This window comes from Rhizobium sp. PL01 (assembly GCF_033447125.1).
Classification (GTDB): Bacteria; Pseudomonadota; Alphaproteobacteria; order Rhizobiales; family Rhizobiaceae; genus Pararhizobium.
Map to the genome: position 1 here is coordinate 393982 of NZ_JAWQUM010000003.1, position 55335 is coordinate 449316.

Annotated in this window: 57 protein-coding genes (2 of these 57 cut by a window edge); 27 read left to right on the plus strand and 30 right to left on the minus strand. The window is 60.4% G+C overall.

Going from position 1 to position 55335, the window contains the following annotated elements; translation table 11 throughout:
• The 5 genes from R6X40_RS09685 to R6X40_RS09705 all read right to left on the minus strand — a co-directional run.
• On the minus strand, positions 1-1170 hold the 5' portion of the coding sequence (locus tag R6X40_RS09685) for an elongation factor G (RefSeq protein ID WP_318412987.1). Its footprint begins 792 nt before the window's first position; the window shows 1170 of its 1962 coding nt (coding positions 1-1170); it begins with the start codon at positions 1168-1170; its stop codon lies off the left edge, out of view.
• Positions 1171-1399: 229 nt separating this feature from the next.
• Positions 1400-1912 carry a ClbS/DfsB family four-helix bundle protein gene (locus R6X40_RS09690; RefSeq protein WP_318412989.1) on the minus strand — a complete coding sequence of 171 codons (513 nt, stop codon included), beginning with the start codon at positions 1910-1912 and terminating at the stop codon, positions 1400-1402.
• A gap of 60 nt (positions 1913-1972) precedes the next feature.
• Positions 1973-2743, minus strand: coding sequence for a trans-aconitate 2-methyltransferase (tam, locus tag R6X40_RS09695; RefSeq protein ID WP_318412991.1), 771 nt, complete (start codon positions 2741-2743; stop codon positions 1973-1975).
• 85 nt (positions 2744-2828) lie between these two features.
• Positions 2829-3479 (minus strand): haloacid dehalogenase type II, encoded by a 651-nt coding sequence (locus R6X40_RS09700; RefSeq protein ID WP_318412993.1) that lies wholly within the window; start codon positions 3477-3479, stop codon positions 2829-2831.
• 200 nt (positions 3480-3679) lie between these two features.
• On the minus strand, positions 3680-4240 hold the full coding sequence (locus R6X40_RS09705) for a phosphatase (protein ID WP_318412995.1): 561 nt from the start codon (positions 4238-4240) through the stop codon (positions 3680-3682).
• 172 nt (positions 4241-4412) lie between these two features.
• Here R6X40_RS09705 and R6X40_RS09710 point away from each other — a divergent pair, with 172 nt between their 5' ends.
• Positions 4413-7808: a class I SAM-dependent DNA methyltransferase gene (locus tag R6X40_RS09710; protein WP_318412996.1), complete on the plus strand. Its 3396-nt coding sequence runs from the start codon at positions 4413-4415 to the stop codon at positions 7806-7808.
• Between the two features lie 458 nt (positions 7809-8266).
• Here the strand turns inward: R6X40_RS09710 and R6X40_RS09715 are convergent, their stop codons facing one another.
• The 3 genes from R6X40_RS09715 to R6X40_RS09725 form a co-directional block, all read right to left on the minus strand.
• Positions 8267-8470, minus strand: coding sequence for a hypothetical protein (locus R6X40_RS09715; RefSeq protein WP_318412997.1), 204 nt, complete (start codon positions 8468-8470; stop codon positions 8267-8269).
• Between the two features lie 74 nt (positions 8471-8544).
• Positions 8545-8712 (minus strand): Thivi_2564 family membrane protein, encoded by a 168-nt coding sequence (locus R6X40_RS09720; protein WP_112834547.1) that lies wholly within the window; start codon positions 8710-8712, stop codon positions 8545-8547.
• A 196-nt stretch (positions 8713-8908) separates the two neighbouring features.
• Positions 8909-9949 carry a zinc-dependent alcohol dehydrogenase family protein gene (locus R6X40_RS09725; protein ID WP_318412999.1) on the minus strand — a complete coding sequence of 347 codons (1041 nt, stop codon included), beginning with the start codon at positions 9947-9949 and terminating at the stop codon, positions 8909-8911.
• A gap of 150 nt (positions 9950-10099) precedes the next feature.
• On the opposite strand from R6X40_RS09725, the gene R6X40_RS09730 reads away from it, so the two are divergent.
• The 3 genes from R6X40_RS09730 (at position 10100) to R6X40_RS09740 (ending at position 13306) form a co-directional block, all read left to right on the plus strand.
• On the plus strand, positions 10100-10987 hold the full coding sequence (locus tag R6X40_RS09730) for a branched-chain amino acid aminotransferase (RefSeq protein WP_318413001.1): 888 nt from the start codon (positions 10100-10102) through the stop codon (positions 10985-10987).
• 117 nt (positions 10988-11104) lie between these two features.
• Positions 11105-12163 carry a D-alanyl-D-alanine carboxypeptidase family protein gene (locus R6X40_RS09735; protein WP_318413002.1) on the plus strand — a complete coding sequence of 353 codons (1059 nt, stop codon included), beginning with the start codon at positions 11105-11107 and terminating at the stop codon, positions 12161-12163.
• A gap of 192 nt (positions 12164-12355) precedes the next feature.
• Positions 12356-13306, plus strand: a complete 951-nt coding sequence (locus tag R6X40_RS09740; protein WP_318413004.1) for an MYG1 family protein — start codon at positions 12356-12358, stop codon at positions 13304-13306.
• 27 nt (positions 13307-13333) lie between these two features.
• Here R6X40_RS09740 and R6X40_RS09745 read toward each other — a convergent pair whose 3' ends face one another.
• The 3 genes from R6X40_RS09745 to R6X40_RS09755 all read right to left on the minus strand — a co-directional run bounded on the left by R6X40_RS09745 (position 13334) and on the right by R6X40_RS09755 (position 16012).
• Positions 13334-14143 carry a hypothetical protein gene (locus tag R6X40_RS09745; protein WP_412178363.1) on the minus strand — a complete coding sequence of 270 codons (810 nt, stop codon included), beginning with the start codon at positions 14141-14143 and terminating at the stop codon, positions 13334-13336.
• The gene (locus R6X40_RS09750; RefSeq protein WP_318413008.1) at positions 14143-15423 is read right to left on the minus strand and encodes a hypothetical protein; all 1281 of its coding nucleotides are present in this window, start codon (positions 15421-15423) and stop codon (positions 14143-14145) included. The genes R6X40_RS09745 and R6X40_RS09750 overlap by 1 nt, the downstream gene beginning before the upstream one ends.
• A gap of 82 nt (positions 15424-15505) precedes the next feature.
• Positions 15506-16012, minus strand: coding sequence for a hypothetical protein (locus tag R6X40_RS09755; protein ID WP_318413010.1), 507 nt, complete (start codon positions 16010-16012; stop codon positions 15506-15508).
• 254 nt (positions 16013-16266) lie between these two features.
• Here R6X40_RS09755 and R6X40_RS09760 point away from each other — a divergent pair, with 254 nt between their 5' ends.
• Complete coding sequence (locus tag R6X40_RS09760) at positions 16267-16449, plus strand: hypothetical protein (protein ID WP_318413012.1); 183 nt, start codon at positions 16267-16269, stop codon at positions 16447-16449.
• 57 nt (positions 16450-16506) lie between these two features.
• Here R6X40_RS09760 and R6X40_RS09765 read toward each other — a convergent pair whose 3' ends face one another.
• Both R6X40_RS09765 and R6X40_RS09770 read right to left on the minus strand, forming a co-directional pair.
• Positions 16507-17397, minus strand: a complete 891-nt coding sequence (locus R6X40_RS09765; RefSeq protein ID WP_318413014.1) for a dihydrodipicolinate synthase family protein — start codon at positions 17395-17397, stop codon at positions 16507-16509.
• An 82-nt stretch (positions 17398-17479) separates the two neighbouring features.
• Entirely contained in the window at positions 17480-17809 is a 330-nt protein-coding gene (locus R6X40_RS09770; RefSeq protein ID WP_318413016.1) for a hypothetical protein, read from the minus strand.
• A 246-nt stretch (positions 17810-18055) separates the two neighbouring features.
• Between R6X40_RS09770 and R6X40_RS09775 the strand changes: the two genes are divergently transcribed.
• The 3 genes from R6X40_RS09775 (at position 18056) to R6X40_RS09785 (ending at position 19994) form a co-directional block, all read left to right on the plus strand.
• Positions 18056-18655 carry a superoxide dismutase gene (locus tag R6X40_RS09775; RefSeq protein ID WP_318413017.1) on the plus strand — a complete coding sequence of 200 codons (600 nt, stop codon included), beginning with the start codon at positions 18056-18058 and terminating at the stop codon, positions 18653-18655.
• A gap of 146 nt (positions 18656-18801) precedes the next feature.
• On the plus strand, positions 18802-19656 hold the full coding sequence (locus tag R6X40_RS09780) for a metallophosphoesterase (protein WP_318413018.1): 855 nt from the start codon (positions 18802-18804) through the stop codon (positions 19654-19656).
• A gap of 107 nt (positions 19657-19763) precedes the next feature.
• Complete coding sequence (locus R6X40_RS09785) at positions 19764-19994, plus strand: hypothetical protein (RefSeq protein ID WP_318413020.1); 231 nt, start codon at positions 19764-19766, stop codon at positions 19992-19994.
• A gap of 8 nt (positions 19995-20002) precedes the next feature.
• Here the strand turns inward: R6X40_RS09785 and R6X40_RS09790 are convergent, their stop codons facing one another.
• Positions 20003-20719, minus strand: a complete 717-nt coding sequence (locus R6X40_RS09790; RefSeq protein ID WP_318413262.1) for a YafY family protein — start codon at positions 20717-20719, stop codon at positions 20003-20005.
• Positions 20720-20856: 137 nt separating this feature from the next.
• Here R6X40_RS09790 and R6X40_RS09795 point away from each other — a divergent pair, with 137 nt between their 5' ends.
• The 5 genes from R6X40_RS09795 to R6X40_RS09815 all read left to right on the plus strand — a co-directional run bounded on the left by R6X40_RS09795 (position 20857) and on the right by R6X40_RS09815 (position 23739).
• The gene (locus tag R6X40_RS09795) at positions 20857-21486 is read left to right on the plus strand and encodes a LysE family translocator (RefSeq protein ID WP_318413021.1); all 630 of its coding nucleotides are present in this window, start codon (positions 20857-20859) and stop codon (positions 21484-21486) included.
• 169 nt (positions 21487-21655) lie between these two features.
• Positions 21656-22093 (plus strand): c-type cytochrome, encoded by a 438-nt coding sequence (locus tag R6X40_RS09800; RefSeq protein ID WP_318413023.1) that lies wholly within the window; start codon positions 21656-21658, stop codon positions 22091-22093.
• A 95-nt stretch (positions 22094-22188) separates the two neighbouring features.
• Positions 22189-23106, plus strand: coding sequence for a cytochrome c (locus R6X40_RS09805; protein ID WP_318413024.1), 918 nt, complete (start codon positions 22189-22191; stop codon positions 23104-23106).
• A gap of 40 nt (positions 23107-23146) precedes the next feature.
• Positions 23147-23401 (plus strand): type II toxin-antitoxin system HicA family toxin, encoded by a 255-nt coding sequence (locus R6X40_RS09810; RefSeq protein ID WP_318413025.1) that lies wholly within the window; start codon positions 23147-23149, stop codon positions 23399-23401.
• Positions 23398-23739, plus strand: a complete 342-nt coding sequence (locus R6X40_RS09815) for a type II toxin-antitoxin system HicB family antitoxin (protein ID WP_318413027.1) — start codon at positions 23398-23400, stop codon at positions 23737-23739. Before R6X40_RS09810 ends, R6X40_RS09815 begins: the two co-directional genes overlap by 4 nt.
• Positions 23740-23827: 88 nt before the next feature.
• On the opposite strand, the gene R6X40_RS09820 is transcribed toward R6X40_RS09815, so the two are convergent.
• Positions 23828-24331 carry a GNAT family N-acetyltransferase gene (locus R6X40_RS09820; RefSeq protein ID WP_318413028.1) on the minus strand — a complete coding sequence of 168 codons (504 nt, stop codon included), beginning with the start codon at positions 24329-24331 and terminating at the stop codon, positions 23828-23830.
• Between the two features lie 376 nt (positions 24332-24707).
• On the opposite strand from R6X40_RS09820, the gene bla reads away from it, so the two are divergent.
• Positions 24708-25589, plus strand: coding sequence for a class A beta-lactamase (gene bla, locus R6X40_RS09825; protein WP_318413030.1), 882 nt, complete (start codon positions 24708-24710; stop codon positions 25587-25589).
• Positions 25590-25846: 257 nt separating this feature from the next.
• Here the strand turns inward: bla and R6X40_RS09830 are convergent, their stop codons facing one another.
• On the minus strand, positions 25847-27223 hold the full coding sequence (locus R6X40_RS09830; protein WP_318413031.1) for an HD-GYP domain-containing protein: 1377 nt from the start codon (positions 27221-27223) through the stop codon (positions 25847-25849).
• A 176-nt stretch (positions 27224-27399) separates the two neighbouring features.
• On the opposite strand from R6X40_RS09830, the gene dmeR reads away from it, so the two are divergent.
• Together dmeR and dmeF are read left to right on the plus strand one after the other, a co-directional pair.
• Positions 27400-27672, plus strand: a complete 273-nt coding sequence (dmeR, locus tag R6X40_RS09835; protein WP_318413032.1) for a Ni(II)/Co(II)-sensing transcriptional repressor DmeR — start codon at positions 27400-27402, stop codon at positions 27670-27672.
• Between the two features lie 34 nt (positions 27673-27706).
• A complete protein-coding gene (gene dmeF / locus R6X40_RS09840; protein ID WP_318413034.1) occupies positions 27707-28774 on the plus strand; it encodes a CDF family Co(II)/Ni(II) efflux transporter DmeF in 1068 nt (355 codons plus the stop codon).
• Here the strand turns inward: dmeF and R6X40_RS09845 are convergent.
• On the minus strand, positions 28771-30456 hold the full coding sequence (locus R6X40_RS09845; RefSeq protein WP_318413036.1) for an ABC transporter ATP-binding protein: 1686 nt from the start codon (positions 30454-30456) through the stop codon (positions 28771-28773). The two genes, dmeF and R6X40_RS09845, sit on opposite strands and share 4 nt — an antisense overlap.
• A gap of 165 nt (positions 30457-30621) precedes the next feature.
• Positions 30622-32964 carry a glucose/quinate/shikimate family membrane-bound PQQ-dependent dehydrogenase gene (locus tag R6X40_RS09850; protein ID WP_318413037.1) on the minus strand — a complete coding sequence of 781 codons (2343 nt, stop codon included), beginning with the start codon at positions 32962-32964 and terminating at the stop codon, positions 30622-30624.
• 371 nt (positions 32965-33335) lie between these two features.
• On the opposite strand from R6X40_RS09850, the gene R6X40_RS09855 reads away from it, so the two are divergent.
• Positions 33336-33560, plus strand: coding sequence for a hypothetical protein (locus R6X40_RS09855; protein ID WP_318413039.1), 225 nt, complete (start codon positions 33336-33338; stop codon positions 33558-33560).
• 41 nt (positions 33561-33601) lie between these two features.
• Here the strand turns inward: R6X40_RS09855 and R6X40_RS09860 are convergent, their stop codons facing one another.
• The 4 genes from R6X40_RS09860 to R6X40_RS09875 all read right to left on the minus strand — a co-directional run bounded on the left by R6X40_RS09860 (position 33602) and on the right by R6X40_RS09875 (position 37533).
• The gene (locus R6X40_RS09860) at positions 33602-35107 is read right to left on the minus strand and encodes a protein adenylyltransferase SelO (protein WP_318413040.1); all 1506 of its coding nucleotides are present in this window, start codon (positions 35105-35107) and stop codon (positions 33602-33604) included.
• Positions 35108-35242: 135 nt separating this feature from the next.
• Complete coding sequence (locus R6X40_RS09865) at positions 35243-36199, minus strand: homocysteine S-methyltransferase family protein (RefSeq protein ID WP_318413041.1); 957 nt, start codon at positions 36197-36199, stop codon at positions 35243-35245.
• Positions 36200-36433: 234 nt separating this feature from the next.
• Positions 36434-36961, minus strand: coding sequence for a DUF1697 domain-containing protein (locus R6X40_RS09870; RefSeq protein ID WP_318413043.1), 528 nt, complete (start codon positions 36959-36961; stop codon positions 36434-36436).
• A 95-nt stretch (positions 36962-37056) separates the two neighbouring features.
• Positions 37057-37533, minus strand: a complete 477-nt coding sequence (locus R6X40_RS09875) for a hypothetical protein (protein ID WP_318413045.1) — start codon at positions 37531-37533, stop codon at positions 37057-37059.
• A gap of 163 nt (positions 37534-37696) precedes the next feature.
• Between R6X40_RS09875 and R6X40_RS09880 the strand changes: the two genes are divergently transcribed.
• Entirely contained in the window at positions 37697-37960 is a 264-nt protein-coding gene (locus tag R6X40_RS09880) for a type II toxin-antitoxin system ParD family antitoxin (protein WP_318413046.1), read from the plus strand.
• Positions 37961-38290: a type II toxin-antitoxin system RelE/ParE family toxin gene (locus R6X40_RS09885; protein ID WP_318413047.1), complete on the plus strand. Its 330-nt coding sequence runs from the start codon at positions 37961-37963 to the stop codon at positions 38288-38290.
• On the opposite strand, the gene R6X40_RS09890 is transcribed toward R6X40_RS09885, so the two are convergent.
• A complete protein-coding gene (locus R6X40_RS09890; RefSeq protein WP_318413049.1) occupies positions 38268-40361 on the minus strand; it encodes a S9 family peptidase in 2094 nt (697 codons plus the stop codon). The genes R6X40_RS09885 and R6X40_RS09890 overlap by 23 nt on opposite strands.
• 343 nt (positions 40362-40704) lie before the next feature.
• Between R6X40_RS09890 and R6X40_RS09895 the strand changes: the two genes are divergently transcribed.
• The 3 genes from R6X40_RS09895 (at position 40705) to aztD (ending at position 45088) form a co-directional block, all read left to right on the plus strand.
• On the plus strand, positions 40705-42615 hold the full coding sequence (locus tag R6X40_RS09895) for a methyl-accepting chemotaxis protein (protein ID WP_318413051.1): 1911 nt from the start codon (positions 40705-40707) through the stop codon (positions 42613-42615).
• Positions 42616-42787: 172 nt separating this feature from the next.
• Positions 42788-43606, plus strand: coding sequence for a nickel-binding protein (locus tag R6X40_RS09900; protein ID WP_318413052.1), 819 nt, complete (start codon positions 42788-42790; stop codon positions 43604-43606).
• A 252-nt stretch (positions 43607-43858) separates the two neighbouring features.
• Entirely contained in the window at positions 43859-45088 is a 1230-nt protein-coding gene (gene aztD / locus R6X40_RS09905; protein ID WP_318413054.1) for a zinc metallochaperone AztD, read from the plus strand.
• A gap of 105 nt (positions 45089-45193) precedes the next feature.
• On the opposite strand, the gene R6X40_RS09910 is transcribed toward aztD, so the two are convergent.
• Positions 45194-47362 carry an inverse autotransporter beta domain-containing protein gene (locus R6X40_RS09910; RefSeq protein ID WP_318413056.1) on the minus strand — a complete coding sequence of 723 codons (2169 nt, stop codon included), beginning with the start codon at positions 47360-47362 and terminating at the stop codon, positions 45194-45196.
• Positions 47363-47534: 172 nt separating this feature from the next.
• Positions 47535-48398, minus strand: a complete 864-nt coding sequence (locus R6X40_RS09915; RefSeq protein WP_318413058.1) for a VOC family protein — start codon at positions 48396-48398, stop codon at positions 47535-47537.
• Here R6X40_RS09915 and R6X40_RS09920 point away from each other — a divergent pair.
• Positions 48397-48567 (plus strand): hypothetical protein, encoded by a 171-nt coding sequence (locus R6X40_RS09920; protein ID WP_318413059.1) that lies wholly within the window; start codon positions 48397-48399, stop codon positions 48565-48567. The genes R6X40_RS09915 and R6X40_RS09920 overlap by 2 nt on opposite strands.
• 170 nt (positions 48568-48737) lie before the next feature.
• Positions 48738-49160 carry a universal stress protein gene (locus R6X40_RS09925; protein WP_318413060.1) on the plus strand — a complete coding sequence of 141 codons (423 nt, stop codon included), beginning with the start codon at positions 48738-48740 and terminating at the stop codon, positions 49158-49160.
• A gap of 72 nt (positions 49161-49232) precedes the next feature.
• Here the strand turns inward: R6X40_RS09925 and R6X40_RS09930 are convergent, their stop codons facing one another.
• Both R6X40_RS09930 and R6X40_RS09935 read right to left on the minus strand, forming a co-directional pair.
• A complete protein-coding gene (locus R6X40_RS09930) occupies positions 49233-50219 on the minus strand; it encodes an aldo/keto reductase (RefSeq protein ID WP_318413061.1) in 987 nt (328 codons plus the stop codon).
• 15 nt (positions 50220-50234) lie between these two features.
• Positions 50235-50630: a cupin domain-containing protein gene (locus R6X40_RS09935; protein ID WP_318413062.1), complete on the minus strand. Its 396-nt coding sequence runs from the start codon at positions 50628-50630 to the stop codon at positions 50235-50237.
• Between the two features lie 121 nt (positions 50631-50751).
• On the opposite strand from R6X40_RS09935, the gene R6X40_RS09940 reads away from it, so the two are divergent.
• Together R6X40_RS09940 and trhA are read left to right on the plus strand one after the other, a co-directional pair.
• The gene (locus R6X40_RS09940) at positions 50752-51648 is read left to right on the plus strand and encodes a LysR family transcriptional regulator (RefSeq protein ID WP_318413063.1); all 897 of its coding nucleotides are present in this window, start codon (positions 50752-50754) and stop codon (positions 51646-51648) included.
• Between the two features lie 235 nt (positions 51649-51883).
• Positions 51884-52540 (plus strand): PAQR family membrane homeostasis protein TrhA, encoded by a 657-nt coding sequence (gene trhA, locus R6X40_RS09945; protein WP_318413064.1) that lies wholly within the window; start codon positions 51884-51886, stop codon positions 52538-52540.
• Positions 52541-52571: 31 nt separating this feature from the next.
• On the opposite strand, the gene R6X40_RS09950 is transcribed toward trhA, so the two are convergent.
• The 3 genes from R6X40_RS09950 to msrB form a co-directional block, all read right to left on the minus strand.
• Positions 52572-53429: a DUF4118 domain-containing protein gene (locus R6X40_RS09950; RefSeq protein WP_318413066.1), complete on the minus strand. Its 858-nt coding sequence runs from the start codon at positions 53427-53429 to the stop codon at positions 52572-52574.
• Between the two features lie 231 nt (positions 53430-53660).
• Positions 53661-54164 (minus strand): hypothetical protein, encoded by a 504-nt coding sequence (locus R6X40_RS09955; protein WP_318413068.1) that lies wholly within the window; start codon positions 54162-54164, stop codon positions 53661-53663.
• A gap of 137 nt (positions 54165-54301) precedes the next feature.
• A complete protein-coding gene (msrB, locus tag R6X40_RS09960; RefSeq protein ID WP_318413069.1) occupies positions 54302-54709 on the minus strand; it encodes a peptide-methionine (R)-S-oxide reductase MsrB in 408 nt (135 codons plus the stop codon).
• Between the two features lie 260 nt (positions 54710-54969).
• Between msrB and R6X40_RS09965 the strand changes: the two genes are divergently transcribed.
• On the plus strand, positions 54970-55335 hold the start of the coding sequence (locus R6X40_RS09965) for a putative monovalent cation/H+ antiporter subunit A (RefSeq protein ID WP_318413071.1). The gene runs 1995 nt beyond the window's last position; 366 of the gene's 2361 nt are visible here — the first part of the coding sequence; it begins with the start codon at positions 54970-54972; the stop codon falls past the right edge of the window.

A 55335-nucleotide genomic window follows, 5' to 3' on the forward strand; every position in this document is an offset into this window, starting at 1 on the left:
GCTGCGATCGGTCTCGGACAGCTTGGCCAGCGTTTCCGAAAGTTTGTTCTCGTCACGCTCGCTGCCGGGCACCAGAATCCTCTCCATCATGGGAGCCGGTGCTTCTGTCCATTCCGGCGCTGGAAAGGCAGCGTCCGCCGTCAACAAAGCGGGTACCGGCAAATGGTCGGATTTGACCGTGGCAAGGAGATCGCCGGCCGTGGGTGTAAACGGCCCGTTGGCCTTTCCAATCGTGGGATCCTGCACGGCACCGAGGCCGGAGCCGCCGAGAGCCGATCCCTGTTTCAATCCGCCGTCCAACGCCCGCACCAGCACGGTCTTGCCGATATTCTGGCGATGGTAGGCGTGGAAGCTGACAGCCTTCAACTTGTTGCTGTCAACAGTGCCCGCCTCTGCAAGACGGTTGCGCAACGCCTCGACCGGTGGCGCTTCATGGCGCAGGGCCTTCATCAGCCGCATCATGCCGTTGGCATGGCTGGCGGCGCCGATCAAAACGGGGATGACCTTGTTTTCGCGCAGCACCCGCGTCGAGATCGCATAGAGCGCGTCGCTTGGTGGCTCGCGGTCCTCGATCAGTTCTTCCAGCAGCCAGTCGTCGAACTCTGACAGGTGTTCAAGCAGTTCGATGCGCGCTTCGTGCTCGCGCTCGGATATGCTTTCGGGGATGGCAATCAGCGCCGAGGTCTGGCCTTCGCGGTAGCGCCACGCACGCTCCGAAATCAGGTCGCAACTGCCGACGATCTTATCACCCTCGCGGATCGGGATCTGGCGCAGCAACAGCGTGTGGCTGGCATAATCCTGAAGAGCTGCGATCACGTCGCGCAATCGCCCCCTCGGCTCGTCCATCCCGTTGACGAACAGGATGCACGGCGTGCCCGATGCTTCGATCATCTTGAGATAGGGGGCCGCGAGGACTGCTTCCTCGGGTGCAGGCGAAACGCAGAGAATGCAGGCATCGCTGGCCAGCAACGCGTGCTGCGCATGGGCTAGAGCCTCGTTCAGCCCCGGCATATCCAGCGCACACCAGGCTTCGGTGCCAAAGGTGAATTCGGTCAGGTTCAGTCCGTAAGGGGAGGTGGATTTTCTCGGTGTCCCCTCCAGCGCGCCGAGCTTTTCGACGATCGTCGATTTTCCGGTCTGCGACGGTCCAAGTACAGTAAAGCAGCGCATCGGCGGTCCTCCAACAGCCATAAGCCCAATTCTCTGTGGGCACAGGATGCCCTGAACCGGCGCGGCGCGCCAGAGGGGTGTTTTTCACGTTGGGGTGTAAATCCTGCCAACGCATCATTGCGGGCGCGCAACCGCGCTCAGAATCAGATGGCCAGCCGATCCATATCAGCCCGGCAGGCAGCGATGCGGCCAATGCTCCGGTGCGTTGTCGTCACGAAATTCTCGAAACCTACGACACGCTCTTTGCTTTAAGCCATTTTCGCAGGCGGCCGCGCGCGTTCGCATAGGGCGAGGACGTGTTGAACTGGATCATCCGTCCCATCGTCCATTTTTCATACCAGGCGCGCTGATAGAGGTCGTCGTTGCTCTGGCTCTCTATGAAAGCCACGATCCTGTTCTTTGCCATACGCAGGCGGTCGAGAAGCTTTGGATAGGGGATGTCCTCGTAATCGCGGTAAAATTTCTGCGCAAGCTTGCCGAGTTCGGTCCCTTTGAAGCCTGTGTCTGGATAGTCGATCGGATGTCCGGCTGCATCCCTGTCCATCCATGTGAGAACCAATTCATTCCATCCGACAAGGTAGGCGGCCAGGTTTGAAACGCTCATCTGGGTTCCGTTGACGTGGCCTTCCAGAGTGCGTTCACCGGCCAGTTCCACAGGGACGCCATTCAGGTCTAGGATCAGCTTTTCAAAGTTCGAATTGATTGCCCCCAGCAATTCACCCTTGTCTTTGGGTACGCCCATTCCACCACTGCCTGTCTCGAAATTTCAGGGGTCTACCGATCTTTGTGCCTGCGCCAGACACTACCGCTTGACCGCCACCACGAACAGGCGTGGAAATTTCAGCAGTACGCGCCCATCGGCCAGGGGAGGATAGGCTTCGCGAATGCGCCGGAGATAAGCGGCGAGATAGGCTTCGCGCGCATCGGCGGGCAGCGCATCGAGATAGGGGCGAAGGCCAGTGCCCTTGACCCATTCGACGATGGCTTCGGCGTTTGCCAGCCGGTGATAGTAGATCGTGTGCCAGACATCGATCTTGATGCATTTTGCTTCCAGCCGGTCAAGATAGACGGAGGGTGCGGGCAGCGCGGCGCGGCGCTGGCCGCCGTTCGGGAAATACTGGGAAAAGCGCGGGTCTTCCGCCAGTTCCCGCATCGAGACATGCGATGGCTCGCCGAGATTGTCCGGCATCTGCACCGCAATGGTGCCGCCGGGGATCAACTGGCCCATCAACCGTTCGATCGTGGTCAAATGATCCGGCAACCATTGGAACACGGCATTGGCAAAGAACAGCACGGCCGGCTCGGGCGGTGTCCATTGTGTCAGGTCGCCCTTTTCGAACCGCGTATGGGCCATACGTTTGCGCGCCGCGACCAGCATGTTCTCGTCGCTATCGACGCCGGTCAGCATATAGGCGGGGAAACGGTCGTGGATCAGTTCCGTGGAATTGCCGGGGCCGCAGCCGAGATCGTAGAGCGCGCCATCCGGCAGGTTGGGAATCTGGTCGAGCAGGTCGCGGGCCGGCCGCGTGCGCTCGTCCTCGAATTTCATATATTGTTCGGCAGACCAAGACATGTCGTGTCCTTCAGATGTTAAAGCAGTTCCAGCAAAAGTGCGGAGCGGTTTTGCGTCCGGAAATGCGTAAAAACAAAAAAATACCCTAGAGGCTTTCCAGCGATGGCAGGATCAGCGACGGGCCGAAATCGGCATATTCGTCGGGCATGTTGGCCCGGTTGATCCAGACGGTGCGGAAGCCGAATTTGGTGGCGCCGGCAATGTCCCAGCGGTTGGACGACTGGAAGGAGACGGCATCGGGATAGAGCCGGTAGGTGGTCGTCACCATATCGTAGACGGCAGGCGCGGTCTTGAAGGCTTTGACGGTCTCGACCGAGAAAATGTCGTCGATAATCAGATCCAGCCCCGCCTTCTTGACCGCCGATTGCAGCATCTGCGGCGTCCCGTTCGACAGAATGGCGATACGCGCGCCGCGATCCTTCAGGTGTTTCAGCACACCCGGCACTTCCGGATAACAATCGAGATGCCAGTAGGCGTCGAGCAGTGCCGCCTTGAGTTTTCTGTCGGCAGAGGGAAACCGGGCGAAGGCATAATCCAGAGATTGTTCGGTCAGCGCCCAGAAATCGGTATAGGTGCCCATCAGGGTGCGGATCCAGGAATATTCCAGCTGCTTGGCGCGCCAGAGATCGGAAAAGGCCTGGCCGTCAGGTCCCATTGCGGCGGAATGCCTGCGCACGGCCGCGTGCACGTCAAACAGCGTGCCATAGGCATCGAACACATAAGCCGCATGAGACATCGAACTCTCCCGTCACTTCCCATCGCGCCAGCCTTCGTCATCGTGAGAGCCGAAGGGACCAGCGCCTTGTTTGATCGCGTTTTTTCGCCGCCGAACTCATTTGAGGCCGGGAGCTATACGATCACCGCTTGCATACGGTTTTTCGCCGGGATCATGTCAAAAATTTGTGCAATGCACAATGTTTCTCGGGAGAGTTGCGATCAACTCTTCGAGGGTTTCCAGACCTTGGCAGGAAAACGCAGCGCCTGCTTGGCAAGGCGCCCCTTGAGACCGAGCACGGTATCGCAGAGCCCGGTCACATGCCGGTTCGGTTTGGCTTCCGGCCGGAGCGCATGCAGCGCCGCCGCAGCATCCTCCGGCTCCATGGAGCGGGCAAGGATGCCGAGTGTCAGCGCCGTCGAACGGCCGATGCCGCGCAGGCAGTGCACCAGCAGATGCGCATCCTGTGGCAGGCCGTCGACAAAGGCAAAAGCCTGCTCGATATGGGCGGGCTTTGCCGCATCCGGTTCGTCCGGATCGGTGACATCGCCAAACAGAAGCTCCAGATGCTGTTCTGCCGGCAGGTCGATCATCGAGAGAAGTTTGGTGCCCGGTGCGCGGATCGAGATCAGATGGCTCGGCATCCAGACGGCCTTGTTATGCCGGGCTTCGGTCTGCGAGGCGACGATCAACCGGACCGGCCAGCCGTTCGGATGGGACGCATTGGTATCCAGCAGCGGCGCATACAGCATCTCCGTCTGCTTCTCGGCCGCAAGTGCCATGGCTCGCCTCGTGATTCCGTTGACGTGAGTTGCTAAAATATCAGCGACAACGGGGTCGGGGGAAGAGGGATTTTGACGAATACAACCTCGGCGGGATGCCTCGCTTATTTTGCCGCTTGCAAGATTGCCCGTCCGATCTAAAAAGAAAGGCTATTGGGGAGCATGGCATTCAGTGACGCAAACGGTCGAAACTTTCATCACGCGCTGGCAGGGACAGGAAGGCGGGCAGGAGCGGGCAAACTACGCATTGTTTCTGACAGAACTCTGCGATCTCCTCGGACTACCCCATGCCGATCCGGCCTCGGCAATGAGCGAAGGCAACGATTATGTCTTCGAGCGCGCCGTGCGGGAAAACGGCCGCGATGGCAGCGTCTCCAACAAACGCATCGACCTCTACAAACGCAATTGTTTCATCCTCGAAGCCAAGCAGAGCCGGTTGTCCGGTGACAAGAAGCTGATCGATCCGGCGGATGCGCCGACGCTGCCTGGAATTGCCGCTGCCCAGCGCGGTCGCCGCGGTGCCGGGCGCGCCTGGGACGTGCTGATGATGAACGCGCGCCAGCAGGCCGAAAATTATGTGCGCCTGCTGCCGGCGTCGCATGAGCCGCCGCCCTTCGTGCTGGTCTGCGATGTCGGCCATTGCATTGAGGTCTACGCCAATTTCCGCCGCGACGGCAAAGCCTACGACCAGTTTCCCGACCGCCGCTCCTTCCGTGTCTATCTCGAAGACCTGCGGGACCCCGCCGTCCGGGACCGCCTCGTCGCCATCTGGCGCGAGCCCCTGGCGCTCGATCCCTCCCGCCACGCCGCCCGGGTGACGCGCGAGATTGCCGGGCGCATCGCCAAGGTCTCCAAGGCGCTGGAAGAGGCGGGACATGCGACGGAAGAGGTCGCGATGTTCCTGATGCGGGTGCTTTTCACCATGTTTGCCGAGGATGTGGAGCTGCTGCCGAAGGAGAGTTTCAAGAACCTTCTGAAGGATTGCGCTCAGAAGCCGGAGATTTTTCCCGGCATGATGGAAGATCTCTGGAAAGCGATGGACGAGGGCGGCTTTACCGCGACGATCCGCGAGAAGGTCAAGAAATTCAACGGTGAGTTCTTCAAGAAGCGCCGAGCGCTGAAACTGGCGAAGGAAGAGATCGGCGAACTCGCCGCTGCGGCGAGCTACGACTGGAAGGATGTCGAGCCGGCGATCTTCGGCACCTTCCTTGAACAAGCGCTTGATCCGGATGACCGCCGGCGGCTGGGCGCGCATTACACGCCGCGCGCCTATGTCGAGCGGCTGGTGATCGCCACCATCATCGATCCGCTGCGGGCCGAATGGGGGCAGGTCCTCTCCACTGCCGAGCGCCAGAAAGCCGAGGCCCGCGGCGATGCGGCCGTGAAGACCGTGCAGGCATTCCACGATAGGCTTTGCGAGACCCGCGTGCTCGATCCCGCCTGCGGCACCGGCAATTTTCTGTATGTCTCGCTGGAACTGATGAAGCGGCTGGAGGGCGAAGTGCTGGAGGCGCTGGCCGATCTCGGCGGCCAGGAGGCGCTGACCGGGCTTGAAAGCCACACGGTCGATCCGCACCAGTTTCTGGGCATGGAGCTGAACCCGCGCGCGGCGGCGATTGCCGAACTGGTTCTATGGATCGGCCATCTGCAATGGCATTTCCGCACCAAGGGGGCGGCTCCCTCCGAACCCATCCTGCGCGCCTTCCACAATATCCAGTGCATGGATGCGGTGTTGAAATGGGATGGCTATCCGTTGCCGCAGGTTGTGGATGGCAAGGAGGTCTATCCCAATCCGCGCCGTCCGGACTGGCCGAAGGCGGATTACATCGTCGGCAATCCGCCCTTTATCCCGAATCGTAAATTCAGAGCGCTTTTGGGGGATGCTTACACGGAGGCGCTTTCTGTCGCCTATCTCGAGTTTAACCAAGCTGCAGACTTCGTTTTATTCTTTTGGATCAACTCCCTAAACAAGCGTCGGTCTTTTCCAGAGAGGGTCGGATTTGTCTCCACAAGCCGCTTGAGACTAACGCAAAATCGTACGGTATTCGACACTGCGCTTGGGAAAGCTTGGCGAATAGTGTTTGCAATTCCCGATCATGATTGGCCTTCGGATGCGGATGCTGCGGTTCGCGTATGTTTCGTTACTGTTTCGCGAGATCAAGCTCCTGCTCGTTTGGTTTTGGCTCCCGATCACGATAAGGTCGCTGGTAAAGGGGATGCCGCCGCAACCTATGAGGAGAGGACGGTAGAGGTAATTAATTCAGCGCTTTCTGCTGGACAGGATTTTGGCTCGATTTCGCCTTTGTTGGCTAACGTCGGAATGTGTCATGCTGGCGTGAAGCCCTATTCGCGAGGGCTTCATATCGACCAGAAGACAAGAGATTTTCTTTTCCGATCGGATGAACCTAGTGTGGCTGATGTTATCGCACCTAAAATTTTTAACGGGCATGATATTGGCCAGAAATGGCGAGGTTATTATGTTCTGGATTTTTTTGGTAAGGGGGAGGAAGAATTAAAGAGGCACTATCCAAGATTGTATCATTATATTCTTGAAAATGTAAAACCGCAGAGAGATAAGGAGCGCAATCCACGGCTAAGGAAAGAGTACTGGCTGTTCGAGGCGAACCGAGTAGAAATGCGTAATGGCATATCTGGTCTCGTTTTTTATTTGGCAACTTTGGAAAAGTCACCACAGAGAGCGTTTGTTACTATAGATTCTGCCATTTTACCCGACCAGAAGCTTCGTGTCGTAGTGAGTGACGATTTAAATATATTAGGTGTTTTAACTTCACGATTCCACGAGGCGTTCTCAATCGCGGTTGGCGGTCGCGCTGGGGTTGCAAATACCCCGGTTTATAATACCCAGTGTTTTACAAAGTTCCCATTCCCGGATGCCACGGATGCGCAAAAACAAACCATCGCCGCCATTGCCGAGGAACTCGACGCCCATCGCAAGCGTGTCCTCGCCGAGCACCAGCACCTGACGCTCACCGGCCTCTACAATGTGCTGGACAAGCTGAAGGCAGGCACCCGCCCGGACGATCTCGAAACCAAGGAGCGCCTCATCTTCGACGATGGCCTCGTGCTGATCATGAAGGAATTGCACAAACGTTTGGATGTCGCGGTGGCGGATGCCTATGGCTGGCCGGTCGATCTGCCGGAGGAAGAGGTTCTGGCCAATCTCGTCGCGCTCAACAGGGAGCGGGCGAAGGAGGAAAAACGCGGGCAGGTGCGCTGGCTGCGGCCGGACTATCAGGTTCCCCGCTTCGGCTCGGAAAAGGAAAAGGCAAAACAGCTGGAGGCCGATTTTGGCATCGCCACGCCACCGGCCGAAAAGGCTGGCCCCAAGCCCACATTCCCGCCGGATGACATTGCCCAGACGGGGCTTGTGATGAACGCGCTGATCTCCACCAGTGGCGCACTCGATGCCGGCACCATCGCCGCCTCGTTCAAGCAGGGCCGCAAGGTCATGCCTGCCATTTCCAGCGTGCTGGTCTCGCTCGCTCGCATGGGCCTGATCTCCACCACAGATGGCGGCAAGACCTTCGCCTATCGCCGGGCGGCGTAAGCTGTTCTTGCCGAAAAAATCCCCTCCCCAACCCTCCCCACAAGGGGGAGGGAGCGGCCTCGTTTGCCGGGTGCCCCGGTCTTCCTGTTGGCTTTTGAGGGGGCAGTTCTTCGCAAGCATCCCAAATCAGTTCGTCAAACAAGGTCAGCCCGTCAAATCGGCACATCAAGCCGGCTTCTCAGTCTCGCTGTTCAAATCAGCTTTTCACGCTGCCGCGGGCACGGTTTAACCCTCCCTCTTGTGGGCAGGGTCGTAGCGCAGCGAAGGGGAGGGGTTGGGTAATATTTTTCGGTTTTGGAGGGAGGGCACAAACCGTCCTCCGCCGCCAACCGCCGACTTAATGATGGAAAATAGAAGAATCTGAAACTGACAAAGGCACCGCCCCGCCAAAGGCCTGCGCTACAGGCAGCCTCAAGGCCAAGCAGCTCAGTCATCCCCCGTAGTCAACTGCAAGGCCTTCACTTCTTCTTCGCGGCAGCTTTCTTGACCGGCTTTACCTCGGTGGGTTCCTGGGCAAGCCGCAGGGCTTTCAGCGCGGCTGTTTTCTTGTTTCGCGCCGCCAGTTCGGCATTGATGATGTGAAGGGCAGCAGCAGACGTTTCGTCCTGGCTTCGCCGCACGGTTGGTTTTACTGCCGTCTTGGCTTCATTTTTGCTGGTCAATCGGTGCACTCACTTTGCAGGTCTGAACGCGGTATCCCGCAGGGCGGATGACGGGAGATTACTCTCCCGTTGCGCTAGAAGACAGCGAGATATTTCAGAAGCGAAATAATACCGATGATCAGGACGATGATCTGGACGATCTGCTTGGCGCGGCCATCGATCGGCAGGCGCGCCACCAGATAGAGAACAAGTACGATGACGAGAAATGTAATCAGAATACTGATCAACACGGATGATGCCATTTATCCCACTCCTAAAAACAACGCCGCATGGCGCTTCTATGGTTGAAGTAGGGCGGTCTCGTCTCAAGGGAAGCTGTATTTGACAGAATATGTTGGTGGTGGGTGGTTTTAGCGCCTCTGCGGGAACTGCCGATTGCCCGCAGGCAGCGCCGTGTGGGGTGCTGGCCGTTCCTGCGGGGGTGGGTGGGGTAACCCGTTAAAAGCGGGTGATGACGCTGATGCCAAGGTCCTGCGCCGTGTCCATCGTCATCAACGCCGGCACCGCTTCCTCCAGGCTGATATGGCGGCCGATCAGCTTTTGCGGGTTGAGCTTGCCGGTCTCGAGCATCGCCATCATCTCCTGATAACGCCAGGCCTGCATGCCGTGGCTCCCATAAATCTCGAGTTCATGGCCGATCACCTGGCCCATCGGGATCTGTGGACTGGCATGCTCGCCGAGCATCAGTCCGACCTGCACGTGGCGGCCGCGGCGGCGCAGGTTCTTGATCGAGTTGAAGCAGGTGACGGGCGAGCCGAGCGCGTCGATCGACACATGCGCGCCACCCTTGGTGATCTCGCGCACGGCCTCTGCCACATCGCCGGTGATGCTGCCATCGATGGTGGCGACGGCGCCGATTTCGCGGGCAAACGAGAGTTTGGTTTCGGAAATGTCGATGGCGATGACATTGGCGCCGAGCGCCGTCGCAATCATGATCGCCGACAGGCCGACGCCGCCGCAGCCATGCACCGCTACCCATTCGCCGCCGCGCACCCGGCCCTGATCGACGATGGCGCGAAACGAGGTCGCAAACCGGCAGCCAAGGCTGGCGGCCGTGGCATAATCGAGATTTTCCGGCAGATGCACGAGGTTCTGGTCGGCAAAATCGATCGCCACATATTCGGCAAACGAGCCCCAATGGGTGAAGCCGGGCTGGAACTGGTTGGCGCAAACCTGCTGGTTGCCGGAATGGCACTCGCCGCAGCGTCCGCAGCCGGACACGAAGGGAACGGTCACGCGGTCGCCGATCTTGTAGCACATCACGCCCTTGCCGGTGGCGGCCACCGTACCCGCCAGTTCATGACCCGGCACATGCGGCAGCGCGATATCGGGATCATGGCCCATCCAGCCGTGCCAGTCGCTGCGGCAAAGTCCGGTCGCCTCGATCTTGATCACCACGCCGTCATCACTCGGGGTTGGATCCGGCAGGACGCGAATGTCGGGTGTCTTGCCGAAGGCGTCGTAATACATGGCTTTCATCGGGCGGGTCCTTTATGTGTCGGTCCAGACTATGCGAGCGCGGGATGCCGATCCAGATTGGACGGCATGACTTTTTTTGATGTACCTATTTACCCCGTTTCTCGATTTTCCGGCTATGCCGGGTCAAACAAAGACAAACAGGAGACCATCATGGCCGTCGATACATCCCCGCGCAGCACCACCTGGACCTATGTTGATGGCGAGTGGCTTTCCGGCAACCCGCCGCTGATCGGCCCGACATCGCATGCCATGTGGCTGGGCTCGACGGTGTTTGACGGCGCCCGCTGGTTCGACAACATCGCGCCAGACCTCGACCTGCATTGCCAGCGTGTCAACCGCTCGGCTCTGGCGCTGGGCTTGAAGCCGGTGGTGACGGCAGAGGATATCGAGGCGCTTGCCTGGGAAGGCGTGAAGAGATTCGATGGCCAGACGGCGATCTACATCAAGCCGATGTACTGGGGCGAACACGGCATGCCCGGCAGCGTCGTTGCCGTCGATCCCGATTCGACCCGGTTTGCACTCTGCCTGTTCGAAGCGCCGATGGGCGAAGGCCCCGGCGGCCAGTCGCTGACCATCTCTCCCTTCCGCCGCCCGACGATCGAATGCATGCCGACTGACGCCAAGGCCGGCTGCCTCTATCCCAACAACGGCCGCATCCTGATCGAAGCCCGCAAGCGCGGTTTCTCCAATGCCCTGGTGCGCGACATGCTCGGCAATATCGCCGAAACAGGCTCGTCCAATGTCTTCATGGTCAAGGATGGCGTCGTCTTCACGCCAGCGTCCAACAAGACCTTCTTGGCCGGTATCACGCGCTTCCGCGTCATCAGCCTGCTGCGCGACGCTGGCTTCGATGTGGTTGAGACGACGCTGACGCTATCCGACTTCGAAACCGCCGACGAGATCTTCACCTCCGGCAACTATTCCAAGGTCGTCCCCGTCACCAAACTCGAAGACCGCGACCTTCAGCCCGGCCCGGTCGCCGCCAAGGCCAAGGATCTGTACATGGACTGGGCCCATTCATCGGCGTCGGATTTGTAAGGAAACAGCAGGTCAGCCATCCGCTCGCGAGGCGGATGGCTGTTTTACTCAGCAGCAAACACTTGTCCTTGCGTAGCGCATTATGTCATGAGGACGCCTTTCTCCGGAGACTGGCCTATGAGCAAGAGCATGAACAGGATGGCCGGACGGCCATGGAAGGGACTGGCGTTGATCGCGTCTCTTTTGGCCGGCGCGCCGGCACATGCCACGCCTGTGCTGGTCGTCGATGCCGACAGTCAGCAGGTGCTGTATCAGGAGGATGCCGGGGTGCCGTGGTATCCGGCTTCCACCACCAAGCTGATGACGGCATTCGTTGCGTTTGAAGCGCTCCGGTCCGGCGAAGTGACTCTGACGACACCGGTCACCATGACGCGCAACGCGACGAAACAGGCCTTTCTCGAATCCGGCCTCACCTTCGGGCGGACGATGACGCTGGAAGACTCGCTGTTTGCCACGATCACCGCATCGGCCAATGACGTCGCCGTCGCTCTGGCGGAAACGGTCGCTCCCGATGAAGCCTCGTTCGTGCGGCGCATGAATGAAGCGGCCGTCCGTCTTGGGCTGACCGGCACTCATTTTTCCAACGCAAACGGCCTGTCTGACCGGAACAACTATACCACCGCACGCGATCTCGCGATCCTTGGCATGGAAGTGGACCGCCTGTTCCCGGAATATCGCCGCTTCTTCCTGGCGTCGGCCGTCACGATTGACGGCAAGGAGATCAAGTCCAACAATCTGCTTTTGACCCGCTTCAGTGGCACGATCGGCATGAAGACCGGTTTCCTGTGTGCCTCCGGACGCAATATCGTCGGGCTGGCCACACGCAATGGAAAACGCGTGATGGTGGTCATTCTGGGTGCGACGACGGAACGGGAACGCAACGAGCGATCTGCGCAATATCTGACGCAAGCCTTCGATGGCCGATTGTCTTCTGACAAAGGCAGTGTGCAGAACCTGCAAAACCGCACCGATGTGGCGCCGCAGGATATGCGCGTTCGGCTGTGCACCGACCAGAGTGTCGCCTACGAGGCCAGCCGCAACGCCCTGTATCCGATGGGTCTGCCGGGGAACGAAACCTACCTGCGGGACCAGATCCCTGGGCAGGTCCACGCGATCAGCACGCGGGCAAACGAAAACCCGGCGGATGTCCCCGTACCCATCCGCCGCCCTTCATAACCACGGCAACGAAACGGCTTAAATAGCTGAGGCCGATGACCGTAATTGGCGCCCGGCAACCGCAGGCTTTTCCCCGAGCAGTCTCCATTCCGCGCGTCGAACATGCGAATGACGGGTTGAGATGACACGTGGCAATGGCTATGTGGTGCACATCCCAAGCGAACCTCCGCGAACAACAAGGCGTATCCCGGCATGACCCCAGACTTCCTCGTTACCCATTCGGGTGGCTTCCATGCTGACGAACTGTTGTCCAGCGTCATCCTCACCCGGCTTTTCCCGCAGGCGCGCATCGTGCGCAGCCGGGCGCCGGAATGGATTACGCCCGGTACAGACCGGATCATCTATGATGTCGGCGGCGCCTATGATGCCGATACCCGCATCTTCGATCACCATCAGCGCGGCGCGCCGCTGCGCGAGGACAGCCAGCCCTATAGCTCGTTCGGATTGATCTGGAAGCACTATGGCCGCGATTATCTTGTGGCGTCCGGTGTTCCCGAAACGCATGTCGAGGCTGTTCATGCGTCGTTCGATGCGAGCTTTGTGCTCCCCATCGATCTGGTCGACAATGGCGCGCTCAGCCCATCGGTTGCCGGGCTTTTGGGCGGGCTGACCCTGCCTGCTCTGCTGGAAACCCTGAAACCTGTTTTCGACGAAACCGATCCGGAAGCCGACGACCGGGCGTTCCACAACGCCTTGGCCATTGCCCGCGCCTTCGTCGAGGCACGGATTGCCAAGAGTGCTGCAAAATTGCGGGCCGAGGCGCTGGTGCACAAAGCCATCGTCGATGCCGGTGAGGGGCGCATTCTGGAACTTCCGATGGGCATGCCGTTCCGTCCTGCTGTCGTCAAGGCTGGTGCCGATCATCTGTTGTTTGTTGTCCATCCGCGCGACAAGGACTGGTGCCTGACCACGATCCGCCGCGCTGACGAAGGCTTTGAGGTTCGCGCCGATCTGCCCGCCGCTTGGGCTGGCCTGACCAATGGCGATCTGGAAGCAGCCTGCGGCGTGACTGGCGCAAGCTTCTGCCACAACGGCCGCTTCGTCGCTGCAGCCAAGACTCGCGAGGCAGCCCTTGCCATGGCGGAACTGGCGGTCAAGGAAGCTGTCGCCACAGGGTTGGGACAGGCAGAAGCAGCGGAGTAAGGCACTCGGGCAACGTCAGGGCGTCGGCTACTTCGCCTTCGCCACTGGCGTTGCGCCATCCGTCACCAGCGCAAATCCCGTCATTTCCTCGGGCGTCAGATAATAGAGCCGGTCCGGCGGCGTCTCCAGTGCGTGCAGCCAGAGGCCGGATTTGATGCCCATCTCTTCGAGATGGCGGCTGACATCGGCCGTGGTCTTTTGCGCCTCGGACATCGCCTGTTCGGGCGAGAGCTTTTCCTTGGAGCCGTTGAAAATCTGGTGGACGCCGATGACGGCGCCTTTTTCGGCCTCGCGGGTGACGCCGCCTGCCATGACGATCGGGCAGGACGAGGCGCAGAGCGCGCCGCCTGCGACCCGTGTGCCAAGCTTCTTCTCGCGGATCAGTTTTGACATCGCCAGCGCATCGCCAACGGACCCACCCGGCGAGTTGAGCAGTACGGTCTTCACATATTCGCCGCGCGCCTCGATTTCTGCGGCAAAACGCCCTGCCGCTCCCGGCTCGATCGAACCTTCGGCCGACAGAATACCGCCGGGCTTCAACTCGAAGCGGATCGCCTGTTTCAATGTATTGGGATCGGCGGTGATCTCGGAAGGGGCGTTTGCCGGTTCACCTTCGGTCAGCGCCGGCGGCAGGATCGGCACCGCCTGTGGCTGCATCGGGTCAAAGCCCGGAACGTCGCTTCTGGCAGCGCCCAGCTCATTCCAGTCGATGACCACGAAGACGACTGCTGCGGCCAGCAATGCCTGAAAGGCATGGCGCATCAGCGTGCCGTCATCGGCCGAGAGCAGATAGGCTTTCAGCTTCTGTCCTGTTCCCTGCAGACGTGCGCTGCTCATCATTTTCGCGGACCTTTGCCGGACAGGTCGAAGCTGGCAATGTTCGACTGATCCTTGGCCTCAACCGCTGCCAGCGCCGTTTCGACATCAATGCCGCTGGCCACCAGTGCCTTCTGGACCTCAAGCGCCTCCAGCAGTTCGGCCGCGGTGATCCGTTCGGCAAAGGGCAGGCGCTGCTCTTGCCGCCGCAACGCGGAATGCACGATTGACAGCATGAAGATCAGCACGGCCGGCAAAAGGTCGATCGAGATCGCCCCGGCCCAGCTTGGAATGAAATCCGAGGCATAACGCAGCACGGCCTCGGCCGACGAGAGGGGAACGAACCGGCGTTCGGCGACGGGTTTGCGGGCAAGGATCTCGTCTGCAGCTTGCGACAAGACTTTGCTCTGCGCCCCGACGGACGAGCGGATGGTCTCCATCACCTGATCCTGCCGGGTTGCAAGGTCCGCCGCCTGTCCGTCTGCCACAGGCGCGATGAAGCCGAGCGACAGATCGTCGGCGGCGCGTTTCACCGAAGGCGCGATCGACGTCTGCTCCAGCGAGGTGATGACGCCGGAGAGCTGAACCACTTCGGCAGCAAACTGGTCGGCGCGCGGATCGATGGCGCCGGGGGCCGAGACCAGCGAGCGCATCGTCTCCAGATGCTTGCGGCCGTCGTCGAACAGGGTGGTGACGCGGTCACGCGAGGCGGTGATGTTGTTCTGCAGTTCGGTCAGTTGCGCTGCCATCTGCGACAGCAGTTGCACGACGCTGCCAGCGCCGGTCGTGCCGGTCAGGGCGCCGGTTTCGCGCTCCTGGTCGGCCAGCCGCTGGAACCGTTCCTGCGTGCGCTGGATATCCGGCAGCAGGCTTTGCGCGGCAAGGGCATTCTGATGTGCCTGGTCGAGATCGGCGGTGTAGCCTTCCATGGTTTCCGCCAGATGCTGCTCGAGCGCTGCCGAGCCGGCTAGCGCCGCGGCGTTCAGCCAGCTCGACATGGCGATGATCATGGCGCAGCCGAGCGCCATGACGCCGAGCATGGCGCCCCGTCCGGCGGCACCCGTGACATGCGGATAGAACCGCGCCATATAGGTCCAGAAGGCGTAGATCGCGACGGAAACGGCGCTGGAATAAATCAGCGCCGCAAAGAACACCGAGGTCGCCGAACCGTCGAGGATCGAGCGCACGCCGAGATAGGTGTAGACGCCCGATGCCAGCGCCAGAACGGCAAGGGCGAACCGGGTCATGGTCTCGACGGCTTCAATCCCGTCCTGCAAGCGATGCGATGCGCCAAGTGCCATGGTGTTCCTCCGGCTGGGGTGGCTTAACAAACCCTTAAAATACCGGCGAAATCAAGGCTATCCGTGTCGTGACGGTCCTGTCTCAGGCGGGCAGGGCACCGGGGCCGGAGCGGCGGTGCATCATCCAGGCCTGAAGACAGATGCCGAGAAGGAAAATCACGGCCCAGATGGCGGTCACCGTCTGGACGGGTGGCGAATCCGGGCCGTTGCCGATCGGGCTTGATGGCGGCAGGCGCGACAGTGTTTCGTTGATGCCGGGGATCATCAAGAGGAAGAAGGTGAACGACATCGCCAGCGCCTGCAGGTACCGGTTGAGGCGGCCGAACCAGCCGAGCTGGCCGATGACGATGGAAAAGATAACCGCCAGCATGGCGATGATGCCGATTGCATGGCCGGCATTGAAGCCGCCGGTGCTCGACAGGCCGAAGGAGGTAATCGCCGACAGAAACAGCGTGATGATGTAGATGCGGCCCGAATTGGATTTCGGAACGATGGCGGCATATTTTGAAAAGGAATAGAGCCCCGCGACAATGGGCACGACGCTGATGATGGTGTGGACGATGCCGAGCGTGGACAACGGATTGGCCATGGAAAATCCCCCTGAATCATAAGTATCAATGAATGACAATGATCAATGCGCAGAAAAATCAAACGGTTCGCCGTCAGTTAAGGCCGGACGGACATGCGCCGGGCGGCTGCGGACTTATGGGATTTTGATATGTTCATGCAACGAGTGCAATCGAAATCCTATGGCGGTTCGCCCTAAAAGGGAAAGCGCCGGGCAGTCACGCTTTTTTATGGGTTTGCCCGGTCTGCGAGACCAACCGAAAAGGATGTCAGTCAATGCTGTATGGTCGTGGTGCGGTTCTTTCATACCAGTATCAAAGGCGCAGCGATGTCGCCGCCCAGCTTCCCATAACTCCGGCAACGACGGGGCGGGAAGACGCTGCCATGCTGCTGCGGCTGTGTGTCGTGGCGCTTCTGGCCGTCAGTGCGGCCGCCGCCGTCATCACCTTTGCCCAGTAGATGTTTGAACAACAGACGCGCCCGTCATGGCGCGCCTGTTGTGTTCATCGCTGCTGGTTAGACTGCTGCCAGAACGCCGAGAGCAGCCGTTATCCGTGTCCGGTCGGCCTGCGACAGCGGCAGCATCGGCCTTGGCGGATCGAAGGGGCTGAGTTCCAGAAGGTTGGCGATCGCGTGAACGACGCGGTAGCTGCTGAGTTCGCGGAACAGCGTCCAGAGCGGTTCGAACAGCGTGTTGATACGTTCAACCTCGGCGCGGTCACCGGTTTGCGCTGCCCGCATCAGCTTGACGGAGGGGGCCGGCAGAATGCCGGCGACAACGCTGTACCAGGTGACGCCGCCTGCAAGGATGGCATCGGCGACCAGCCAGTCGCCGCTGTAACCGACAGCGAAACCGGCGGGAACGGCTGACACTGTTTCATGATGGGCGGCCGCGATGTCGGCAGCCGGTAGCGCCGGGTTTTTGACCGCGGCAATGGTGTCGATGGCCGAAAGGCGCGAAAGCAGCGTTTGGCTGATGGAAAAATGGGTCGTGCCCGGATTGTTGTAGATGCAGAGCGGCAATGGCGTGGCGGCCGCAACAGTGGAAAAATGCTCGAACACCTCATCGTCACTCAGCGGCGTATAGGACACTGGTGCCATGAGGAGCCCCTGCGCGCCCGCATCCTGCGCATCGCGCGCCAGTGCGACTGCCTCGTCGGTGCGCAGCGCTCCGACGCCGACGATGACGGGTGTGCGGCCGCCGAGGCAAACAGCGGCGGCGTCGATGGCGCGGCGTTTTTCCGCCCGGCTGAGATACATATAAGAGCCGGTGCTTCCGAGCAGGCCGATGGAATCGGCACCCGCAGTGTCAATGCGCTTGAGCAGAGTGCTCAAGGCACCGGTATCGACGCGGCCAGCCGCATCGCAAGGGGTGATCGGGAAGGCGGAGAGGCCATGAAACAGCATACCGGGTCTCTGTGCTGGAGGGAGCGTTTCGCCAGCTGTGCCCGGATGGCTGTTACAGGTCAATGCCGGTATTGTCCCGGTGTCATTTTGCCGGTGCGGCGAGCATTTCGCCGGTCAATTCTCCACCCAGCTCCACGGCCTTGGTCTGTTTGTTGTAGACGCAGATCTGGCTGATCCTGCCGTCGGCGCCCTTCGGTTTGCCGCTGACCAGCGCCAGCCCGAAACTTTCCGAGCCGAACGGGTCGACAACCGCCGTTGGTGTTTCGATCGACCCGGCTGCCGCTTCAATGCATTTCACCGAAACATCGGCGCGCATGGCCTCCCAGGCATCGTCCGAGGATGCGAACGCAGCGACTGGCATCAACGTGGCGGCAACGAGGGCGATGAGGGCGGAACGGTTGCGAAAAGGCATCTGATTTCCTTGGGTTATTGATCCGGCGGTTCAGATGCGACCTTGTCCAAGGATCATGTCCATTCTGTGCCCGTTTCATCACCGTGGAACATTCTGGTGGTGAAAGTATTTTCCATACCTGTAGCGAAATTTGGCATGGCGGCGGTTGCCTGTTGCCACAGTGGTCCCTATGTTCCGCCTCACAGATTTCTTTCATGAATTCCAACCCGGCTTTCATGGATCCCGCCAACAAGAGGAGATACCATCATGGCTTTCGAATTGCCGAACCTGCCTTACGATTACGACGCGCTCGCCCCTTACATGTCTCGCGAAACGCTCGAGTATCACCACGACAAGCATCACCTTGCTTACGTGACCAACGGCAACAAGCTGGCTGAAGAAGCGGGTCTTTCCGCCCTGTCGCTGGAAGAAGTCGTCAAGAAATCCTACGGCACCAACCAGCCGCTGTTCAACAATGCCGGCCAGCACTACAACCACCTTCACTTCTGGAAGTGGTTGAAAAAGGGCGGCGGCGGCACACAGCTGCCGGGCAAGCTCGATGCAGCCATCAAGTCCGATCTCGGCGGCTACGACAAGTTCCGCGCCGATTTCATTGCTGCCGGCACCGGCCAGTTCGGTTCGGGCTGGGCATGGCTCTCCGTCAAGAACGGCAATCTCGAAATCTCCAAGACCCCGAACGGTGAAAACCCGCTGGTTCACGGCGCATCGCCGATCCTCGGCGTCGATGTCTGGGAACATTCCTATTACATCGACTACCGCAATGCCCGTCCGAAGTACCTCGAAGCCTTCGTCGACAGCCTGATCAACTGGGATTACGTGCTCGAGCTTTACGAAGCCGCCGCGTAAGCAGCCCTTATCCCGTAGCGGATTTACACCCGGCGCCAAAAGCGCCGGGTGTTTTTGTTTGGGCAAAGCCCTTTCCGGGGTTGCGGCCGGCCATCTCGCCGGGCAAATGTCATGCGGTTGTCACGAGCCGCTACTAGGCAGGCGCCATGCACAAAGACATTGAAACTCCTATCCTCCGCTTCGGCATCGTCGCCGATCCGCAATATGCCGATATCGCGCCGAATGAGGCGATGGGCCGCTATTACGCGCAAAGCCTTGCCAAGCTGGCCGAGGCCATTTCGACTTTCAACACAGCCGAACTCGATTTCGTTATCACTCTTGGCGATCTCATCGACCGCGACTGGCAGAGTTTCGACGATATCCTGCCGGTCTATCAGGGGCTGCGTCACAAAGCGCTGTTCCTGCTCGGCAATCATGATTTCGCTGTTGTGCCGGAGCATCTTGGTGAAGTCCCAGCCCGCCTCGGCATGCCCCATCGTTATTATGACTTTACCCTCAACGACTGGCGGTTCGTCGTTCTTGACGGCAACGATGTCAGCACGTTTTCTACGCCTTCAGGCGATCCGCGCCATGAGGAGGCGACCGAACGTCTCTGCGCCCTGCAGGTGGCCGGTGCCATCAATGCCCATGGCTGGAACGGCTCGCTCAGCGATGAGCAGTTCCTCTGGCTGGAGGGTGTCATGGACAAGGCGGAAGCGGACGGCGAGCAGGTTCTAGTACTGTGCCACTATCCGGTCTTTCCGCCGAACACGCACAATCTGTGGGACAGCGAACGTGTCATCGCGCTTTTGACCGGCTATGAGTGTTTTCAGGGCTATTTCTGCGGCCATAACCACGATGGCAATTTCGGTGAGACTGCCGGTCGCCCCTTCGTCACCTTCAAGGGTATGGTCGATACGCAGGATCAGAACACGTTTGCGATCGTTTCGATTTTTGCCGGCCGGATCGAAATCAACGGTTTTGGCCGGGAAGACAGCCGGGTAATACCCCTTGGAGCTTGAGCCGTGGCCGGTGCTTTACCCGCCGCCATCAGAAAATTGCTGTTCGCTTGTGTCGATTTGCGAAGTCGCGCGTTTAACGGAGGTCCAATCCAGCTGAGGAGACCCCGATGGCCACGACCTTTGATCTCGCCGACCTGTCCGAAGACGAACTGAGCGCCCTCATCGACGAGGCAACAAGCCTTCGCCAGACATTGCGCAAAAGCCGCGAGCATGAACGCGCGACGGCAGCCGATGGCTCGAAAGGGCAGGACGTGCGCGACCCGGATCACGGCGTCATCACTGCCCCGACACCACGCGCGGTCAAGGAAGAGGGCCCGGCGCACGGGGCTACGAAATAAAACCTTCCTCAGCGAACCGATGGGAGCTGCGAGCCGGTTTGAGAACTGGTTCGCCACCCGCTGATCCAAAGATCCCGCAATCCATCGCCTTCGCCGCGAAAATGCTCTTGCGTCTCCGCGCAGCCTTCCACGCGGTCGGCGCGAAAATTGCGGATGGCTTGGCGCAGTTCGCACCAGCCGACCACCACGGCGGTGGCGGAATAGTAGATCAGCGCCAACGGACGGATGGTGCGTTCGCTGGCGCGGCCGAGTTCGTCGCGGTAGTCGAGTATCAATTTCTGCTCGTCGCGGATCGCCCGGCGCACCAGCGCAAGATCCAGCCCTGACGGCGGCGGCGCGATGCTGCCCCAGGCATGCAGCGCCTTGGAGTGCAATGCCTGGCGCAGCGGCGCCGGTATCGCGCCGGCAATCTTCTGGTTGACCCGCCGGGCAGCCTCCTTCAACTCCTCGTCACCGGTGCGCTCAAGCAGCGCCAGTGCCAGAACGATGGCCTCCGTTTCCTCGATTGAAAACATCAGCGGCGGCAGGTCGAAGCCGGGGCGCATGATGTAGCCGATGCCGCGCCCGCCCTCGATCGGTACCCGCATCGCCTGAAGTGCTGCAATATCCCGGTAGATCGAACGTACCGTCACTTCCAGAGTTTCGGCGATCTGCGCTGCCGTGACCGGGCGGGTCGCGAGCCTTAGAATCTGGATGATCTCGAACAGTCGCGATGCCTTGCGCATGGGCTCCCTTTTCGTCATCAGGCAAAACGCTCCTGACAGAACCCTGTCAGTTGGGTGGCGGTATATCACGTGGGCAAGCACTTGAAAAACCAGCGTTGTGCAAAGTGGAAACCCTTCTGGATAAACGGATAACTGACATGACCTACGCGGAAAATCTCTGGCTGTTCTTCACTCTTCTCTTCGGCATCATCATCGTGCCCGGCATGGACATGGTGTTTGTCATGGCCAATGCGCTGACCGGCGGGCGGGCGTCGGGCCTGACCGCCACAGCCGGTATCATGGCGGGTGGGGTCTTTCATACGCTCTATGCCGCACTTGGGGTCGGCTTCCTGCTGCATCTGGTGCCGGAGCTTTTCAATGTGCTTTTGCTCGCAGGCGCCGCCTATATCGCCTGGATCGGCATTTCGCTTGCCCGTAGCAGCATTGCCATCGCCTCGGTTGAGCCGGGGGCACGGCTTTCACTGTGGACAAGTTTTCGCCGCGGCGCCTTGACCAGCATTCTCAATCCAAAAGCCTATCTGTTCATGCTGGCCGTCTATCCGCAGTTCCTGAAACCTCAATTTGGGCCGCTCTGGTCGCAGGCACTGATCATGGCGATCATGATCTCGCTGACGCAGCTTGCCGTTTATGGCGGTCTGGCGTTCGCCGCCGGCCGCAGCCGCGATGTCATCGTCTCAAGTCCTCGTGCCACCGCCGTCATCGGCAAGACTGTCGGCGTCATCCTGATGGCGGTTGCGGCACTGACCGTGTGGCACGGTTGGCTATAACATGAGTAAAATACTCCTGTTAATTCAACCTGTTGAGAGAGATGCGATAAACTCGATTTCAAAAAAATGTTACTTCCTTCGTGATCGCAAAATGCAATCATGCCCGCGCACCGATTGAGAGAACCGCTTCGCCAGTCCGGGCGGCGTCTCGCCAGAGCTGGAGATTTGGATGAAGCTGAAAATGATACTGACGGCCCTCGTGATTGCAGGCTGTGGCGTAAGTGCCGTCATCGCTGCGGATGATCCGGTCAAGGTCCGAGAAGGGCTGATGAAGCAGATCGGCGGATCGATGGGCGCGCTGGCCGGTATAGCCAAGGGCGAAAAACCCTATGACGCCGAAGTGGTGAAGACGTCGCTGACGACGATCAGCACCAATATCAAGGCATTCCCGGATCAGTTCCCGGCCGGTTCTGAGGCCAATTCGGAAGCCAGCCCGAAAATCTGGGAAAACATGGACGACTTCAAGGCGCATGCCGCCAAGCTTGGCGCTGATGTTGACGTAGCGCTTGTGCAGCTTCCGGCAGATGCAGCCGGCGTTGGTGCAGCGCTCGGCGCCATCGGCAAGAATTGCGGTGACTGTCATCAGGTCTACCGCATCAAGAAATGATGCGGCGGGCCTTGCCCCTCTAAAACTGCGATTTTTGGCGCGCCCAACCCGGCGCGCCAATTGTGTTTTCCGGATGAGGCAAGAGGAGTGGGCGAATGGGTGTGCGGGTTCGAAAACTGGTATCGACAGTGGTTTTCTTCGGCGTGATCGCCGCTGGCGCCGCCTGGTTCCTCACCAAGCCCGAGCCGTGGCCCGTGTCGCACTGGGATGGGCTCGGGGAACCGGATCTGGCGAATGGCGAACAGATGTTCTGGGCGGGCGGCTGTACCAGCTGTCATGCGGCCGCCAAATCCGAAGGCGATGCCAAGCTGGTTCTGGCCGGTGGCCTGCCGCTGAAAAGCCCGTTCGGCACGTTCCATGTGCCCAATATCTCGCCGGATGAAACCGCCGGAATCGGCAACTGGACGCTGGCGGAGTTCGGCGACGCCATGACTCGCGGCGTCGGCAAACAGGGCGAGCATCTCTATCCGTCGTTCCCCTTTGGCTCCTACGCCCGAATGACGACAAAGGATGTCAACGATCTCTGGGGTTTCCTGAAAACCCTGCCGAAAAGCGCCAATGTCGCGCCACCGCATGATCTGCCGTTTCCGTTCAATATCCGGCTTGTGCTCGGCGGCTGGAAGCTGCTGTTTTTCACCGACAAGCCGCGCGTCACGGTCGATACGGCAGATCCAAAGATCGCCCGCGGCCAGTATCTTGTCGAAGGCCCCGGCCACTGCGGCGAATGTCATACGCCGCGCAATGCGCTGGGTGGTTTCGAGACTGCGCAGTGGCTCGCGGGTGCCCCCAATCCGGAAGGCGAGGGCCGCATCCCCAACATCACGCCAGGCTCGAAAAGCATCGGCTCCTGGAGCGAGGGCGATATCGTCAATTATCTCCAAACCGGCTTCACCCCGGAGTTCGATTCCGCCGGTGGCTCGATGGTCGAGGTCCAGCAGAACATGGCCAAGCTCTCTGCGTCCGACCGCGAGGCGATCGCTGCTTATCTGAAGGCGGTACCAGCGATCGAGTAGGATGCTTGTATTTATTGCTATCAATGAGTAGATTGATAGCGTGAATAGCAAGCACAGGAAAACGCTTGCCGCGATCTTCAAGGAGCCCGCGTCCGGAACGATCGATTGGGCTGACATTGAAAACCTGCTTGTTGCCGCAGGATGTACGATCGTTGAAGGCAACGGGTCGCGTGTCAGGTTCTCGTTCGCAAATGAGGTGGAAAGTTTCCATCGTCCCCATCCGGCGAAAGAAGCGAAGCGCTATCAGGTTCGCGCGGCGCGGGAATTCCTGCTTCGCATAGGAGTAAAGCCATGAATATCATGTCCTACAAGGGCTATGCGGCCCGGATCGATTATGACGCGGAAGACGAAATCTTCTTCGGCCGGATCGCGGGCATCACCGATGGGATCGGTTTTCACGCGGATACGGTGGCGGATTTGAAAGCCGCATTCCACGATGCTGTCGATGATTATATCGAAACCTGCGCGAAGATTGGCAAGGATCCGCAGAAATCCTATTCCGGCAAGATGATGTTCCGGGTTGATCCGGACGTGCATGCTCGGGCGGCGAAGGCTGCTGAGCTGTCGGGAAAGAGCCTCAACCAATGGGCTGCTGAGGTCTTGGCAAAGGCGGCTGCCTCGAAGGCGGCCTGAGCTGGCTTGGTCTATCGGCCGGAAGCCAAGGCGCGCTCCTTGGAACGCGCCCATCGCCATAATGCTGCTACCGTAAAAATCGCCCACCTCAGGCGAGCGTCTGCAGATAGCGCATGCCGGTCACCGGACCCGGCGTGAAGTTTTCCGATTCATAGAAGCGGTGCGCCTGGAAATTGCCGGTGGCGGCGCTGACCGAGAGATAGGTTGCGCCAGCCATGCGGGCCTGTTCGCGGGCCTTGGCGACGAGATGGCGGCCGATGCCGGTGCCGCGATGGGCAGGGCGGACGTAAAGATGATGCAGTTCCATGCCGCGCGCACCCTGCTGGGCGCGGTAGAGCGGCACGAGAATGGCGTAGCCGATCAACTCGCCTGCAGCCTCGGCCACAAGTGCGGTGATCCAGGGCATGCGGCCGAAAAGGTCGCGCTCGAGGTTTTCCGGAGTGACGGCTGCGGCATCGCCATGGTGGGCGGCAAGCTCGGTGATCAGTTCGCGCAGCGCCGGCAGATCTCGCTGCTTGGCGGTGCGGATGGTGACCATCGGTGCGCGTGTGGCGAGTGGGAGAGGGGATGTCGGGGTGGCAGTCTGCAGCATTTCATGGCTCCTTATGGCTTTCCCGCCATCAGGTGCCGTTCAAAAACAAAAGCCGCCTGATGGCGGCTTGTTTGAACGAGATCAGACAGCCGCACCTATGGGAGCAGCGTAAAATACCAACGGGCGATGTTCACGGTTCTGATCATGGCGGGCAATGTCGCCTTTTCCGGAAAATTGTCAACGGGAAATCGCGCGTCCGTTAATTTTTGTGGCCGAAACAAGATTTAGGACGGCCGCGATTCTGGCCAAGACCGGCCACAATCGCGCTCTAGGCATCGTCTCCAGCGGCGCGAATCTGGTTGAGGGGGGCTAATATTGGCTATCCTGATCAAGGGTTTGATGCCGCTCTCATCGTCATTCAAGGAGAACCCGACGCATGTCGTCCATGTTCAATCGCCGATCGTTCATCATCGGCTCCAGCCTTCTGTTGCCTGCCGCCGCTTTGATGCCCAAAACGGTCTTTGCCGCCGGCAACGATATCGAAAAGCAGCTTCTTGCGCTGGAAAAGCACACCGGCGGCCGTCTCGGCGTCTACGTCCTCGACACCAAGACCAAGGTGTCCTTCGCCCATCGGCCTGATGAGCGCTTTGCCATGTGCTCGACGTTCAAGGCACTGGCCGCCGCCTTCGCGCTGGCCCGGGTCGACAAGGGCGAGGAAAAGCTCGACCGGCAGATTTCGATTTCGAAGAAACACCTGCTGTCCTATTCGCCGGTGGTGGAGAAACATGTCGGCGGCGGAATGACGGTAAGTGAACTCTGCGATGCCGCCGTCACCTATAGCGACAATGCCGCTGCCAACCTGCTTCTGGCAAGTTTTGGTGGTCCGAAGGGGCTGACGGATTGGCTGCGCTCGATCGGCGACAGCACCACCCGCCTCGACCGGATCGAGCCGGAGCTGAACGAAGCTAAGGTCGGTGATCCGCGCGACACGACGACGCCGGTGGCGATGACCCAGACGCTCGGCAAGCTGTTGCTTGAGGATGTACTGTCGTCATCATCGCGCGATCAGTTTTCCGCCTGGCTGGTTGCCAACACCACCGGCGACAAGCGTCTGCGGGCAGGGCTGCCGAAGGCCTGGACCATAGGCGAGAAGACCGGCACCAGCGGCCGGGGAGAAGCCGGCGATATCGGCTTCATGCGGCCGGCGGATGGCCATACGATCCTGGCGTCGGTCTATATCGCCGAGGGCAAGAAGCCGAAGGAGTTGGAGCCGGTGTTTGGCGAGGTGGGCAAGCTGATTGCAGCGATGGTGGGGTGAGGTGAGGTGACGGTGGGCCGACGGCAAGGTCATTTGGCGTCGTCGGTAGGTGCATTTGGCAGCCGGGCGATACCCCAAATTCCGTCATTCCTGTGCCCGTCACAGGAATCCAGCCAGCCCAAGTCTTTGGGCTGAAAGAGTCTTTCGGCCCGACAGACGTCGGGCCACTGGATCCCCGCCACGAGGGCGAGGATGACGGAGGTAGAAGGTGCCTATCCCGCTCAAACAACTGCTGTAGATGGGGGGAGCGCTCAAAGTCAGGCGGCTGTCTTCTCAAGCCTCTGCTCTGCGGCTTTCTCAAGCCGGTCCATGGCCCCGGTCAGGGCTGCAAAGCAGCGCATGTCGAGTGCCGTGCCCACGTCGCGGGCCATGATGGCCAGCGCCTGTGACACCGGCATGGCTGCCCGGTAGGGGCGGTCAGCCGTCAGCGCGTCGAAGATATCGGCTGTCGTGACGATCCGGGTTTCCATGCAGATCTCGTCACCGCCGATGCCGCGCGGATAACCCTTGCCGTCGAGCCGTTCGTGATGGGCGCCGGCAATGCGCGAGAGGTCCTTGAAGGCTGTGATCTTCGATAGGATCAGTTCGCTCAGCGCCGGGTGGCTGCGGATCGATTGCCATTCCGCGTCATCCGGCTTGCCGGGCTTGTCGAGGATCTGGTTGGAAACGCCGAGCTTGCCGATATCGTGCAGCAACGCCACCCGCTTCAGATAGCGGCGCTGCTGCTCGTCGATACCCATTTCCTCGGCGATCATGTCGGTAAAAAGCGCCACCCGCTTGCTGTGGCCGCTGGTAAACGGGCTCTTGGAATCCACCACTTCTGCAAAGGCCGCCGCCACGTCGTCGAGATAGTCGTCATCGACGTCATCGCTCGCATCATGCGCGGCCATGGCGATGACGGTTTCCTTGAGGTCGGGTGCCGCCAGCGTTGCCCAGAAGACCGGATCCCTGGCGATCGTGCCAAAGACTTTGACCAGTTCCGGATCGAACCAGGTACCTGCCCGCCGGGCAACTTCCTTCTGGGCGCTCAGCGGCCCGGCGCTGGTGTGAAAGACATCCACCACCTGTGCGATCAGGCCGATACGGGCGCTGAGCGCGATCTGCGTGCCCTTCAGCCCCACCGGCTTGCCCTTGCCGTTCCAGTATTCGTCAAGATCGAGAATGCCGGATGCCACCCGCTCGGAAAAGCGCATCATCCGGACGATTTCCGCCCCGCGCTGGCAGCGGGTCTCGATCAGCTCGCGGGCAATCGTGCCGCCGGTGGTGAAGATGGTGACCAGCGAGCGAAAACGCTCGGAAAGCCCGGCCTTCAGGCCCGTATGCGACAGCACGAAACGCAGCACTTGCGGCAGGCTCTCGTCCAAGAGCTTGGCGTCGCGCTTGAATTCCAGATCGTCGGTCAGATAGAGCTGGCAGATGCGGGCCGCATTGCTGGAGCAACCGATATCCTTCAAGAGCAGCGTGTAATAAAGGTCGTTCAGCGCGTCGTCTGCGAGGCCGATTGCCCGGCCGATATTCATGCCGATCCAACAGCAGCGCACGCCGTGCCCCTCGGGCTGACCTTCGGTCAGATCCAGCGCGTAGCTGAGTGCACTCAGCAATTCGGCTTTGCCGACATGCAACTCTGAACTCATGATGCACCCATCAGTAACGCATAGCGTGTATTCTGCTCGTTTGTGATTGTACCGGTGCTTCCTAAAGGAAGTGTCTAGGCTCAGGACATTGTCATCCGGCGGGCACGCGGCGGCGGAAGGGAGCCTTTCCATTTGTGCGCAGATAGTATACCCCCCTATCCTATAGCGAGGTGCCGATGTCCCATACCGTTCGTGAGAAGACCAAACTTTTGGCGCGGGTGCGCCGCTTGAAAGGGCAGCTTGAGGCTGTCGAACGGGCGCTGGAGGTGGAAACGCCCTGCGGCGATATCCTGCAGCTTCTGTCATCCATTCGCGGCGCGCTGAACGGGCTGACGGGTGAGGTGATGGAAGATCACCTGCGCGAACATGTGCTGCACGCCGAAAGCGATGCGGAGCGCTCGCGGGCCGTCGATGAACTCTCCGCCGTGCTGCGGACCTACGTGCGCTAAAAACCTGATACGCCGATCTTGAGAGGATGGCTCCATGTCGACAGAAAACCTGGTTCACGAACACGTCTTTCTCGGCGCTGATCACAAGCGCAACGAGCGCCGCGTCTGGCTGGTGATCGCGCTGACCGCAACGATGATGGTGGCGGAGATCGCCGCCGGCAATCTCTATGGGTCGATGGCGCTGGTTGCCGATGGCTGGCACATGTCCACCCATGCCGGCGCCATGCTGATCACGGCGCTCGCCTATCTCTATGCCCGGCGCCAGGCCCGCAATCCACGCTTCACCTTCGGTACCGGCAAGCTCGGCGATCTCGCCGGTTTCGCCAGCGCCATCGTTCTGGCTCTGATCGCGCTTTTGATCGGTTGGGAAAGCCTGCTCAGGCTCGCCAATCCTGTCCAGATCAGCTTTTCACAGGCGATTGCCGTCGCGGTTGTCGGTCTTGCCGTCAATCTTGTCTCCGCCTTTCTGCTGAAAGATGATCATCAGCATCATGGTCATTCGCATGGAGGGCATTCCCACGGCAGTCACTCTCACGGCGCTCATTCGCATGACACGCATTCACATGGTGCGGAAGCCCCGCATGCGCACGGACACGATCATCACGATCATCACGATCATGCTGGCCATAGCCACGATGCGCACAGCCATCACGGTCACGCGGCCCACAAGCCCGGCGCCGACAACAATCTGCGTTCCGCCTATCTGCATGTGATGGCCGATGCGCTGACCTCGGTGCTGGCTATTTTGGCCCTTCTGGCCGGAAGCATCTATGGCTGGCTCTGGCTCGATCCGGCCATGGGCATTGTCGGCGCACTGGTTATCGCCCACTGGTCCTATGGCCTTATCCGCCAGACCGGCCTGATCCTGATCGACGCCACCGACACGGTCACCGGCCTGCAGTCAGAAATCCGCGAGCGAATCGAGACCCCGCAGGAAAAAATCACCGATCTTCATGTCTGGCAGGTTGGCCCCGGCCACAATGCAGCGATCGTCGCAATCGCCACCGCCAACCCGCATCCGCCGGCCTTCTACAAGGAAAAGCTGGCAAAACTCTCCGGGCTGTCGCATCTGACGGTCGAGGTAACGCCGGTCGCGGCTTAGGCGGTCGCATCCATCCGATCCTCATCCAGCGTTTCCCCGTCAATGCGAACGACGTGGTCGCCGGGCATGATCATCGCCGTGCGGTGGGTGATGGCAATCACCGTGACCGTGTCGCAGACCGCGCGGATATGTTCCATGATGTCGCGTTCCGTTGCGGCATCGAGGGAGGAACTGGCTTCGTCGAGAAACAGGATAGCTGGATCGTTGTAAAATGCCCGCGCGATGGCAATCCGCTGGCGTTCGCCGCCGGAGAGTTTTAAGCCCCGTTCGCCGACGGACGTTTCAAAACCATCCGGCAATGCGTCGATGAAATCGAGGATTGCGGCACGTCCCGCTGCCAGCCGCAGCCGTTCCTGGTCGAGCGGACGGCCGAGCGTGATGTTGGTGGCGAGCGTGTCGTTGAGGAGCATAAGCTCCTGCGGCACGATGCCGATGTGGCCATACCATTCGCGCCGGTCGACGTCGTGCAAAGGCGTGCCGTCGATGGTGATCCGGCCGGTCTGCGGTTCCAGAGATTTCAGCGCCAGCCGGAAGGCAGTCGACTTGCCCGATCCGGTTTCGCCGGTGAGATAGCTGATGTGTCCGCGTCGGGCGGTGAAGCTGACATTGCTGACACCGCGGCCGTTGACATAGTGGTACCCAACGTTCTCGAACTGAACTGTCCCGGTATTGATGGAAAACGAAACGGCTGTTTCGGCCTCAGCTTCATCAGGTGCGTCCCATAGCTTGATCAGCGGTTTCAGCGAGGCGGTCGCGCGCACAACATCGTCGAGCGCGTGACCAATCATTTCGAAAGGCTGGTTGAGCTGAAGCAGCAGCGCATTGAACAGCACGACATCGCCCACCGACAACGCGCCTTCGCGCAACCGTGGCAAGAGCATGAGGAACGTGACGAGAAACTGAACGGTGAGCGCGAGCCCCTGAATGGCGCTGAAACCGATCTTCTGCAGGCAGAAGGCCCTCCAGTTGTCGAAAACCTCCCGGGCCTTGTCCGAAAACCGCGACAGCATCCATTGATGCGCCCCAAAATGTCGTAACGTTTCCATGGCATTGATCGAATTGCCAACGAAACGGGCGTTTTCTTGCCCGCCCTCAATGGCACGATCGAGAAAAGGCTGGCTGCGGTGATTGGCAAAGCTCGTCAGTGCAACGAAGCAGGTGCCATAGACGAGAACAACGGCGACAAGTTCGAGATTGATCGTCGCGCCAAGCAGGACCAGCGTCAGGATGATTTGCGTCGCGCCGGGAATGAAGACGATCAGCCCCAGCTGCACGAGTGTCATCAGAGCGTTCTCGCCGCGCTTGCGCGCACTTTCGATTTCAGCCGGATTGTGTTCGACAAAAAAATCGGCCGTCTTGCGCAACAGCCGTTCGAACATGCTGGTGCCTGCGATGACCGCCAGGCTTTCGGCGCTGATTAAGGAAAGATACTGCAACATCGTCTGCAGCGCGCTGGAGAGCCCGAGCAGCAGTACATAGACGACAAAGCCGGTGACCAGCGTTTCGGCCAGCCGGTCACTGTTGAGCTGGTCGATCAGACGGGAAAAGAGATAAGGCGCGGCGACCGACGCAATGGAGGACAGGAAGACGCAGATTGCAATCGTCAGCAGCATCAACCGCGATGTCCGCCAGTAGTTGAGGAGGATGGTGCGGGGCAGCGAGGGGGATGCGGCGTTCTGCATGGAGCCTCCGAATCGATTGGGGGCCAATATTCCCGATAATACCGATTGATACAACCTTCAGGTTGTGTTGTCTGTACTATCGGTTGAAGGCTGGAAAACCCACGCCGCCCACGAAAAAGCCCGGCGCGATCGCTCGCACCGGGCTTTCTGCTGCTCGAATGCCTGTTACTTCGCCAGCTTGTAAGCGATCACATAATCCCCCGGCTTGGTGCCGACCGAGCCATGGCCGCCGGCGACGATCAGGACGAACTGCGTGCCGTCGTCGATGGCGTAGCTCATCGGGGTCGACTGGCCGCCGGCCGGAAGACGGCCGGACCAGAGTTCCTTGCCGGACGTCAGGTCGTAGGCGCGGATATAGTTGTCGACGGCTGCACCGAGGAAGGCAACGCCGCCCTTGGTGATCATCGGACCGCCAATGCCGGGCACGCCGACCTTGAAGGGCAGGGGAAGCGGCGTCATGTCACGCACGGTGCCGTTCCGGTGCTTGTAGGCGATCTGCCCGGTCTTCAGGTCGGCACCGGCGACATAGCCCCATGGCGGTGCCTGGCAGGGAATGCCAAGTGGCCCGAGGAACGGCCCCATGAAGACGCCGTAGGGTGCGCCGTCATTGCGGTTGAGACCCTGTTCGGAACCCTTTTCGTCCTGGCCCTTCGGCGGGATCTGGTCGCGCGGCACGAGCCTGGAGGTGAAGGCCAGATAGGTCGGCATGCCGAACATTACCTGCCGTTCCGGATCGACCGCGACCGAGCCCCAGTTGAACGTGCCGAAATTGCCGGGATAGATCAGGCTGCCTTCCAGCGATGGCGGCGTGTAGCGGCCCTCGTATTTCAGCCGCTTGAAATCGATCCGGCACGCCAGCTGGTCGAACATCGTCACGCCCCACATGTTCTTGTCGGTGAGTGGCGGCGGCGAGAAGGTGAGGTCGGAGATTGGCTGTGTCGGTGCGGTGAAATCCTCCGCAATGGCGCCGGTCGGAGCCGGGATTTCCTTGACCGGGATGATCGGCTCGCCGGTGCGCCGGTCGAGCACGTAGATATCGCCCTGCTTGGTCGGGCCAACGAGAGCTGGCACCGGCTGGCCGTCCTTGCCGGTAATGTCGAGCAGCACCGGTTGGGCAGGAACGTCCATGTCCCAGAGGTCATGATGCACCGTCTGGCGTACCCAGCGCACGGCGCCGGTGGTAATATCCAGCGCCACGATCGACGAGGAATATTTCTCGACATGTTCGCTTCTGTTCATGCCGAGCTGGTCGGGAACCTGGTTGCCGAGCGGGATATAGACGAGGTTCAGTTTGTCGTCATAGCTGAACACCGACCAGCTGTTGGGCGAGTTGGTCGTGTAGGTCTGGCCTTCCGGTAGCGGTGTGGTCACGTCCGGATTGCCACTGTCCCAGTTCCAGATCAGTGCGCCGGTATTGACGTCAAAGGCGCGGATGACGCCGGACTGTTCCTGCGTCGAATAATTGTCGTTGACGGCACCGCCGACGATGATCTTGCCAGCGGTGATCACCGGTGGCGAGGTGGAGTAATAGTAGCCGGCCGGATTGTATTTCATGCCGGTTTCGAGGTGCAACGTGCCCTTGTCGGCAAAGCTCTCGCAAACCTTGCCATCGGCCGCATCGAGCGCGATCAGCCGTGCGTCGGCTGTCGGCAGATAGACCCGCTCGGCGCAGGGGCTGCCGGCCACGGCGGCCGGATCGGCATAATAGGTGACACCGCGGCATGTCTGGTGCTGCCGGTCGGGGTTCATGCCGGAATTGGCGTCGAACTTCCATTTTTCCTTGCCGGTCGCCGCATCGAGCGCGATGGCGAGATTGTGCGGGGTGCACATATAGAGCGTGTCATGGATTTTGAGCGGGGTCACCTGATAGGTGGTCTCGCCGATATCGTCCGGCCGCTTCACATCGCCGGTCTGATATTGCCAGGCCGTTTCCAGTGTTCCGACATTGGCGGGGGTGATCTGCGTCAGCGGCGAATAGCGCTGGCCATAGGGCGTGCGGCCATACTGGTGCCATTCTCCGTCCGGGACGTTGCCGCCGAGATCGACTGCAGTCGTTGCAGTACCGACAGGCAGTTCGCCAGCAAGATCGAGCGGATCCTGCGTCATCGAATAGCCGGCGACGACGATCGAGGCGAGAACCGCGAGACCGAGCGGCAGGGCGCTGGCCGGGTAGGCCTCGCCCGTCGTGCTGCTGAACCCGAGGCCACGCCGGATGCCCGGCAGAAGCAGCCAGAGACCGAGCAAAATGATGACGCCGCCGCGCGGGCCGAGTTGCCACCAGTCGAAGCCGACTTCCCAGATCGCCCAGGCGAGCGTGCCGAGGATGAGCAATGCATAGACCATCAGCGCCGCACCGCGCCGCGCAAACAGGAGGAAAGCGGTGATGAGGAAACCGAGGCCGGCAATGGCATAATACCAGCTGCCGCCGAGCACGATGAGCCAGAGCCCGCCGCCGCCGAGCGCGAGCCCGATCAATGCGAAGACGATGGCCGTCAACAAAATCAACATGAATATCTCCCGTTCTGGAAAGCCGCGCCGCGCGGTTCGTCTCGCTTGCGGTGGGCATTGGGTCCAACGCCTCAGGGAAAAGGCAGTCCGGTCTCAGGGCTGGCCATCGCGCCGGATGGTGCTGTGCGCGGTGATCCTCGGTCGGATGCGCAGGAAGGTTCAATCCCCGCGCGTATCATCATCAAACATACCGCAGGCGTGCCGCCTTTCAATGGCCACATTTTGGCACAGCCATCAAAATTCGGCATGGCAGACAAGCGCTTGACGCAGGGCAATCCGGCGGCTTGCAAAAGGATTTCGGCAGCGCCGGAAAATAGGCTAGGTCAACGGCAATGTGAATCACACCGAGGTCCAGGATGAAGAGATTGCTGATGGTTTTGCTGGTTGCGGTCGTGGCCGTCGTCGGGGTCATCGGCGGCCGCTGGCTGCTCTATGTCACCAATACCAGCGACCCGCTGGACGAGGTCGGCATCGAGCTGAACAGCCGGATGCCGGAACCCTTGCGCCAATGGGGTTGCGCCCAGCTGAAAACCAATTTCGAAAACCGCCTGCCGCCCTATGGCTGCGCAGCTGTCGGCGGCATTGGCTGGGAGTAGATTTCAAGAACCCGGTCCGCTGATTAAGAGTCAGCGGCCCCTCATGTCCCGCAGAATGTCTTCAGCACTTCCTCCGATGGCTGCGGTGGCGCGGCATAGGCTGCAAACTTCGGCTGGTCCTCATAGGGCTTTGCCAGCACGTCGTTGAGTGCCTCGAACAACGAGAAATCGCCATCATCTTCCGCCGCGCGGATCGCCTGCTCGATGCGGTGATTGCGCGGGATGAAGGCGGGATTGACGGTGCGCATCGCAGCCGCCGTCTGCGCATCCGACAGAGGCTCGCGGCCGGTCCGTTCGCGCCAGGCTGAAAGCCAGGCATCGATATCGGCGGCGTTGGCGAAGAGCTCGCGCAACGGGCCGTCACCGGCGCTGCCTTCCGCCGCGTCGCAAAGCCGCCGGAATGTCAGCGTGAAGTCGGCCTCGTTGCGGTGCATGGCGTTCAACAGCCCCTGAACCAGATCGAGGTCTCCGTCTTCCTCGGTCTGTAGGCCGATCTTCGCCTTCATACCGGCCAGCCAGTGGGCCTGGAACCGCGCGCCATAACCAGCGATCGCATCATTGGCAAGATTGACGGCTTCGGAAGCTTCGGCATCCAGCAGCGGCAGCAGCGTTTCGGCAAAGCGCGCCATGTTCCATTGGCCAATCGCCGGCTGGCTGGCATAGGCATAGCGCCCACCCCGGTCGATCGACGAAAATACCTTGGCCGGATCATAGGCATCGAGAAAGGCGCAGGGGCCAAAATCGATGGTTTCGCCGGAGATGGCGCAATTGTCTGTGTTCATCACCCCATGGATGAAGCCGACGCAGAGCCAGCGGGCAATCAGCGATGCCTGACGCTCGATCGCGGCCTCGACCAGCGCCAGATAGGGACGCTCGTGGCCTTTGATATCGGGATAATGCCGGTCGATGACATAATCAGCCAGAACCTTCAGCCCGTCGGTATCGCCACGCGCCGCCAGGAACTGGAATGTGCCGACGCGGATATGGCTGGCCGCAACCCGGGTGATGACGCCGCCGGGCAAAACCCGCTCGCGGTAAACCGGCTCGCCGGTCACGACAGCCGCCAGGGCGCGTGTCGCGGGAATGCCAAGCGCAAACATCGCCTCGCTGACGATATATTCGCGCAGGACCGGGCCGAGTGCCGCGCGCCCGTCGCCGCGCCGCGAATAGGGCGTCTTGCCGGCACCCTTCAGCTGGATATCGCGGCGCTTGCCGTTGCTGTCGATGACTTCGCCCAGCAGGATCGCCCGCCCGTCGCCAAGCAGCGGCACGAACTGACCGAACTGATGCCCGGCATAGGCCATGCCCAGCGGCTCGGCCCCCTCAGGGATCACATTGCCGGAAAAGATCGCCGCCCCGTCGCGCTCCAGTGCATCGGCGTCGAGGCCAAGTTCTTCAGCCAGCGGACGGTTGAACTTGATTAGCCATGGCTCGGAAACCGGGGTCGGCACGGCGGCCGCATGGAAATGCGCCGGCAGCCGGGCATAGCTGTTATCGAAGGCAATCGGAGCGACGGGCTTTTGCTGTTTTGTCTGGCTATGGTCCATGTCGTCCTGATCTCCACCGAAGGCCGCATGGTATCGCATCCATGGGCGAAATGTGATCCGGATATCGTGCGCTGCAGCCTCCTTTGCAAGTCTTTGTTGCCCGGCTGCCTGTTGAGGCAAGACCAGCCGGTGTGTTCAGGCGCCTAGAGCGTTGGCCGGAACACAGGCATCGCAGATCGCCTGGACATGCCGGTGATCGGTGCCACAGCAGCCGCCGAGTACCCGCACCTGCGGCAGGAAGTGCGTCAGATGGCGGTACCATTCGCCAAGGTCGGCGGGATCGCCGTCATCCAGCCTTTCGCTCTCATCGAGCTGCTGGTGGCTCATCGTCGATGCATTGGCACGGATGCCGCCGATCCGCTTCAGCCACGCCGCGTTGCCAAGGAGAACCGTGTCAAAATGGCTCGGATGGGCGCAGTTGATCATGTAATAATGCGGGTACGATCCGGTCGCGCCATCCACCGCCTCAATGGCTTCCTGCAGCGTCCGGCCGGTGACGAGATTGCCGTCGGTTTCCACCGTAAACGAAATGACGCAGGGCATGTTCAGTCGTTTGGCGGCGCGGGCAATGCCGATCGCTTCATCGATGCTGGTCAGCGTGAAGGCCGTGACCATGTCGGCATCGGTGCCGGCAAAGGTCTCGATCTGCACCGCGTGATACGCCTCGGCCTCGCTGGCGGTCATGTTCCCCGCCTTGTAGCCATCGCCGCGCGGGCCGATCGTGCCGCTGATGACGATCGGGATGCCCGGCCGCTCGTAGTCTGAGCGCAGCGCGCTGAGCAGGTCCACCGCGTCCGCGTTGGCGTCCTTCAGCGCTTTCGCATCATAGCCGATCTTTTCGCCCCAGTCGGGGTTTGTCCGCCACGTCGCGGTGTCGAGCACGAAACCGGTCCGGCTTTTGGCGGCTATGTCGAGATAGCGGGTGTAGTAGTCCTTTAACTGCTTGCGCCCGGCAGGGTCGGCCAGAAGCACGAAGGAGGCGAAATGCGGCAAGTCGGCGCCCTCATGAAAGATCAACGTCGTTTCCATGCCGCCGTCTGTCAGAAACGTGCCGCCCTTCAATTGCGGCAGGTCGTTGCGGTATTTGCCCATGGTCTCCACCCTCCAGTCGTTCCAGATACCGTGAAGGGATGGAGTGTATTGTATTTTATGTTTTTCTAAAATAACTCAGTTGCACAGATGCCCCTATCGCCTCGAACTCCGGGGCATCGGGCGGGCTGACGGCGAGGATGTGACGATCACGTTGGCAAAGTCGATGAACGAACCGCGGCATCTGCCTGAACAGACTCTCGTTTTCGGGCGCCGATGCCGCGTCTTGTGGCCGGGTCAGTCGCCGTTCTCTTCCATCTCCGCCGCAAGCTGCGCCAGTTTGCGCACCGTGTTGAGATTGCGCGATGTCGCCTGTTTCAGCGCGGGCAGTTTGAATTTCGAGTGGCCGGAGCCGTTGGGATAGTGGACGTAGATTTCATGATCGGCGACATGCACTTCTTCACCATCAGGCGCGACCAACTTATCGAGCGTATCCGCCGGGGCTTTCTCCGGCAGGAAATTGATCATCAGATAGTTCGGCTTGGCATCCGGAAACGGATTGTCGGCGGCAATCTTTTCTAGCTCCGCGCGGCTGCGCACCATCACGCCGTGCACCTTGCCCATGATCCCGGCCAGTGCGCCGTCCAATGTCTTTGCTGCATCGGCAGCCGAAAGGTCGGATCGGAACAGCACGTTGCCACTCTGGATATAGGTTTTGACGTCCTTGAAGCCGGCTTTTTCGCACAGCGCTTTCAGCTCGCTCATCGCCAGCTTGCCGGTGCCGCCGACATTGACGGCGCGCAGAAGGGCGATGTGAACGGGCATCCGGTCTCTCCAGTCTTGTGTTGGTGCAGACTAATGGAGAGAACCGTGCCTGCCAATCAAGCCAATACGGGAGATGGCGGTGGTAACCTTTGCGGTCAGATGGCCGCGTTGGAGGCTGCCTCGGCCTGCGCCGTACCGCCATCCTGCGGAATGTCCAGCTGGCGCTTGATTGCTTCCTTGATTTCCGCCTCGATTGCGGCGCGGGCGTCGGCATCCATGGCAGCAAGGTCTGCTTCCGTCATGTCCTTGCCTGCGAGGATCTGCGCCCGGATCTGTTCGGCAATCGACATTTTCGACCAGTCCATGAACTCGTCGGCCGGATTGTCCTTCGGGGCTTCGGTGAGCGCGCCGCCTTGCGAAGTGTCGCCTTCCAGCTTGTCGGCCATCGATAGCCAGAGCGCCGAAGACAAGGACGATGAGGGGCTGGACGAACTGATCGACACGGTCGGCGCCTGCGTACGCTCACCACCGCCGCCATCGATCGTGAGCGCGAGACCGGGGGAGGCCGCGCCCGCTGCCTGGTTGCCATTTTGCGGGCGATAATAATTGCTGATGCTGTCGCCGATTTTCATACCGATTCTCCCTGCAAGGCTGTGCGGGAAATTAGGTCTCAAGACATGTGCGGGGCTTAACAATCAGGCGCTGCGACCGTGACGGTCATCTGAAATCGATACAGCTGAATTGCCAATCCATCGGTCTCGTCATACGCTGTACCCCAGTTTTGGAGATAGGGCCGTGAACGAAACGCTGAAGATATCATTGCCTTCCGAAATGGTGGATGCGCTTGAGAGCCGCGTCAAGGCTGGCGCCTACGCATCGACCAGCGATGCCTTGCAAGAGGCGGTCGAGCTTTTGCTAGAGCAGGAAGCGGCAGATGAGCGGCGGCTGGCTGCCATTCGCTCAAGGGTTCAGGTATCGCTGGAAGATGGCTCGCCGGATGTCAGCTTGGACGAGATCGACGATTGGCTCGAAAAACTCGCCGATGAGAACCGCCATTGAATGAAGCGCCATCCCGTTGTTTTCCGGCGGTCGGCACAGGCTGATTTACGAGCCATTTTTTCCTATGTTCTGGATAAAAGCCGTAACGCAGATACGGCGCAGAACTATGTTCGGCGCATCCGGAACAAATGCCAGGAAATCGGCGACGCGCCGCTCGCGCACCCGCAACTGCCTGACATTCTTCCGGGCCTGCGGATGGCCGTTTTCGAGTGGCGTATTGTCATCCTCTACGTCGTCGAGAACGAGACCATCCGTATCGTCAGCATCCTTTCGGGAAGCCGGGACTATGCGGTCCTGATCAAGCGCCTTACATCTTCCCCGCTACTTTGATCGCAAACGCGTATTCGAATGCGATTTCCTCCAGCCGCTGGAAGCGTCCCGACGCGCCGCCGTGGCCGGCGTCCATGTTGGTCTTCATCAGGATCGGTTCGGAGCCTGTGGTCTTTTCGCGCAGCTTGGCGACCCATTTGGCCGGTTCCCAATAGGTGACGCGCGGGTCGGTCAGGCCGCCGAGCGCCAGGATCGCAGGGTAGGGCTTTTCAGAGACGTTGTCGTAAGGGGAATAGGCTGCCATGCGCTCATAGGCTTCCTTTGAATCAATCGGGTTGCCCCATTCCGGCCATTCCGGCGGGGTCAGCGGCAGCGTGTCGTCGAGCATGGTGTTCAAGACATCGACGAACGGCACTGCGGCGATCACGCCCTTGAATTTCTCCGGTGCCATATTGGCGATTGCGCCCATCAGCATGCCCCCGGCCGAACCACCTTCGGCGATGATGTTGGCGTAGGAGGTAAACTTCTGTTGATTCAGATAGTCGGCCGCTGCGATGAAGTCCTTGAAGGTGTTGGTCTTCTTCTCCATCTTGCCGTCTTCGTACCAGGCAAAACCCTTCTCCTTGCCACCGCGGATATGGGCGATGGCATAGACGAAGCCGCGGTCGGCGAGCGACAGGCAATTGGTGTTGAACGAGGCCGGAATGGCGATGCCATAGGCGCCGTAGCCATAGAGCAGGCAGGGAGCCGATCCGTCGAGGGCCAAGTCCTTGCGATAGAGCAGGGTGACCGGCACCTCGGCGCCGTCCCAGGCCGGGGCCATGACGCGGCGGGTTATGTAGTCGTCGGGATTGTGGCCCGATGGCACCTCCTGCGTCTTCAGGAGCGTGCGTTCGCGCGTCACCATGTTGTAGTCATAGAGCTGGCTCGGCGTCGTCATCGACGAATAGGAGAAGCGGATGACGTCGGTATCGTATTCGGCCGCACCTTGCAGACCGAGCGAGAATGCCTCTTCGGCAAAGGCGATCGAATGTTCCTCGCCGGTGCGGCGGTCGCGGATCTTGATCTGCGGCAGACCTGCCTCGCGCTCCAGCCAGACGAGATGGCGGGCATAGGCACCGTGCGAGATGATCAGGCGGCCAGCCGTGTGCGGCACGACGTCCGTCCAGTTCTCCCGAATCGGATTGTCAACCGGGGCCTGCATGATCTTGAAATCCTTGGCACCGTCGGCGTTGGTCAGGATGTAGAAGACATCACCACCTTCGGAGAGCGAATATTCAAGGCCGGTTTCGCGGGCGGCCACCAGTTGTGGTTTGCCGGTGAGATCGGAGGTCGGAAGCAGCCAGTATTCGCTGGTTTCGTGGTCATGGATGTCGATGTAGATGAAATCGTCGAGCATCGAGCCGCCGACGCCCATGAAGAAGCCCGGGTCCTCTTCCTCATAGACCAGCCGGTCGTCGCTCTGCGGCGTGCCGACGATATGATGGAAGATCTTCGACGGACGGTGGTTGTCGTCGAGTACGGTGTAGAAAAAGCTCTTGCCATCCGGTGCCCAGGCGCCGCCACCGCCGGTGTTTTCGATGACGTCGGCCAGATCGTCGCCGGTCGCAAGATCGCGGACGCGCAAAGTGTAATATTCCGAGCCCTTGTCGTCATAGCTCCAAAGACCACGGCTGTGATCAGTTGAGTGATCGACGCCGCCCAGCCGGAAATAGGCCTTGCCTTCGGCTTCCTTGTCGCCGTCGAGAAGCACCGAGCGCTCGCCGCCATCGCGCGGCGTGCGGAAAAACGAGGGCTGTTCGCCACCCGTTACATAGAACGTGCCATAGGCAAACGGGCCGTCCTTGACTGGAACGGAACTGTCGTCCTCCTTGATGCGCCCCTTCATCTCGGCAAACAGCGTTTTTTGCAGGGCTTCGGTGTCGGCCATCGCAGCCTTCATATAGGCGTTCTCGGCTTCCAGATGCTTGCGGATTTCCGGGTCGAGGATCGTGGGATCCTTGAACATTGCCTGCCAGTTGTCGGCGCGCAGCCAGGCATAGTCGTCCGTTCTGGTGATGCCGTGGCGGGTATCCGTGACAGGTTTTTTCGGAGCAGCGGGAGCGGGCGGCAGGTTCTTGAAGATGGACAAGGAAATCTCCGGGAATGCGAGGGGTCTGCACCCGAGATAGAGACCGGGTGGGCAAGGTTCAAGGAAAAAGCTCCGGATGGTTCCGGTGCTCACAGACCAGGTTGGCGCGAGACAGGCAATACAAGCGATATTTCCGGTAGCAATACCAAAAAATATCCCTTTGCCTATCGTGTTTTAGGAAAATGCAAGTCTTGAGACGCCTGCTTTAACGGTACGTTAGGGCAACTATCTCAGATTGCACCGTAAGTGCGATGTGACCTTCCTGCGCTCCTGAAAGGCATCATGCCTTGCCCCGCCATTTCCCTGTTCAGCATACGGGCCCTCGGCTCGCCGGAGCGCATTCATGTCCTTTCGAAATCTCTCCATTCTCCAGAAGATCGGCCTTGTCGTTTTTGTCATGGGGCTCTCGTCGCTGATCATTGCAGCTGTTGGTGCCAAGGGCATCTCGGCGCTTGAAACGGCCATCGTCGATGTCGGGGCAAAGGAAGAGGTTGCGCGCGAGGCGATGGACCTACGGGTCGATATCATCGCCATCAGCCGCATGACCTATCAGCTGTCGGCAGCGCCGGAGAAGGCAGCGGATTTCCGTGGTGAAACGGAGAAGCGCTCAACAGAGATGCTCGCCCGTCTGCCAAAGATCGAAGCGGCGGCCGATGCGACTGAGATTGAGCAGCTGAAGACGATCCGCTCGACGCTCGAAACCTATTTCGGCGAAATCCGCGCGATGGTCGCCATTGCCGAAGCCAATCCGCAGGATGGTGCAGCCATCCAGGCCGGTCTCGACAAGGCGCTTGCAGCGCAAAAGATCGTCACCAGCACCGTCAAGGTCTACAGCACCTATTCGGGTGAGGCGCTTGCCACAGCCCGCGCCGATGCCTTGCAGTCCTCATCGGTCGCACTCGCCATTGCGGTCTTCGCCGCAGCCGGCTGTATCGTCATTGGTGCAGTGGTCAGCCTGCTGGTCGCCCGCCGCGGCATTTCCACGCCGGTTCGTGACCTGACTGCCGCGATGAGCCGTCTTGCCGAAGGCAATCTCGACAGCACCGGCACCGACGCCACCCGCAAGGACGAGATCGGCGAAATGGCCCGCGCCGTCGAAGTGTTCCGCCGCAACGCCTTGGCGATGCGCGACATGAAAGCTCAGGAAGCAGCCCTTCACGCATTGAGCAGCGATTTGCAATCGAGCATCAGCGCGGTTGTTGCTGCAGCTGTGGCCGGCGATTTCACCGGACGTATCGGCAAGGATTACCAGAACGACGACCTCAACCGGTTTGCCGGCAGCGTCAATGAACTCGTTTCCAGCATTGATCTTGCCGTCAACGAAGTGCGCCGCGTCATCGCAGCGCTTGCCGATGCCGATCTGTCGGAAAGCATGGAAGGTCATTTCCAGGGCGCGTTCGCCGAACTGCAGCAGAACGTCAATGCGACGATGGTGACGCTGCGCTCGACCATGAACAATGTGCGCGGCGCGGCCGGCACCATCAAGGACAGCTCGGCCGAACTCAGCTCCGCTGCCAATGACCTGTCGAAACGCACCGAGCAGCAGGCGGCAGCACTTGAGGAAACGGCAGCAGCGCTCGACGAGATCACGGCCACCGTGCGCACCTCGTCGTCGCGCGCCAACGAGGCCCGCGACATGGTGCGCGAGACCAAGGAAAGTGCTGGCAAGTCCGGCGAGATCGTTCGCAATGCCGTCACCGCGATGAGCCGGATCGAAGGCTCGTCCAGCCGGATCAGCCAGATCATCGGCGTCATCGACGAAATTGCCTTCCAGACCAATCTTCTGGCGCTGAATGCCGGTGTCGAAGCGGCACGGGCCGGTGACGCGGGACGCGGTTTTGCCGTCGTCGCCCAGGAAGTGCGCGAACTGGCGCAGCGCTCTGCCAATGCCGCCAAGGAGATCAAGACGCTGATCAGCGCGTCGGCTTCCGAAGTCGAAGGTGGCGTCTCGCTGGTACGGGCAACCGGCGATGCGCTGGTCGAAATCGAGCGTCTGGTTCTGCGCGTCAACGATCACGTCGAAAGCATCGCAACGGCAGCGCGTGAACAGTCGACGGCGCTCGCCGAGATCAACACCTCGGTCAACCACATGGACCAGATGACCCAGAAGAACGCGGCCATGGTCGAGGAAACCACGGCAGCCAGCGAGACACTGGCCGAAGAAAGCCGCCAGCTACAGACCCTGCTTGCCCGCTTCAAGCTGGAAGAAAGCCGTTCGCACCTGCCGCAGCAGCGGATCCGCCGCGCGGCCTGAGCGAACCACCGGTTGGCAAACGGCGAGGCGGCAACGCCGAAGAAAACAAGGGGAGGGCAGCGATGCCCTCCCTTTTTTATGTTAGCAGTCCCTAAAAAGTGGACGGGACTGGCTCCAGGTCGTAGAATGCCGCCTTCCAACAGGTGCAAGTCCCCGGGGAAGGAGCGCGCCGATGCCTATCTTCATCGACCGGCATGAACTTTCAGGAACCACGGCCGCAGACGTCGCCGAGGCGCATAGCAAGGATCTTGAGATTCAGGATCAGTATGGGGTCAAGTTCCTGACATACTGGTTCGACCAGCGCCGCGGGACTGCATTTTGCCTCATGGACGCTCCGGATGCCGAAACGGCCCAATGTGTTCACCGCGAGGCGCACGGACTGGTTTCCGGCGAGGTTGTCGAGGTCGCCCTGTCGGCGGTCGAGGCGTTTCTTGGCCGGATACATGACCCCGAGCCGGCGCCGGGGCAGTCCTCCGGCGAAATGGATTCGGGCCACCGGGCGATCCTGTTCACCGATATCGTCGGCTCGACCGCGATGACGTCGCGGCTTGGTGATCGTTTGGCGACCGAAATGGTCCGGGCACATGACTCCGTGGTGCACAGGTGCCTCGAACAATTTTCCGGCCGCGAGGTGAAACATACCGGTGACGGCCTGATGGCGACTTTTGCCTCGATAGTCTCAGCGGTCGATTGCGCAAGGGCGATCCAGCAGGAGTTCGAACGCTACAATCTCGGCAATGCCGAACCTATTCATATCCGTATCGGACTGGATTGCGGCGAGCCCGTCGAGGATAGCAACGATCTGTTCGGCTCGACGGTGCAACTGGCAGCCCGCCTTTGCGATGCCGCCTCCAGCGATCGTATCCTGGTGTCGGAGAACATCTTTCGGGAATACGGCGCCGCCGACATTTTCACTCAGGCAAAGCGCAGGCGGTTGAAGGGCTTTTCAAAGCCCGTTCTGGCCTTCCGGTGCGAATGGGCCAGCGCGTAAGTCTGCTTCGGCGAGTAGCGTTTTCGGGCCGATAATCTGCAGGAAAACAAAGACCTGCTGCGGATAACCTGATTCTTTCTCTCAGCGGCGCAACCGCCCACGTCAGAAGCCGCCACCTCATTTTCCGGCCATTCGGCACCTGCAAAAGCGGTGGGTTTTGTTGCGTAGCGTATTTTCACGCTGGACAATTTGAATGTAACTTTATAACAAAACCTAGTTACGTTATTACATAAATATTTGTAGGAGAATCTCATGCCGACCCATCTTGGCAAACCGATCCGGGCCGCCGCTGTTCTGGCGCTGACGGCGCTGTCTCCCTTTCCATCCTTTGCCGATGACACCAAGGAAACCTGGCGGCTGTTTATCGCCGATCACACCCAACCAGTGGTGCGGGTGCTCGATGCGAAAAGCGGCAGCGAGCTTGGCCGCTTCGACCTTGACGGCTATGCAGCCCTTTCCGTGAGCGAAAGCGGCAAGACCGTTTTTGCCGTGCAGGGAGACAAGGACACGGTGCAGGTCATCGCGTCCGGCATCGGGCTTTCCGATCATGGCGAGCACCGCGATATCGAGATTTCCGACGCCAAGCTTTTGCCCGGCACCATCACCGGCAAAAAGCCGGGGCATGTGGTGACCCATGGTGATGACGTCGCCGTTTTCTATGACCGCGGCGGCAGGGTGGATCTGTTTCAGGAAAGCGCCCTGCTCGAGGGGAAGGGCAATGCCGCAAGCATCGACACGACGGCTGCGCATCATGGCGTCGCCGTGCCAGTGGGCAAGCATATCCTCGTTTCTGTGCCCGATATGACGAAGGAGGTGAAGCCGGATGAGCTTCCCCCACGGCTGGGGCTGCGTGTTGTCGACCGCGAGGGCAAGCAGCTCGGTGATGTCGCCACATGCACCGGCCTGCACGGCGAAGCAGCATCGGCGCGTCTGGTTGCCTTCGGTTGCGCCGAAGGGGTTCTCGTCGCCCGGCCGGGCGGACTGGATGGCCCGAAGCTGGAGATGGTCGCGTATGGCAGCGATCTGCCGGAGGGCAAGGTTTCGACCCTGCTCGGCGGCCGGTCGATGCAGTTCTTTCTCGGCAATTATGGTGAGGACAAGGTCGTGCTGATCGATCCGGACGCCGCAGCGCCCTATCGCCTGGTCGAACTGACGACCCGCCGCGTCGATTTCATCCTCGATCCGGCCAATGTGCGCAATGCCTATATCCTGACCGAGGATGGCAAGCTGCATGTGCTGGATGTTGTCAGCGGCGAGATCGTCCGGTCTGCCGATGTCACCGAGCCCTATAGCAAGGATGGCCATTGGCGCGATCCGCGTCCGCGGCTTGCGGTTGCCGGCGACCAGATTGCCATCACCGATCCGCGTCACAGCCTGGTGCGGATGATTGACAGCACGACCTTGGCGGAAACCAGCACCATTCCGGTGGAGGGGCAACCCTTTGCCATCGTCGCCGCCGGCGGCTCGGGCGCAACGCACTAAATGTGACGGAAACGTCAAGGTGTGGGACTGAAAGGTACGTACGCCTGAAACGAAAACGGCCCGCAACTCTTTCGAGGTGCGGGCCGTCTGGTCAACTATTCCAGCTTAGCTGCAGCGGCGGGCGTAATTCGTTTGGTCGATAACGCCGCCGTTGAAGGTCAGAACCTTGCCAGGTGCCTGCGTCAGCGATCCGGCGGTCCAGCCCTTGTCGACTTTGCAATTGCTTGGTGTGTTGGTGACCGTGACATCGCCGGTGACGTCGAGCGACGGGCCGGAGAAATAGAACCCGGCCGTACCAGCCTTGTCGATCGTCACATTGTTGAACGCAATGTCGCTGACGGGGCCGCCGAGAAACTCATAGTCGCTGCCGTAGACGTAGGCGCCATAGGTTCCGGCATTGGTGATCGAGACATTGTTGAACGCGATGCCGGAGACCGGATTGAGGAAGATACCGGCATTGCGGGTACCATCGATCGTCAGTCCGTTGACATAGACATCCGTGGTCTTGGAGTCTTCCGGCAGGCTGCTGGAGGTCACCAGCATCAGGCCGTTGATGCCACCCTTCAGCACCATATCGGTGATCTGAACGTTGGATGTGCCCTGCAGCACGACGAGGTCCATGTCGCGATCCTGGGCGGAGTTGTCGACGGTCACCCTGTTCATGACCACGTCATCCGCCGCAACGAAGAGCAGGGCTTCACGGCGCGAGCGCGAGATGGTGACATTGTCAAGCGTGATGGTGCTGGCGGCATTGGTGATAACCGGCGGCCAGCCGCTCTCGTCGATTTCACTGCCCGAAAACAGGCCATAGGTAACATTGTCGATATGCGTGTCGGCCACGACCAGGTTGCGTGTTCCGTGCGCGCTGATGGCGGCATAGGGAGCGCGGTTGGGATCGTAGACCGAGAATTCGCAATCCCTGCTGCTTTCGCAGATATAGAGGTCGTGGATGCTGCTTCTCTGGATCCATGCGCCATCGACATTGCTCAGGCGAATGCCGTCATGACTGGTGCCGGAAATATCGACGTCGTCGATAAAGACATTGCTCGTACCGGTGCTGCCGATGCCGGCAAGGCCGCCGGTAATCGACAGGTTGGACACCGTGCTGTTGGACGCCATGGTCAGAACGTCCTGCGCCGGGTTGTAACCGGTCAATGTGGTCGCTGCTCCCCGATTATGGAACAGGCCGGTGCTGCCGCTCGAAGCGCCGCGTAGGCCGATAATGGTGTTGCCCCCGAGCAGAAGCTGGCCATTGCCGAGCATCAGCGAGCGGTCAAGGCCGATCGTTCCGTCGGCAAGGATGATGGCGTTGTCGCCGGCCGCTGCGAGCAGGGAATTGATTGCCGCCGCATTGCCGCTGGCCGCTGAAATATTGACGACGTTGCCAGCGGTTTCGCCGTTGAAGTCGAGGACTGCGTTCTCGAGGTCGCCGGTGGCACCCCGATGGGTTCTGATCACGCCGTTGCGCTCAACACGCTGGAGCAGCGGATCGAACGGGTCGGCCGCGCTATTGGAGGAGGGGACGCCAAGCGGAATGCGCAGCCGCGCCATTGCCGCACCCTTCAGGCGGTCCTGGTTGTCAAAGGTTCCGGAGGCACCGACCGTTACCGTCGAGCCGCCGGGAAGGCCAGGCAGGTCGGCGAAGGACAGTTCGGCCCGCAGTTTTGCGCCAAACATATCGTCGATATTCTTGCCGCCATACCAGTAGCTGCCGGCAAACACCTTCAGCTGTATCTTGTCGCTGGCGTCACCGAGAGGCACGCGCATGCCGGCTTCGATATCGGCACCGGTGCGGGCGCGTTCCATGCCTTCGCGGAACATCAGCTTGCCGCCGGTGATCTCGCCGCGTCCGGCACCGTCGATCGCCTTGCCGCTGCCAAGCGGCAGGTAGAAGTTCGCCCGGGTCTCGAAGACCGGGCCGAGCGCTTCGGCGCCAAGCGAAAGCTGGTGGAAGGAATTATCGAGGGAGCTGTTCAGGTAGTCGTAATAGCCATAGGCGCCAAGAACCCAGCCATTGTCCTGGCGGACGCGGTAGCCTGCGCCGATCGAGCCGCGCTGGACGCCGCCCTGGATGAACGATCCCTGCGTATCGATGAAGATAGCGTTGCCCGATTCGAGCACAATCGGAAGGAAGAAACCGGCGCTGCCAGCCGAATCATCGCTGCGCCATGTGCCGTCGATTTCAGCAAACGGGCGCCAGTCAGCGGCGCGCACGGCCTGCGGCGCAAGGCTGCTCGCAGCCAGTGCGTATACAAGAATTCTCTTATTATTCAAAATACTAACCCCTAGACAAAGCCCGCTCAGAGCGGAACATTCGGGGCATTAAAATAGTAGACAGTATTAGTCAACTTTAAGCGTGGGGTTGGTACAAAGCGCCGCAGGGAGCCTGTTGAAAACTCCCAAACGGTCGTTGCCGTTCGACCGTTTGGGCTGTGCTGAAGTGGCTTTAACCAACCAGTTTCAGGCCGATGCCCCAGGGGTCGATCAACGACACGGTGTCGCCGCTCCGCGTTACCGGAATTTCCAGTTCGTCGAGCTTGGTGATGGCGTTCTGCAACTTGGCCGGATCGTTGAAATGCACCGTGTAGTCTGACAGGCCGGTCATGTTGGCCTGACGTTTTGGCGCGCCGCGCGAATTCCAGATATTGGCGCCGACATGGTGATGATATTTGCCCGAGGCAAAGAAGCTGGCACCGGGATAAGTGGCCATCAGATCGAGCCCGAGCACATCGCCAAAGAAGGCATTGGCCTGCGGAATATCGGACACCTGCAGATGGATATGGCCAATCGCCGTACCGCTCGCCATGCCATCCCACTTGTCCTTCGGGGCTTCGTTATAGAGTGCCTGCAGGTCGAACGGCAGCGTCGCCATCTTCACCATGCCGTCCTGCAGATAGTTCCATTCGCCACGCGGCCGGTCGCGATAGACCTCGATGCCGTTGCCTTCCGGATCGCCGAGATAGATGGCTTCCGAGACCAGATGATCGGAGGCACCCTGAAGAGGGACATTGTTATGGGCGACATGGGCAAGCCAGCGGCCAAGCTCTGTGCGGTCGGGCACCAGGAAGGCGGTGTGGAACAGGCCGGGCGCATTGTGCGGTGCCGTTTCGGCATTGCCCTGCGTCGTCAGTGTCAGCAAGGGCCGGCCGGCAACGCCGAGCGTCTCGCCGCTCGCGGTCTTTTCGATCGGCGAAAGCCCCATGATCGTCTGGTACCAGGACGACACCTTCGGCAGGTCGCGCACGACCAGATGGGAATGATCGACATAGGCTGGCATGCGGACGGCGTGATCCTGCGTTTCAACGGTCATGGGTGTGATTCCTGCCTTGGCTGTGGTCACTGTGCTGGCGGTTACCAATGCGGTGGCCGAAAACTTCATGAAGGTGCGTCTGTCGAAGCTGGCCATCGGTCCGGTCCCGTCTGTTATCGTGCTGAACTATATGACGCGCGCGCGGCGTTCACGGAAGATGCTGACTTGAGGATGTACTGTTCTCAAACTGTTGACAGTCGCCTGCGACCGTATGGCGGGTTGTGACTTTTGCCTTGGCACACCTATATTGAATCTATCCGTGCAATGCGGCGCAGGTGATGGTTTGCAGGGCAGGTCATCACACGCTGCGGACGGCGCGGCGAACCCGAGGAGACAGTCATGTATTCGAGAATCATCGTGCCGATTGCCATGGACCATCTTGAGCACGGCGAGAAGGTCCTGGAGCGCGCCCAGTCGCTGCTCGACGAGGGCGGCGAGATCATCCTGCTCAACGTGGTCGAGGATCTGAATGCCTATGCACAGGGCTACATGATCGTCGATTTCCCCCTGGAATTGATCGAGGCGTCGCGCGACCATGCCAAGAAGACGCTGACGGGGCTTCTGGAAAAGCATGGGGCCAAGGGCTACGTCGAAATCCGCATCGGCGGTGCCGCCGGTGTCATCAACACCTTTGCCGAGGAAGCCGAAGCCGACCTCGTCATCATAGCCTCGCACCGGCCGGGCCTGATCGATTACTTCATCGGCTCGACCGCCAGCCGCGTCGCCAGCCATTGCAAATGTGCGGTGCTGATCGATCGCTAGATGGACGCGCACGGTTAGCCTTGTGATTGGCAGGCGGCAGCCCTGCCGGACTGCCGCCTGGTGCTGTTGTTTTTAGCGGTTGATCTGCGCCTGCAGATGGGCGGGGTAACGCTCGCCCTCAACAGTGATCTTCGCGACGGCGGCCTCGATGGCGGCGAGATCGACGGCTGTCAGCTCCACTGCCGCGGCGCCGATATTTTCCTCCAGACGGTTAAGCTTGGTGGTGCCGGGAATGGGGACGATCCACGGCTTCTGCGCCAGAATCCAGGCCAGCGCGATCTGCGCCGTGGTCGCGTTCTTGCCCGCCGCGATCTCGCCGAGCAGGTCGACCAGTCCCTGGTTGGCCTTGCGCGCATCAGCAGAGAAACGCGGTATCATATTGCGGAAATCCTTGGCGTCGAAGGCCGTCTGCGCGTTGATCGCGCCGGTCAGAAACCCTCGGCCGAGAGGACTGAAGGGCACGAAGCCGATGCCGAGTTCTTCCAGAACCGGAAAGATGTCGCCCTCGGGCTCGCGCCACCACAGCGAATATTCGCTTTGAAGCGCTGCGACCGGCTGAACCGCATGGGCACGGCGAATGGTCTGCGGGCCGGCCTCCGACAGGCCAAAATGCTTGACCTTGCCTTCCTTGATCAGGTCCTTGACCGTACCGGCCACATCCTCGATCGGCACGCCGGGATCGACACGATGCTGGTAGAACAGGTCGATGACGTCGGTGTTCAGCCGTTTTAACGAGGCTTCGGCGACATCACGGATATGCTGCGGCCGGCTGTTCAGCCCGTTCTGCCCGCCCTCATTGAATTCGAAGCCGAATTTCGTCGCAATGACGACCTTGTCCCGCACGGGCGCCAGCGCCTCGCCAAGCAGCTCCTCGTTCGCGTAGGGACCGTAGGCTTCTGCTGTGTCGAAGAAGGTGACGCCGCGCTCGACGGCGCCGCGGAGCAGGGCGATTGCCTGCTGTTTTTCGGTGGCCGGGCCGTAGCTCTGGCTGAGGCCCATGCATCCGAGACCGATGGCCGAGACGTCAAGACCGCTGTTTCCAAGTGTGCGCTTCTGCATTGTGATCGCTCCTGATTATGCCTGATATTGTTCGTCGGTGACGTGTTCCATCCAGTCCACGACCTTGCCATCCAGCGCTTCGGCGATGGCGATATGGGTCATGGCGGTGGCTGGCGCTGCGCCGTGCCAGTGCTTTTCACCCGGTTCGAACCAGACGATATCGCCGGGCCGGATGTCTTCGATCGGTCCGCCAAGACGTTGAACCCGTCCGGAACCGGAGATGACAATCAGCGTCTGGCCGAGCGGATGGGTATGCCATGCGGTCCGGGCGCCCGGCTCGAACGTCACCGTCGCACCACCAACGCGGGCGGGCGCCGTTCCCTGAAACGGCGCGTCAATGCGAACAGTTCCGGTGAAATAATTCCCAGGCCCCTTGGCGGATGGCGCTGACCCGTTGCGCTTGATGTTCATCAGATGTCCTTTTCGAACCGGTCGGCCGATCTGGCGACCAGTGATGTCCTTGTATTTAGCGCGTGCGATTACCTACGATTAGATGCTAGAACGCGCTAAGTCTCATGAGTAGGATTCATGAATGCCGCGCCAATCCATCAACGATCTCGCAGCCTTCATCGCCGTCGCGCGCGAACGGAGTTTTACCAAAGCCGCCGCCAGGCTCGGTGTTTCGCAATCGGCACTCAGCCATACGATCAGCGGGCTGGAAAAGCGGCTCGGTCTGCGTCTGCTGAGCCGTAACACCCGCAGCGTCTCGCCGACGCCGGCCGGCGCCCGGTTGCTGGATACGGTCGGCCCGCGCATGGACGAGATCGAAAGCGAACTGGCGGCGCTCAGCGAATTTCGCGACAAACCGGCAGGCACCATCCGCATCACCGCAGGCGAGCACGCGGCCGAAGCCGTGTTGTGGCCCGCCCTTGCAAAACTGCTGCTGCACTATCCCGACATCAATGCCGAGGTCATCGTCGACTATGGCCTGACCGATATCGTTGCCGAGCGCTATGATGCCGGGGTTCGGGTGGGCGAGCAGGTGGCAAAGGATATGATCGCGGTGCGGATCGCCCCCGACATGCGTATGGCGGTCGTTGGTTCTCCCGCCTATTTCACGGATCGGCCAAAGCCTGAAACACCACATGATCTGACCGGGCATTCCTGCATCAACATGCGCCTGCCGACCTATGGCGGCCTCTATGTCTGGGAATTCGAGAAGGACGGTCATGAATTGCGCGTTCGGGTCGAGGGGCGGCTGGTCTTCAACAACATCGCGCTTCGGGTGAACGCGGCGCTGGAGGGGCTTGGGCTGACCTATCTGCCGGAAGATGTGGTTCAGCCGCACATCGCCGATGGCCGGTTGATCCGTGTGCTCGACGACTGGTGTCTGCCATTTTCCGGCTATCACCTCTATTACCCCAGCCGCAAACAACCATCCGCGGCCTTTATCCTTTTGGTGAACGCGCTTCGCTATCGCCCACAATAGGCTCGCGCAAAAATCACCGGCGAAGGGGAAGGGATGCGTGTGGCAGCCCTGAGATGTCCGCCTGTTGCAATTATTGATCTTTCCGGCCCTGTTTCTGCCCGGACCCCGTGTCAGATTGTTGCGCTGCCGGGCTTGCCGGACGCCACTGTTGACGGCATTCTGCATCGGCGGTTTACGTAAAGGTAGGGGACGTGGTCGTAAGAGACCGCACCGAAATAAATGTTGAGAGGCTGTCGTGGAAATCAAGGGCATCAAGTGGAACTACGATCGCTCCGAGCTGATCGCTGATGGTGTGGTCCACGGTGTCGGCCTGGCTTTTGCGCTGATCGGCGTCACTGCGATGATCTTCTACGCCAGTGTGTGGAGCACGTCGGGACAGCTGGTGGCCGCCTGGATCTATGGTGCCGGGCTGGTGGCGACGCTGTCGATTTCGTTCCTCTACAACCTCTATCCGGTATCGCAGACCAAATGGTTTTTGCGTCGCTTCGACCATTCGTCGATCTTCATCCTGATCGCCGCCACTTATACGCCGTTCCTGCAGCGCGGCTGGGACGATCCCTATCTGTTCGGTATGCTGATCGGCATCTGGACGATCGCCATTGTCGGCGTCTTGATCAAATGCGTCTTTCCGGGCCGTTTCGACAAGGTGGCGATCCTGCTCTATCTCGCGATGGGCTGGAGCGGCGTCTTTGCCGCCGGTCCGCTTCTGTCGCAGCTGACGGAAACCACGATGATCCTCATTCTGATTGGCGGCATCATCTATTCCTGTGGCGTGATCTTCCATGTCTGGGAAAAGCTGCGCTTCCAGAATGCCATCTGGCACGGCTTCGTCGTCACCGCCGCCGCCGTGCATTATTCCGCCGTTCTCACCTGCATCAGCGCTGCGAGCTGAGCTGCCGATCGCGTCTTGGCCGTCAGTCAGCTTAGGCGCCGCGTGCGGTCTTGACGTGTTGGAAATCGAGCGCCAAAGCCAAAATACGCGCAATGATGTCGACAGACGTATCGGGGGACGAGGGCCGCTGGTCGGGCGCAAATGCGAGCCCGATGACAGCGCTTTGGCCCACCGCCGTCGTCACAGGCCAGAAATCAAACCGTGAGGCCAGAGCCGGGTAGACACCGGCACGCGCCACAGAACCCATCGCCAGTGATGACCGTGCTGCATCCAGATCGCCGGCCTGAAGCTCCATTCCACCGGTGCTGTTGACGGAGACAACGTCGCTGCCGGTCATCAGGATCACGACGGCTGGAACGTTGAACAGCGCCGCAAGTGTCTTGGAGGTGGTGGAGACGACTGCTTTCGTGTCGCTGGCCGCACCGATATCACGGCTATAGTCCTGCAATACGGCGGCCTGTTTTGTCAGCAGTGCTGCCTGGATCGCTCGGCGGCGCGAGGTGAAGGCAACGCTGCTGACGATGAGCCCGACGAGAAACAGGAGCGCAATCGCCCAGACATTGGCCGGGTCGCTAACCGCAAGCGTGTAGCGCGGCTCGGTCAGGAAGAAGTTATAGGCAAGCGCGCCAAGGATCGCCGAGCAGACGGAGGCCCCGAGCCCGAAGGTCACGCCGGCGATGATCACCGGTATGACGAAGACGAGCGAGACGTTGGGGATGTTCATGCCGCTATCGATGCCGATCGCCACGACCGTTGCGGCGGCGGTCATCAGGAGCGATGCAAAATAACCCGTCAGAGCCGGGGCTTGCGATGGAGCCTCGACCAGAAACGGATCGTCGGCCCGCAGGGGCGTGATCGCTTGGCTCAGCCCGGATTCAACCTGTGTCATTGTTCAACTCCCGCCAGATTATGCGGTCCTGCCGCCAGAGCGGCGGACGCAGCTGCGATAGACGAGCTGAGTATACACCCGCTGCAATTCGGGCGTGAGTGAAACGTGAGGTGAATTCTGCCTTCTGCGCCTCCCGTTTGAGGCGTCCGTTCCGCAATCGAATCTGGGGCGGTGGCATTTGTAGCTGCGTACCGAGCCTTGAGCCCGAATGTGATGCTGTGGCAATCGATGTCAGTTCGGTGCTGCTGCCGGCGCATGATTGCATCCCGTCGATGGGCGCAGGGACGTTACCATGCGGTTGACTAGGCTGTTGTAAGCCTTCAGCGCCTTGCGTGGATAGGTCAGCTGAAAATAGGCAGCGCTATCGTCGCACAAGGTGACGGCGCGGGAATAGAGAATGTCGCCGCCTCTTGCACCGGAATAGCTTGCCCATCCTGGAGTCACCTTATCGTAGGTGACCTGCCAGCCCTGTTGATTGTCCCATGCGATGCGCTGGCGAATATCGGCCGTAAATGCGCCGCCTTCGACAAATGCGCCAAATATCAACAGCCTGGCGCCGTCTTTTGACTCAAAAGTTGCGCCGTCGCCATTATCGCTTTCCTGCGTCAGTGTGAAGCCGGGTGGCGCCTCGGCAGCATATCCGAAGCGCGGATTGGAATAACGGATCCATCCATCAGCCGCCAAAACGGGGATTGCGGTGAAAAAAGCTACGATCAGCAAGAGCGTATATTTCAAGACAGTCTCCCCATTCGCAGCAGAGCGCTGCCCACCCTGAGAACGGAACGCTGCAAGCCCCGCTTATATTCGCGGCAGGTCGCAGGACAGTGCAAGACGGCAGCCCTGTCTTTTTGAAGGGCGATATCCGATCGCGTTCATTCCGGCTCGAACGTCAGGGCGACACCATTCATGCAATAGCGCAAGCCAGTCAGCGGCGGGCCATCGGGAAAGACATGGCCGAGATGGGCGTCGCAATCGGCGCAGCGGATCTCGATTCGGCTCATGCCATAGGACGTATCGTGATGCTCCGTCACCGCGCTCATGGACATCGGCTCGAAGAAACTCGGCCATCCCGTTCCGGAATCGAATTTGGCCTGCGACCGGAAGAGCGGCCGGTTGCAGCAGACGCAGTGATAGACGCCTGTCTTGTCCAGCTCGAAATCCGGGCTTGAGAAGGCGCGCTCGGTGCCGTGCTGGCGGGTGATCCGGTATTGGTCCGGGGTCAGTTGCGCCCGCCATTCCGCATCGGTTTTGTCGACTTTCAGGGTGCTTTTCGCGTTCATCGGCCTCTCCGTGACGTTATGGCGCAGCAGATAGGACGGACTTGGGCTGTGACAATTGCCACCAAGGGCCGGAAGACCAAATTGACGTTGGGATACCGCCGGCGTTTTGCGGGGCACAACTGGGGAGGAGGACCTGTATATCCCGCCATAACCTTGAGTTTACCCATCGCTTGCCTTATTCCCAATGGTAGACGCTGTGGCATTTGTTGCCGCCATCCCTGCTTTTAGGCACCCCACTCACGAAAGGAACCTGCTGACCCATGAATGTCACCGATCTGACATTTCTGGCCCTCTGCCTTCCCTTTCTGGGCGCACTTTTTGCGCCTTTGCTGACACGAATGCTTGGCCACAACGCCGCCTGGGTGCTCGCGCTCATCCCTGCCGCCATCTTTGTCCACTTTGCCGGCTTTACGGCGCAAATCGCTGGAGGCACAGCGGTTGCTGGTGGCTACACGTGGGTGCCATCCTTCAATGTCCGGTTTTCATGGCTGATCGACGGTCTGTCGCTGGGTTTCATCCTGCTGATCTCGGGTATCGGTGCACTGATCGTGCTTTATGCCGGTGGATACTTGAAGGGGCACGCGCATCAGGGCCGGTTCTTCTCGTTCCTGTTGATGTTCATGGGA

What these genes read in the sequence shown, in the direction of transcription:
- R6X40_RS09690 (WP_318412989.1), bottom strand. Translation starts at nt 1,912, where the DNA reads ATGGGCGTACCCAAAGACAAGGGTGAATTGCTGGGGGCAATCAATTCG.
- tam (WP_318412991.1), bottom strand. Translation starts at nt 2,743, where the DNA reads ATGTCTTGGTCTGCCGAACAATATATGAAATTCGAGGACGAGCGCACG.
- R6X40_RS09700 (WP_318412993.1), bottom strand. Translation starts at nt 3,479, where the DNA reads ATGTCTCATGCGGCTTATGTGTTCGATGCCTATGGCACGCTGTTTGAC.
- R6X40_RS09705 (WP_318412995.1), bottom strand. Translation starts at nt 4,240, where the DNA reads ATGGCACTTGCGGCCGAGAAGCAGACGGAGATGCTGTATGCGCCGCTG.
- R6X40_RS09720 (WP_112834547.1), bottom strand. Translation starts at nt 8,712, where the DNA reads ATGGCATCATCCGTGTTGATCAGTATTCTGATTACATTTCTCGTCATC.
- R6X40_RS09725 (WP_318412999.1), bottom strand. Translation starts at nt 9,949, where the DNA reads ATGAAAGCCATGTATTACGACGCCTTCGGCAAGACACCCGACATTCGC.
- R6X40_RS09730 (WP_318413001.1), top strand. Translation starts at nt 10,100, where the DNA reads ATGGCCGTCGATACATCCCCGCGCAGCACCACCTGGACCTATGTTGAT.
- R6X40_RS09735 (WP_318413002.1), top strand. Translation starts at nt 11,105, where the DNA reads ATGAGCAAGAGCATGAACAGGATGGCCGGACGGCCATGGAAGGGACTG.
- R6X40_RS09740 (WP_318413004.1), top strand. Translation starts at nt 12,356, where the DNA reads ATGACCCCAGACTTCCTCGTTACCCATTCGGGTGGCTTCCATGCTGAC.
- R6X40_RS09745 (WP_412178363.1), bottom strand. Translation starts at nt 14,143, where the DNA reads ATGAGCAGCGCACGTCTGCAGGGAACAGGACAGAAGCTGAAAGCCTAT.
- R6X40_RS09750 (WP_318413008.1), bottom strand. Translation starts at nt 15,423, where the DNA reads ATGGCACTTGGCGCATCGCATCGCTTGCAGGACGGGATTGAAGCCGTC.
- R6X40_RS09755 (WP_318413010.1), bottom strand. Translation starts at nt 16,012, where the DNA reads ATGGCCAATCCGTTGTCCACGCTCGGCATCGTCCACACCATCATCAGC.
- R6X40_RS09760 (WP_318413012.1), top strand. Translation starts at nt 16,267, where the DNA reads ATGCTGTATGGTCGTGGTGCGGTTCTTTCATACCAGTATCAAAGGCGC.
- R6X40_RS09765 (WP_318413014.1), bottom strand. Translation starts at nt 17,397, where the DNA reads ATGCTGTTTCATGGCCTCTCCGCCTTCCCGATCACCCCTTGCGATGCG.
- R6X40_RS09770 (WP_318413016.1), bottom strand. Translation starts at nt 17,809, where the DNA reads ATGCCTTTTCGCAACCGTTCCGCCCTCATCGCCCTCGTTGCCGCCACG.
- R6X40_RS09775 (WP_318413017.1), top strand. Translation starts at nt 18,056, where the DNA reads ATGGCTTTCGAATTGCCGAACCTGCCTTACGATTACGACGCGCTCGCC.
- R6X40_RS09780 (WP_318413018.1), top strand. Translation starts at nt 18,802, where the DNA reads ATGCACAAAGACATTGAAACTCCTATCCTCCGCTTCGGCATCGTCGCC.
- R6X40_RS09785 (WP_318413020.1), top strand. Translation starts at nt 19,764, where the DNA reads ATGGCCACGACCTTTGATCTCGCCGACCTGTCCGAAGACGAACTGAGC.
- R6X40_RS09790 (WP_318413262.1), bottom strand. Translation starts at nt 20,719, where the DNA reads ATGCGCAAGGCATCGCGACTGTTCGAGATCATCCAGATTCTAAGGCTC.
- R6X40_RS09795 (WP_318413021.1), top strand. Translation starts at nt 20,857, where the DNA reads ATGACCTACGCGGAAAATCTCTGGCTGTTCTTCACTCTTCTCTTCGGC.
- R6X40_RS09800 (WP_318413023.1), top strand. Translation starts at nt 21,656, where the DNA reads ATGAAGCTGAAAATGATACTGACGGCCCTCGTGATTGCAGGCTGTGGC.
- R6X40_RS09805 (WP_318413024.1), top strand. Translation starts at nt 22,189, where the DNA reads ATGGGTGTGCGGGTTCGAAAACTGGTATCGACAGTGGTTTTCTTCGGC.
- R6X40_RS09815 (WP_318413027.1), top strand. Translation starts at nt 23,398, where the DNA reads ATGAATATCATGTCCTACAAGGGCTATGCGGCCCGGATCGATTATGAC.
- R6X40_RS09820 (WP_318413028.1), bottom strand. Translation starts at nt 24,331, where the DNA reads ATGCTGCAGACTGCCACCCCGACATCCCCTCTCCCACTCGCCACACGC.
- bla (WP_318413030.1), top strand. Translation starts at nt 24,708, where the DNA reads ATGTCGTCCATGTTCAATCGCCGATCGTTCATCATCGGCTCCAGCCTT.
- R6X40_RS09830 (WP_318413031.1), bottom strand. Translation starts at nt 27,223, where the DNA reads ATGAGTTCAGAGTTGCATGTCGGCAAAGCCGAATTGCTGAGTGCACTC.
- dmeR (WP_318413032.1), top strand. Translation starts at nt 27,400, where the DNA reads ATGTCCCATACCGTTCGTGAGAAGACCAAACTTTTGGCGCGGGTGCGC.
- dmeF (WP_318413034.1), top strand. Translation starts at nt 27,707, where the DNA reads ATGTCGACAGAAAACCTGGTTCACGAACACGTCTTTCTCGGCGCTGAT.
- R6X40_RS09845 (WP_318413036.1), bottom strand. Translation starts at nt 30,456, where the DNA reads ATGCAGAACGCCGCATCCCCCTCGCTGCCCCGCACCATCCTCCTCAAC.
- R6X40_RS09850 (WP_318413037.1), bottom strand. Translation starts at nt 32,964, where the DNA reads ATGTTGATTTTGTTGACGGCCATCGTCTTCGCATTGATCGGGCTCGCG.
- R6X40_RS09855 (WP_318413039.1), top strand. Translation starts at nt 33,336, where the DNA reads ATGGTTTTGCTGGTTGCGGTCGTGGCCGTCGTCGGGGTCATCGGCGGC.
- R6X40_RS09860 (WP_318413040.1), bottom strand. Translation starts at nt 35,107, where the DNA reads ATGGACCATAGCCAGACAAAACAGCAAAAGCCCGTCGCTCCGATTGCC.
- R6X40_RS09865 (WP_318413041.1), bottom strand. Translation starts at nt 36,199, where the DNA reads ATGGGCAAATACCGCAACGACCTGCCGCAATTGAAGGGCGGCACGTTT.
- R6X40_RS09870 (WP_318413043.1), bottom strand. Translation starts at nt 36,961, where the DNA reads ATGCCCGTTCACATCGCCCTTCTGCGCGCCGTCAATGTCGGCGGCACC.
- R6X40_RS09875 (WP_318413045.1), bottom strand. Translation starts at nt 37,533, where the DNA reads ATGAAAATCGGCGACAGCATCAGCAATTATTATCGCCCGCAAAATGGC.
- R6X40_RS09885 (WP_318413047.1), top strand. Translation starts at nt 37,961, where the DNA reads ATGAAGCGCCATCCCGTTGTTTTCCGGCGGTCGGCACAGGCTGATTTA.
- R6X40_RS09895 (WP_318413051.1), top strand. Translation starts at nt 40,705, where the DNA reads ATGTCCTTTCGAAATCTCTCCATTCTCCAGAAGATCGGCCTTGTCGTT.
- R6X40_RS09900 (WP_318413052.1), top strand. Translation starts at nt 42,788, where the DNA reads ATGCCTATCTTCATCGACCGGCATGAACTTTCAGGAACCACGGCCGCA.
- aztD (WP_318413054.1), top strand. Translation starts at nt 43,859, where the DNA reads ATGCCGACCCATCTTGGCAAACCGATCCGGGCCGCCGCTGTTCTGGCG.
- R6X40_RS09920 (WP_318413059.1), top strand. Translation starts at nt 48,397, where the DNA reads ATGGGTGTGATTCCTGCCTTGGCTGTGGTCACTGTGCTGGCGGTTACC.
- R6X40_RS09915 (WP_318413058.1), bottom strand. Translation starts at nt 48,398, where the DNA reads ATGACCGTTGAAACGCAGGATCACGCCGTCCGCATGCCAGCCTATGTC.
- R6X40_RS09925 (WP_318413060.1), top strand. Translation starts at nt 48,738, where the DNA reads ATGTATTCGAGAATCATCGTGCCGATTGCCATGGACCATCTTGAGCAC.
- R6X40_RS09930 (WP_318413061.1), bottom strand. Translation starts at nt 50,219, where the DNA reads ATGCAGAAGCGCACACTTGGAAACAGCGGTCTTGACGTCTCGGCCATC.
- R6X40_RS09935 (WP_318413062.1), bottom strand. Translation starts at nt 50,630, where the DNA reads ATGAACATCAAGCGCAACGGGTCAGCGCCATCCGCCAAGGGGCCTGGG.
- R6X40_RS09940 (WP_318413063.1), top strand. Translation starts at nt 50,752, where the DNA reads ATGCCGCGCCAATCCATCAACGATCTCGCAGCCTTCATCGCCGTCGCG.
- R6X40_RS09950 (WP_318413066.1), bottom strand. Translation starts at nt 53,429, where the DNA reads ATGACACAGGTTGAATCCGGGCTGAGCCAAGCGATCACGCCCCTGCGG.
- msrB (WP_318413069.1), bottom strand. Translation starts at nt 54,709, where the DNA reads ATGAACGCGAAAAGCACCCTGAAAGTCGACAAAACCGATGCGGAATGG.